We start from the raw sequence: 57,100 nt of genomic DNA, 5'->3' as shown, positions 1-57,100 counted from the left end.
GCAGGCCGGGGCCGCCCAGTTTCTTTCGTTTCATCAAGCCACAGATCGGCCCCGGCCTCCGCCGGGGCGACGAAATAGAGGAATAGCCACCATGGCAGCCAAGGACGTAAAATTCAGCCGCGACGCGCGTGAGCGCATCCTGCGCGGCGTCGACATCCTCGCCGATGCGGTGAAGGTCACGCTGGGCCCGAAGGGCCGCAACGTCGTGATCGACAAGAGCTTCGGCGCCCCGCGCATCACCAAAGACGGCGTCAGCGTCGCCAAGGAAATCGAACTGAAGGACAAGTTCGAGAATATGGGCGCGCAGATGGTCCGCGAGGTCGCCTCGAAGACCAACGACGTCGCCGGCGATGGCACCACCACCGCCACCGTGCTCGCCCAGGCGATCGTGCGTGAGGGCATGAAGTCGGTCGCGGCCGGCATGAACCCGATGGACCTCAAGCGCGGCATCGACCTCGCGGTGACCAAGGTCGTCGCGGACCTGCAGTCGCGTTCGAAGCCGGTTTCGGGCTCGAGCGAGATCGCCCAGGTCGGCATCATCTCGGCCAATGGCGACCGTGAAGTCGGCGAGAAGATCGCCGAAGCCATGGAAAAGGTCGGCAAGGAAGGCGTGATCACGGTCGAAGAGGCCAAGGGTCTCGAGTTCGAGCTGGACGTCGTCGAAGGCATGCAGTTCGACCGCGGCTACCTGTCGCCCTACTTCATCACCAACCCCGAGAAGATGGCGGTCGAGCTCAACGACCCGTACATCCTGATCCACGAGAAGAAGCTGTCGTCGCTCCAGGCGATGCTGCCGATCCTCGAGGCGGTCGTGCAGTCGGGTCGCCCGCTGCTGATCATCGCCGAGGACATCGAGGGTGAGGCGCTCGCGACGCTGGTCGTCAACAAGCTGCGCGGCGGCCTCAAGGTCGCAGCGGTCAAGGCTCCGGGCTTCGGCGATCGTCGCAAGGCGATGCTGGAAGACATCGCGATCCTGACCAAGGGCGAAGTGATCAGCGAAGACCTGGGCATCAAGCTCGAGTCGGTTACGCTGGGCATGCTCGGCACCGCCAAGCGCGTCTCGATCGACAAGGACAACACCACCATCGTCGACGGTGCGGGTGAAGCCGATGCGATCAAGGGCCGCACCGATGCGATCCGTCAGCAGATCGAAGTCACGACTTCGGACTATGACCGCGAAAAGCTGCAGGAGCGTCTCGCAAAGCTGGCCGGCGGCGTTGCCGTCATCAAGGTTGGCGGCGCTTCGGAAGTCGAAGTGAAGGAGCGCAAGGACCGCGTCGACGACGCGCTGCACGCAACCCGCGCAGCCGTTGAAGAAGGCATCGTTCCCGGTGGCGGTACCGCGCTGCTGTACGCGACCAAGGCGCTCGATGGCCTGACCGGCGTCAACGAGGACCAGACCCGCGGCATCGACATCGTCCGCAAGTCGCTGACTTCGCTGGTGCGTCAGATCGCAGCGAATGCCGGCCATGACGGCGCGGTCGTGTCGGGCAAGCTGCTCGACCAGACCGACACCTCGTTCGGCTTCAACGCGTCGACCGACACGTACGAGAACTTGGTCACCGCCGGCGTGATCGACCCGACCAAGGTCGTCCGCACCGCGCTGCAGAACGCGGCTTCGGTCGCCGGCCTGCTCATCACCACCGAAGCGGCGGTAAGCGAGCTGCCGGAAGACAAGCCCGCCATGCCCATGGGCGGCGGCGGCATGGGCGGCATGGGCGGTATGGATTTCTGACCTGATGCGGCCTGGCCAAGCTCGCTTGGCTCAAGACTCGCACAGGTCCGGACGGCGGGTCGCGCAGCGATCCCGACCGACGAGTCCCCGGCTTTGCCGGGGACCGGATCCCAAAGCCCGGCCACCACACCGGACAAAAAAAAGGGCCGGGGAGTCGCCTCCCCGGCCCTTTTTCATACGCCACGCTTACACGCACACTCACCGCATCCCTAGCAACCGGAATGCCGCAATCGCCTGATCCATCGTCTCGCGGTCGCCGGGAGCCTCGTCGCTCGGCGGGGGCGCGCTGACCATGATGCTCCCGACACTTGCCCGCGGCAGCTTCGCCCGCTTGTCGCGCGGCATGTTCGCCGCCACCGGCAGCCGCCGCCCGAAATCGCTTGGCACCGCGTGGCGGTGATAGCCGCTGCGCCACACCACGCGATACTTGCTCGGCACCGTCCGCCACGGCCCATCCGCGCGCATCATGTCGCGCCCGCACCGGGTGCAGCGGGTGAAGAAATACCCCTCGTTCCAGATCTGGTCGCCCGGCTGATGCCCGGTCAGATGACAGCGCCCCATGTCCCGCCCCCGCTCACTGGAGCTTCGTCGCCGAGTGGACCAGCGCAACCAGATCGGCATCATCGGACTTCATCGCGTCCTCAAGCGACCAGATCTCGAACGTCTCGCCCGCGCCGACGAACAGCGCCGCATTGGCAATCCCCGCCACGGCCCGCGCCCAGCTCGGCAGCTTGACGAACTCGTTCGGGCGCCAGAATTCCTCGCAAAATCCGAACAGGCGGCGGGACGGCGCCGGCGGCGGCGGAATGTCGCGGCGACCCGCGGTTTCGGCCGCCTCGAAGCGGTGGTCGTCGCAGCGCATCGTCAGCTGCTGCCACCAGCGGACGCTCGATCCGACCAGGCAATTTTGCGACGCATGCAGACCCAGGAAGATGCTCGGCCCCTCGCTGCTCACATTGCGGCGCACGAACGAAGGCAGGCGGACCAGCCCGTTGGTCTTGACCGGAACGATGCAATGCCCGGCATAGGGAACGAAGCCGCCGAGCGGCCGCGCGGGCCGTGCCGGCGGGGCCGGGGCAAACCGGCCGTCGCTCGGCGCAAACAGGCTACGCCCATGCGCTGCAGAACTAGGTGACCAAGGTGCAACGCGCCCGCCATTGGGGGCCGTCTGAACGCTTTCCGAAGCAACGCTACGCATACCCACTCCCCGTGTTCGACTCACCGTCTCAACAAGCACCTTTTCTCTCGATTCGTGGTTAATCAGCGATATCGGGATTTTACGATCCGAGAATCTACAACTCGCAAAATCACAGCACCCACCCGGGCAGGTCATGTAATATTTCATGATTTTACATGAATTATCGTACACAAATTGTTTAGGCCGTCTTAATATGATTCATTAATATTTTAGTTTATACAATGATTACTTAATGAAAGTAGCCATCGCCGAAATATGCACATCTCATCTTGATCGAATCCATATTCGCGAATCAATCTCAACTTGACGCAATGTGCCGGCAACAATCGCGGCAATTCCACGAGTCGCGACGATTCACACCCGGGTCGAATGCGTTTGGCGCAGCGCGTCGTCGCGCGGTACCCTTACCCAAATGGGAAGTAATCGGCGCGATCGATCGATACCGTTGCCCGGGTCCCGACGCGCAATCCTTTCATCCAGCCAAGATGCGCACAAACTCGGGGAAATTTAACGCTTCGCCGCTACGCCATGCGCGTGATCCAGACCCTGCAGGAGCGGCGATGAATGCGGTGACGGCCATCGACACGGGCAGCGAGCGCATTCCTGCGCCCGTTGCGCTGTGCCCAGTCGCGGCCGAAACGCAGGTCGAGGTGATGGCGCTGCCCAGTCCCGACTCCGCATTTGCGGACGCGTGGGATGCGCTCGCCCGTGATGCCGCGGAGCCCGACGTTTTTGCCGAGCGCTGGTTCGCCGAGGCGAGTCGCCATCTGCTCCCGCCCGGAGTGCGACAGCTTGCAGTGCACCGCAATGGCCAGCTGATCGGGCTGATGCCGGTCATCCCCGCCACCCGCTATGGCCGCATCCCGCTGCGCCATACCGAGAATTGGGCCCATTATCACCGTTTCCTCGGCGCCCCGCTGCTCCGCCGCGGTCATGAGACGGAAGCCTGGCGTGCGCTCCTGACCGCGCTCGATAGCGATCCGGCGGCGGGCGCGCTGCTCCATGTCAGCGGGCTGGTCGAACAGGGTCCGGTCCATCGCGGGCTGATCGCGGCCGCCCAAAGCCTCGACCGCCCGTGCGATGCCGTCCACCGAATCGAGCGGGCAATGCTCGCGACCAAGCTATCGCCAGCCGCCTATTATGCGGCCACCGTGCGCAAGAAGAAGCGCAAGGAACTCGGTCGCCTGCGCACGCGGCTACTCGAACAGGGCCCGGTCGAGACCCGCCGCCTTGGCCCCGATGATGCGGTCGGCGACTGGATCGAGGACTTTCTCACGCTTGAACGCGCCGGCTGGAAGGGCGCGGCCGGGTCCGCACTTGCCTGCACCCCCGAAACCGCGGCCTTCTTCCGCGATGTCGTCACCGGCGCGCATGCTGCGGACAAGCTCGACATCGTGCGCATCGACCTCAACGGCGTCGCGATCGCGATGCTGGTCAACCTGCTCGCCCCGCCAGGTGCCTTCTCGTTCAAGACGGCGTTTGACGAACGGCTGTCACGCTTCTCGCCCGGCGTGCTGCTACAGATCGACAATCTCCAGCTGCTGGCGCGCGGCGATATCGGTTGGATGGACAGCTGCGCGGTCGAAAATCACCCGATGATCAACAGCCTGTGGGGCGAGCGGCGCGCGATCGTCCGCGTCTCGGTTCCACTCGCCGGCGCGCACCGCCGCGCCCTGTTCACCGCCGCACGCAGCCTTGAGCGCGCCGCCGCCGCCGTCCGCGCGCTGCGCAACCGCCCCGTTCCCGCCGTGGAGAGCGACGCATGACCCCGATCTTCGATACCGACGCCCGCACCCAATTCTCGTCGCTCTACCCTGAGCGGCCCGGCGTATTTAGCCACAATTTGTACGGCCACGACCTGTTCGAGCTCGACGCGCTGGTCGCGCTGTCGCAGCGCATCCGGCCGGTCGATGTCGAACAGAATCTGGCGCACATCCCCGTCGGCATCGACCCGTCGGAGCTGAAGAGCAACGGCCTGTCGGTCGAGGAAACGATCCGCTCGATCGAGCAGAATGGATCGTGGATGGTGCTGAAGTTCGTTGATCAAGACCCGCTCTACCGCGCGCTGCTCGACACCGTGCTGGACGAGATCGAGCCGCTCGTCGCGCGCAGCACCGGCGCGATGCTCAAGCGCGAGGCATTCATCTTCGTGTCCTCGCCCGGCGCGGTCACGCCGTTCCACATCGACCCCGAGCACAACATCCTGATGCAACTGCGCGGCGAGAAGGTGATGACTGTCTTCCCCGCCGCCGACCCCGAACTGGTACCCGGCGCGTTGCAGGAGGCGTTTCATAAGGGCGGCCACCGCAACCTGCCCTTCCAGGACAGCTTCGCAGCCAAGGGCACGCCACTGCGCCTGACGCCGGGCGACGCGCTCTATGTGCCGGTCAAGGCGCCGCACTGGGTCCAGAATGGCGACGCGATGTCGATCTCGCTCTCGGTCACCTGGCGCTCCGAGTGGAGCTATCGCGAGGCCGATGCCCATGCGCTCAACCGCCTGCTGCGTAAGGCCGGGCTGGATCCTGCGATGCCCGCGCGCTTCCCGCAACAGAATCACCTCAAGTCGATTGCCTGGCGCGGGATCCAGAAGGCGCGGCGCATAACGGGCCACGTCGAATGACCGCCCATTTCCCGCGGATCGAGGCGCAGGCCGCGCCGGTCGCAGCGCGCGTGATCGAGTCGGTCGACACGCTCGTGCGCGATGCCGCGGGCATGCTCGATCGCCCGTTTCAACGCAGCCCCTATGACCGGATCGACTGGCTGGGGCTGACGGCGCGCCATCTGTGGCCCGACGCAGCGCTCGCCGTCGCAACCGTGCGTCAGGGACCGCACGCGCTGTGGCTGCCGCTCCGGGTCAGCGGATCGGGCCGCGCGTGCAGCTTCGCGCGCTGGTACACCCTCGCCTTCGCCCCGATCGCCACGCCCGGTTGTCCGGCAGAGGTGCGCGCGGCATTGTTCGACCGGCTGGTCGCGCAGGTCGGCAGCCGCTTCGGTGCGCTCGCGCTATGGCCGCTCGAACCCGAAGTGTCGGCCGAACTGCAATCGGCCTTCCGAGCCGCAGGCTGGATCGCGATCGATCGGGTCGAAACCGCGCACTGGGTCGCGCACACCGCCGGGCTTGACTTCGACGCCTATTGGGCGCGGCGCGGGTCGAAGCTGCGCAACACCGTGCGCCGCCGCGCCAAGGCCAACCCGGTCGAAACGCGGATCTTCGACCGCTTCGATGCCGATGCCTGGGCCGCCTATGAAACGGTCTATGCCGGCAGCTGGAAGCCGAACGAAGGCTCACCCGCCTTTGTCCGCGCCTTTGCCGAGCAGGAAGGGGCGGCGGGTACGTTGCGGCTTGGCATCGCTCTGCGCGATGGGCAGCCGGTCGCCGCGCAATTCTGGACGGTCGAACATGGCGTCGCGACGATCCACAAGCTCGCCCATCTCGAAAGCGAGCGCGCCAATTCGCCGGGGACATTGCTGTCGCACGCGATGTTCCGCCACGTCCTCGACCATGACCGGCCCGACCTGATCGACTATGGCAATGGCGATGAAGGCTATAAGGCCGAGTGGATGGACGAGCGCCGCGTGCGCCACCGGCTGCGGCTGTTCAACCCGCGCAGCGTCAGCGGCCTCACCGCCGGAGCCACGACCGCAGCGCAGGCATTGGTGCGGCGCTTCACGCGCTGACACTGGCCGGGCGCACCGGCGCGACCTATAGCCCGCTGATGCGCGCCGCCGATCCCCGCCTGCCCCTGATCCTGCTGCCGCTCGCGCTGTTCGGCGTGTTCTTTCACTGGCAGATCCTCGACATCGGCAATGTCGGCTGGCTGTTGCGCGGGACGGACAATGGCGAGAATGCGCTGGGCCTGCACGCCTGGCTGCACGATCCCGCGCCGGGCTTCCTGCGCACCAGCCTGCTCGGTGCGCCCGAAGGAACGCCGCTCTTGTTCACCGACAGCAACCCGTTGCTCTCTGCGATCGGGTTCCTGCTGCAATGGGCGCTGCCCGCCGACGCGCAGCTGATCGGCTGGTGGCTGCTCGCCTGCCTGTTTCTCCAAGTGTTCTTCGCCTGGCTGCTGCTGCGCCGCTACGCCCCCGGCCCGGTCGCCTTGTGGTGCGGCGTGCTGCTGCTCGCCGCGGTGCCGACGCTGTTCACCCGCGTCGTTCATGTGAATCTGATGGCGCACTGGCTGATCCTGTGGGCGCTGTGGCGGTTCGACGATCCGCAGCGGTCGGCGTCCAATCGCGGCTGGGCGGTGCTGATCGCGCTGACGACGCTGGTGCATTCCTACCTGCTGGTGATGGTCGGCGCGATCTGGGCCAGCGCAATGCTGGAGCGGCTGGGCAAGGACCGCAGTGCCCTGCCCCGCCTGCTCGGTGAAGGCGCAGCGATGATCGCCATGGTCCTCGCCATCGCCTGGAGCCTTGGCGTATTCGGCGATTTCCAGTCATCGGGCAATTATGGCGCCTTCGCAATGCCGCTCGACGCGCTCTGGAACCCCGGGGTCGAAACCTATTCGACCTTCCTCCCCGCGATCGAGCAACGCCCCGGGCGCGGGTTCGAGGGCTTCCAGTATCTCGGCCTTGGCCTGCTGCTCCTGCTCCCCGCCGCCGCGATCCTTGCCCGGCGCCTGCCCCGCCCCGCGCCCGACACGCCGGACAGCCTGTCGCGCTATCGCTGGCTGATCCCGGCGCTGGTCGTCCTCACCCTGCTCGCGGTCAGCACCTATCCCGACATCGCCGGATACGCGCTCCCCCGCCTGCATCTGCCGGTCGAGATCGCCAATGCACTCGACGCCGTGCGTGCCTCGGGACGTCTGTTCTGGCCGGTCGCCTATGTGCTGGTGTTCGTCGCGCTGCGGGTCATCTATCGCTTGCCGGATCGCCCCGCCCGGCTCGCCCTGATCGCAGCGGTCGTCATGCAGGTCGCAGATCTCGCCCCCATGTCCATCGCCATCCGCGCGCAATCGGCGGAGGCGCGCCGCGCGCCGCTTTACGTCCGCACCACCTCGCCAGAATGGGACCAGTTGATCGCGCAGGCCGACGACATCGCCTTCATCCCCGGCGACGTGACCAAAGGGCTCGGCCATTTTCAGGAAATCGCCTGGCGCGCCGCCAAGGCCGGGGTGCCGGTGCGCAGCGTCTATGTCGCCCGCACTTCCCACGCCAGCGCCGCGCGGCAACAGGCCGAAACCGACCGCTTCCGCGCTGGTGAGGTCATCCCCGGCCGCCTCTACATCCTGATCGACGGCGAACGCGTCCCGCCACCGCTGATCATGCAGGCCCGCCCGCTCGACGGCGTCACGATCGTTTTTGTGCCGAAACCTTAATCCTTCATCGCCGCCAGCACGCGCTTGACCTCCTGGCTCCGCCCGCGCGGCAGGATCAGCACATCGTCGCCATCGACCACCACGATCAGGTCGGACACGCCGACCAGCGCGACCTTCTTGCCCTCGCCAGCGCGGACCAGGCAGTTGGCGGTGTCGATCGCCACCACGTCGCCGCGACAGGCATTGTTGCTCGCATCGCAGGCGCTGATCGCGTGCAGCGCGTCCCAGCTGCCGACGTCGGACCAGCCCATCCGCACCGGCACGACCGCGACCTTCGACGCCTTCTCCATGACGGCATAGTCGATCGAGTCGGACGGCGAGCGCGCAAACTCTGCGGCATCGGGCAGGATGCGATTCCCCTCCCGCACCGCCCGCTCCATCGCCGCGCGCGCTGCGGCCAGCATCTCCGGCGCGAACTCAGCCAGCGCCTCGACGAACACATCAGCGCGGAACAGGAAGATGCCGCCGTTCCACACATGGTCGCCGCTCGTGACCATCGCCTCGGCCAATGCGCGCTCAGGCTTTTCGACAAAGCGTGCGACGCGGTGGATGCCCGCGCCGATCGCTTCCCCCACGCGGATATAGCCATAGCCGGTCTCGGGATGATCAGGGCTGATCCCGAACGTCGCCATCCAACCGTCCCGCACCGCTGGCAGCGCCGCCTCGATCGCCGCGTGGAATGCGGGGATGTCGGCGATGACATGGTCAGACGGCATCACCAGCAGCGGCGCGCTGCCATCGACCGCCAGTGCCGCCAGTGCGATCGCTGGCGCGGTATTCCGCCCCATCGGCTCCAGGATCATCGCGCGGATCGCGTCGGAGCCGCCCAATTGCTGTTCGATCATGTCGGCATGCAGCGCATTGGCCACCACGATCGGCGCGCCGAACCCCGCTTCCGCCGGCGCACGCTGCGCGGTCAGTTGGAGCATCGTTTCGTCAGCGGTCAGCGCCAGCATCTGTTTGGGCCGCTCCGGGCGCGACATCGGCCACAACCGGGTGCCCGAACCGCCCGACAGGATCACCGGGACGATCGCTTCATGCTCGCTCATTGACTGCCCTTCACATCCCCCGACGCGCGATACCCATAGGCGGCGCGGGCTGCACTCCCAAACACTTATGTGGCGCGCAGTTTCCGCCGTTCAGCATTTCTTCGTCAATTTCGCCGACATGGGGGCCAGTGTCGGATTTGTTTACACTCGCGCTTTAGGGTTGGGCCATCATGATCCGCCTGTTCAAACATTATATCCCGAACGCAGTGCTGCTGCTGGCATTGTTCGACGTCATGCTGCTGTTCGGGGCGGCCGAGTTTGGCTGGATCTACCGCGCGCACCAGATCGGGATGGCGGTCGACCCGATCGTCACCCGCATCCCCCAGATGCTCAGCTTTGTCGCCAGCCTCGAACTCGCGATGATCGCGGTCGGGGTCTATGGCGCGGATTCGCTGCAATCCAACCGCGTCGCCACCGCGCGCCTGCTGGTCGCGGTATCGCTCGGCACGATCTTCCTGTCGGTGATCTTCTTCCTGGTCCCAGCGCTCACCTTCTGGCGCTCGAACCTGCTCTACGCGATGCTGGCGTCATTCGTCGCCTTGTTTGCGCTGCGCATCCTGCTCGGCAAGACGCTGGGCAGCCAGGTATTCAAGCGCCGCGTCGTGGTGCTGGGCGCCGGCCCGCGCGCGGAGCGGCTGAAGGTCCTGTCCAAAAAGCCCGGATCGGGCTTCGTCGTCGTCGGCTATGTCTCGATGAGCGAGGCGAACCGCGTGATCCCCGAAGCGATCGCGCGCGACGCGATCTACAACCTTGCCGACCATGTCGTGCTGCTCAACGCCAGCGAAGTGGTGCTGGCGCTCGAGGAACGCCGCAACGCGCTTCCGCTCAAGGATCTGTTGCGCATCAAGACCACCGGCGTGCACGTCAACGAAATCTCGACCTTCCTCGAGCGCGAGACCGGCCGCGTCGACCTGCAATCGGTCAACCCCAGCTGGCTGATCTTCTCCGACGGCTTCTCCTCCGGCCGCATGTTGTCGAGCATGTTCAAGCGGCTGTTCGACATCACCGCCAGCCTGATCCTGCTCGCGATCACCCTGCCGGTAATCCTGCTCGGCGCGCTCGCGGTGAAGCTCGAGAGTAAGGGCCCCGCCTTCTACCGCCAGCGCCGCGTCGGCCTCTACGGTCAGGGGTTCGACATCATCAAATTGCGCTCGATGCGCCAGGATGCCGAGGTCGCGGGCAAGGCTGTCTGGGCCGAAAAGGATGACCCGCGCATCACCCGCGTCGGTCGCTTCATCCGCAAGGTGCGGATCGACGAATTGCCGCAATGCTGGAGCGTGTTGAAGGGCGAGATGAGCTTTGTCGGCCCGCGCCCCGAACGCCCGCAATTCGTCGAGGATCTCGAACAGCAACTGCCCTATTATGCCGAACGCCACATGGTGAAGCCGGGCATCACCGGCTGGGCGCAGATCAACTACCCCTATGGCGCGTCGATCGAGGACAGCCGGCAGAAGCTGGAATATGACCTGTATTACGCGAAGAATTATTCGCCGTTCCTCGACCTGCTGATCCTGCTGCAGACGTTGCGCGTGGTGCTGTTCCCGGACGGGGCGCGGTAACTCCATGCTCGCGACGCTGATCCTTTGGGGCCACGCGCTCGCTGCCCTGTTGTTCGGCGCAATCGGGCTCTGGGCATTGCGCAGCGACGGGGTGGCGATGCCGCGCGTGCCACTGGTCGCCGCGCTCGCCGTCACCGCGCTCTGGGCGCTGGCAGTCGCGGGAATCGGCGAAAGCGATCTCGTCACGCAAATCGCCGCCGCCGCCCGCAACCTTGCCTGGTTCGGCTTCATGGTCGCGCTCTATCGCAGCGGCGTGATCGAGCGGCCGCCCGCAGCAATCGGCACGGTGTTCGGGGTCGTCGCGGTGGTGATCCTGATGGCTGCGACGCTGGACATCTTCGCAAGCGCCGCAGGCGATCTGCCCCGCCCGATGCTCGACGCCGCCCTGCTGCTCAAGATGCTCGCGACCGTCGCGGCGCTCCTGCTGGTGCAGGGACTACACAGCGCGCTCGCCCCGCGTCAGAGCCATGCGGTGCGCCCGGTGATCCTTGCACTTGGCGCGATGTGGCTGGTCGATATCAACCTGCTCGCCGTCGCCTGGCTGGTCGAGCGCTGGCCGCTTCAGTTGGTCGCGGTGCGTGGCTTTGCGATGGCGCTGATCGCGATGGCGATCGCCGCCGGGCTCCAGCATCGCGGCGACCGGCCGGTGCAGATGTCGCGCACGGTGATCTACCAGGCGCTGACCCTGGTCGCGATCGGCGTCTATGTCGCGCTGCTCGCCGCCGCCACGAGCGCGCTCGCGGCAATCGGCGGCCCCAATGCGCGGCTACTCCAGACCGCTTTCGTGTTCGGCTCCACCGCCGCGATCCTCACGCTGATCTCCAGCTCATGGCTGCGCGCATGGATCAAGGTGAAACTGGCCAAGCATTTCTTCCGCCACCGCTACGACTATCGCGCCGAGTGGATGCGCTTCACCGAGACGCTGGGCGAGCCCGACGGGGCGGCGACGCTGGACGAACGTATCGTCAAGGCGCTCGCCGACCTCACCGACTCCCCCGCCGGCGTCCTGCTGCTGCCGCAGGGCGACAGCCTGACCGTCGGCGCGGGATGGAATGTCGCGCGCGCAGACCTGCCCGCCGCCTATGGCGAAAGCTGGCAGCTCGACCGGGTCGATCCCGCAACCGTCATCGAACTCGACACCGGCGCGGGTGCCGACGCAGTCCCGCCCTCGATCCGCGCCTGGGATCAGGCGTGGGTGGTCGTGCCGCTGCCGCACCAGCAGAAGCTCGCCGGTGCGATCGTGCTCGCCCGTCCCCCGGTGCCTCGCGCGCTCGACTGGGAGGATTTCGACCTGCTCAAGGCTGCCGGCCGTCAGGTCGCGAGCCACATCGCCGAGGAACGCGCGCAGGAGGCGCTCGCCGAGGCCGAGCGGTTCGACGAGTTCAACCGCCGCTTCGCCTTCATCATGCACGACATCAAGAATCTGGTGAGCCAGCTGACCCTGGTCGCGCGCAATGCCGAACGGCACGCCGACAATCCCGAATTTCGCGCCGACATGGTCGCGACGCTGCAGGATTCGGCGGGCCGCATGAACGACCTGCTCGCGCGCCTGTCGCAGCACCATCGCGCCCGCAACGAACCGCCCGTCGCCATGCCGCTCGCCCCATTGCTCCGCCGCATGGCGCGCAGCCGTGAGCAGACCCATCCGGTCGAGGTGGTCAGCAAGGGCGACCCGATGGCTGTCGCCGATCCCGCCCGGCTTGAAACCCTGCTCGGCCACCTGATCCAGAATGCGATCGACGCGAGCGAACCCGAATCCCGCGTCACCCTCGCCATCGTCGAACTGGGCGATGCGGTCGCGATCGACGTGATCGATCAGGGTTGCGGCATGTCGCCTGCCTTCATCCGCGAAAAGCTGTTCCGTCCCTTCGTCTCGTCAAAGCCCGGCGGCTTCGGCATCGGCGCGTTCGAGGCGCGCAAGCTGGCCGAGGATATGGGCGGACGACTCGACGTATCGAGCGCGGAAGGGCGCGGCAGCCGCTTCCGCGTCACCCTGCGCGCCGCCCGCGCCGACACCCACGCCCTTGGAAACGCCGCATGACCGACAAGCCTGTTGCCCTGCCGAAACTGCTCGTGGTGGAGGACGATCCCGGCCTGCAGCGCCAGTTGCGCTGGGCCTATGAGGGCTATCAGATCCTCCCCGCCAGCGACCGCGAAAGCGCCATCGCGCTCCTCCGCGCCGAGGAGCCGGCAGTGGTCACGCTCGACCTCGGCCTGCCGCCAGATCCCGACGGGACCAGTGAGGGCTTCGCGGTGCTCGAAGCGATCCTCGCGCTCAAGCCTGATACCAAGGTGATCGTCGCGTCCGGCCATGGCGCGCATGAATCCATGCTGCGCGCCATCGCGATGGGGGCTTGGGATTTCTACCAGAAGCCGATCGACATCGACGCACTCGGCCTGATCGTCGCGCGCGCCTTCCACGTCCATGCGCTCGAAGCCGAAAACCGCCGCCTCGCCGCGCGCGCGGAGAGCGGCAATGCGCTAGGCGGCATCATCACCGGCGCGCCCGAGATGCTCAAGGTCACCCGCACGATCGAGCGCGTCGCTCCCGCCGACGTCTCGGTCATGCTGCTCGGCGCGAGCGGCACCGGCAAGGAACTGCTCGCACGCGGCCTGCACGAGGCGAGCGGACGCAAGGGCGCGTTCGTCGCGATCAACTGCGCCGCGATCCCCGAAACCCTGCTCGAAAGCGAGCTGTTCGGGCATGAAAAGGGCGCCTTCACCGGCGCGGTCAAGACGACCGAGGGCAAGATCGAACAGGCGCAGGGCGGCACGCTGTTCCTCGACGAGATCGGCGACGTCCCGCTCCCGCTCCAGGTCAAATTGCTCCGCTTCCTGCAGGAGCGCGTGATCGAGCGGATCGGCGGGCGCAAACCGATCCCCGTCGACACCCGCGTCGTCTGTGCGACCCATCAGGACATCGACGCGATGGTCGCCGCGAACAGCTTCCGCGAGGACCTGTATTACCGCCTCGCCGAGATCGTCGTGCGCATCCCCAGCCTCGCCGAGCGCCCGGGCGACGCCGGCCTGCTCGCGCGCCATTTGCTGCACAAGCATGCCAGCGCGATGAAGCTGCCCGCCAAGAGCTTTGCCCCCGACGCGCTCGACGCGATCGACGCGTGGCACTGGCCGGGCAATGTCCGTGAGCTGGAAAACCGCGTGAAGCGCGCGACGATTATGGCCGATGGCAAGCTCGTCACCGCCGCCGATCTCGACCTCGCCCCGGCAGAAGTAGCGGAGCCGATCAACCTCAAGGCGATCCGCGAAGCCGCCGACCGCCGCGCCATCGCCCATGCGCTGGCCCGCGCCGAGGGCAATATCTCCGGCACCGCGCGCCTGCTCGGGATCAGCCGCCCGACCCTCTATGATCTGATGAAGGCCTATGACCTCCAGCCCTGAACCCCGCCGCCGCCGCCGTTCGGGCGAGAAGCGCGCGCGCCGCGGCGTCACGCTGCGGCGGATCGTCGTGTTCGGCCTGTGCCTCGGCGCGTTCGCGGTCGCGCTCTTCGCATTCAAATCGGTCATCACCGACCGCCCCGACCCCGCCGCCGCGCGCGAAGCACTGGCGCGTAGCGAAGCCTATCTGAAAGCTAGCAACGCGTCGGCCGCGCGCAGCCAGGCGTTCAGCGCGGTCCGCGCCGATCCGGCCTGGGGTGAGGCGCACCTCGCGCTCGCCCGCGCCAACCTCGCGCTCGACGAGGGCGTCGCCGCCGAAGCCGCGCTCCGCCGCGCGCTCGACAGCGGCATCGCCCCTGCCCGCACCCATGCGCTGATGGCGCACGCGATCCTGTTGCAGGGCGATCCTCGCCGCGCGCTGGTCGAAAGCCGCAAGGCACCGGATGCCGACCGCCTCTACGCCCTGCGCGTTCAGACCCGCGCCTATGTCGCGGGCGGCAACCTCGCCGCGGCACAGGAAGCCGCGACCGCCGCCGTGCGCCTTGCCCCGCAAAGCGCCGACGCGTGGACCGAACTCGGCCGCTTCCGTTTCAACGCGGGCGATGTGGTCGGCGCGATCGAGGCGAGCGCCAAGGCGGTCGATCTCGACAAGGGCAATACCGACGCGCTGCTGCTGCGCGGCGAGCTGGTCCGCACCCAATATGGCCTCGTCGCGTCGCTCCCCTGGTTTGACCGCGCGTTGCAGCGCGATCCCTATCGCCACGCCACGCTGATCCAGTACGCCGCGACGCTCGGCGATGCCGGACAGACGCGCGCGATGCTCGACCTCACCCGCCGCGCGATGGAGGTCCGTCCGCGCAGCCCGCAGGCGCTCTATCTGCAAGCCGTGCTCGCCGCCCGCGCTCAGCGCTTCGACCTCGCCCGCCAGCTGCTCACCCGCGCTGGCGGCGGCGTGGGCCAGCTTCCCGGCGGGCTACTGCTCGGCGGCGCCCTCGATCTTGAGGAGGGCGCCTATGCCCGCGCGATCGAGAAACTGCGCACGCTGATCACCCTGCAGCCGATGAACATCAATGCGCGCAAGTTGCTCGCCACCGCCTTGCTCCGCGCCGATGCGTCGAAGAACGGCATCGACGTCCTGCGCCCGGTCGTCGCGCGCGGTGACGCCGACACCTATGCGCTCACGTTGGTGGCGCGCGGCTATGAGCGCATCGGCGAGCGGGCCGAAGCGGCACGCTATTTCGACCGCGCCGCACTGCCAGTGCGCGACAATCCCGACTGGTTCAGCTCCGACGATTCGCTGCCGATCCTCGCCGCCGCAGCGGGCAAGGCGGGCGGCGACGACCCCAAGACGCTGATCCCGCTGCTGCGTGGTCTGATCGAGAATGGCCGCGGCGGCGAAGCGCTCGCCCGCGCGCAGGCAGTCGCCCAGCGCAACCCCGGAGCCCCCGCATCGGCCAGCCTGGTTGGCGACGTGCTGATGCTGCTCAAGCGCCCCGGGGACGCGGTGCCATGGTACAAGACCGCTGCCGGCATCCGATTCGACGAACCCGCGATGCTGCGACTGGTCGAAGCGCTCGACCGCTCGGGCCAGCGCCAGACGGCATCGACCACGCTCGCGCTGTTCCTGTCGCAAAACCCGTTCAACCTGTCCGCGCTGCGCCTCTCCGCGCACTGGCAGTCGGCGGCGGGCGATTTCGACGCGGCGATCGATTCGCTGGAGGCAATCCGCCTGCGCATCGGCAATCGCGACGCTGCTTTGCTCGCCGAACTCGCCTTCGCCTATGCCGGAGCCGGCGAGCCCGACCGCGCCGCGCGCTATGCCGAAGCGGCCTATCTGATCGCGCCCAGCAACCCGGCGGTCGCGGGAGCCATGGGATGGGCGCTGGCACAAGGCGGCGATCACACCGCCGGGATCGAGCTGCTGCGCAAGGCCGTGACCCTCGCCCCACGCCACCCGATGCTGCGCTGGCAACTGGCGCAGGCTTATGCCGACGCCGGTCGCAAGGACGAGGCCGTGACCGAGACCCGCGCCGCCCTCGCCACCCCCGGCTTCACCGACAAGGGCGCGGCGGAAGCGCTGCTGGCGAAACTGGCCTGATGCAACTCAGGAGCGGATGACCTTTACACCGAGCCCCACGAGCGCGTTGGCGAAAGCATCGGGGTCTCGCAATTTGAGTTTCAGGGTCCGCTCAGCAGGTCCGTAGTCAATCGCGACATTCAGCCCCCAAGCCGACGTCCGAACGGTGACGCGGCGAACATGCTTCAATAGAATCTCGCGCTCCAGCTGATACACCTCAGGCAGGAACCCGAGGGTGAACGGAAAAAACGGAATTACTCCGATAGCATCTTTGGTCAGGGCCACCATCAAGCAGTTGTTCGCCCAACGGCCCGACGCGGCTCGCTCGGAATAGAGTGCATCCTTGGGTAAGCGGGGGATGATCGGCTTGCCGTTCGCCTTACGATAAAGCGCGGACGCGCCAAGTATCAGGGCCACCCAGCCCCATGCGAGGGCGAAAAGCCAGATGGGGAACTGGTCACCTTGCATTCCGGCAGGCGTGCCCGAACCTTGAGGCATTGCCAACCCCCGCCCCACCCCCTAGCCCTCGCCTAGATGACCGACCCGCTGGACCGCATCGCCGCCGCGCTCGAACGGCTCGCGCCACCACCGCCGCCCGCGCCGGACCTGACCGCGCATCCCGCCTATGTCTGGCATAGAGGTTCTTCGGGGGGCTATCTCCAGCCCGCCCGCGCCTTCGCGCCGCTCCCGCTGTCCGAACTGGTCGGGATCGACGCACAAAAGGCGACGCTGGTCGAAAATGTCCGCTGCCTCGCCGCCGGCCTTCCGGCACATGACGCACTGCTATGGGGCGCTCGCGGTACCGGCAAATCGGCGCTGAGTAAGGCCGCGGTCGCCGCCGTTCAGGCCGAAGGCGGAGCCGTCGCGCTGGTCGAGGCACAGGCCGATGCGCTCGACACGCTCCCCACCCTGTTCACCGAACTCGCGAGCGCCCCCCGCGCGTTCGTCATCTTCCTCGACGATCTCGGCTTCGACGCCGCGTCGGACGGTCGCGCACTGCGCTCGCTCCTCGAAGGCGGAGCCGAGGCGCGGCCGGCCAACACCCGCCTGTTCGTCACCTCCAACCGCCGCCACCTGATCCCCCGCAACCTTGAGGAACAGGCGAGCGCGATCAACCCGCGCGACAGCATCGACGACAGCCTCGCGCTCGCCGACCGCTTCGGGCTCAGCCTCGGCTTCCACGCGATCGACCAGGACACCTATGTCGAAATCGTCCGCACCTATGCGCAGGATCACAACCTGCCGTTCGACGCGGCGGAGGCGATCAACTGGGCGACCCGGCGCGGCAGCCGATCGGGCCGGGTCGCGTGGCAATATGTCGTCGATCTGGCGGGGCGGAACGGCAAGCGCCTGTGAGGGGGCAGCTCGCGATCCAGCATGTCCACATCCATTGGGACAAGGCGGCGCGCGGTATGCCGTGGTCAGCTGTGCGCAACGCCCTGCCCCGCGAAGTCCCGTTCGACCCGCCGCACGCCAGCGCGCGCGGCTGGTACCAGCGGATCGACCATGAAGGCCGCACCAACTTCGCGCCAACGACCAGCTATGGCGAGCTGGGCGTGATCGAGGATTGGCGCGTCCCGCTCGCCACGCGGATGGAGGGCAGCGACCATCTCTGGCTGCGCTTCAACGTCGCCAACCACGCCCCATATCGCCCAAATCTCGACCAGTGGATCGTGCGCCTGCCGTTCGGTCAGCGCGTAACGTTGCGCTGCAACTCCAAATCGGATGGCGACCATGACCGCTGGTATTTCGAAGACGTCGTCCATGTCGGCTGGGCCGAAGCCGCCACGCTCGACCTGCCGGTGTTCCGGGAAATCGACGAACGTGCGCTGCTTTACTGATCAGCCGATGGACCTTCCCGGCCCGCACGCAGTTATTGCGCGATGACAACGACCCTGCCCGTCCCGCGCGAAGCCGTGCTGATCGTCAATGCCAAGTCTCGACGCGGCGAAACGCTGTTCGGTCAGGCGCGCGATAAGATCGAGGCGGCTGGCATCCGCCTGATCGCCGCGCATCCGGTGAAAGACCCCGACCTGCTCGACGACACCGTCCGCGACGCAATCCGCAGCGGCGCGCCGATGGTGATCGTCGGCGGCGGCGACGGGTCGCTGTCGGGCGTGGTCGATGATGTTGTCGGCAAGGACGTCGTGTTCGCCGTCCTTCCGCTCGGCACCGCCAACAGCTTCGCGCGCACGCTCGGCATCCCGCTCGATCTCGACGGCGCGATCCAGACGATCGCTACCGGCAAACGCCGCCGGGTCGATCTCGGCATGATCGACGGCGACTATTTCGCCAATGCCGCCGCAATGGGTCTGTCGCCGATGATCGGAAAGACGGTGCCGCACAACCTCAAGAAATATCTGGGCCGTGTTGGCTATCTTGCCTGGGCGCTATGGTGCTTCGCCCGCTTCCGCCCGTTCCGCGTCACCGTGACCGATGATCGCGGCGCGCACCGCATGTGGGCGAGCGAGGTCCGCATCCTCAACGGCAAATTCCACGGCGGCGTGGTGATGAGCGACGAAGCCTGCGTCGAGAGCGGCGAGATGATGATCCAGGTCGTCACCGGCCGCAATCGCTGGCGGTTGGCCTGGGACTGGTATCTGCGCTTCTTCCGCCTGCGCGGCCGCGAAAAGCTGGTCGAGGAGTTTCGCGGGACCGAGTTGAAGCTCGACGCCCGCCCCCGCCGCAGCATCTCGATCGACGGCGAAGTGCTCGCGCGCGTGCCGGTAACCGTGCGCGTCGCCGAACGCGCCATCGACGTGGTGGTGCCGGCTTAAAGCCTCACCCCAACCCCTCGGCCATCTCCGCCAGTTCCAGCCAGCGCAGCTCCGCCGCATCCTTTTCGTCGCGCGCCTTGGCGATCGCCGCCATCAGCGCGTCGAACTTCTTCGGGTTCTTCGCATACAGCTCCGGATCGGCCAGCGCCGCCTCGTCCTTCGCAATCGCTGCGTCCAGCTCCTCGATCCGCTTAGGCAGCAGGTCGTAATCGCGCTGGTCCTTATAAGTCAGCTTGGTCCGCGCCTTGGGTGTCTCCGCGACCGGCGCGGCCCTGACCGCCACCTTCTTCGCCTCGGTTCGCACCTTGCGCTTGGCTTCCCAATCGGCATAGCCGCCGACCACCATGTCGACCGTGCCCGACCCGTCGAGCCCGATCGTCATCGTCACCGTGCGGTCGAGAAAGTCGCGGTCGTGGCTGACGATCAGCACCGTGCCGTCATAATCCGCGATCACTTCCTGCAGCAGGTCGAGCGTTTCGAGGTCGAGGTCGTTGGTCGGTTCGTCCAGCACCATCAGGTTCGACGGCCGCGCAAATTCGCGCGCGAGCAGCAAGCGCGAGCGCTCGCCCCCCGAGAGCGTCCCGACCTTTGCCTCGACCATTTCCGGCGCGAACAGGAACTCCTTCAAATAGCCGTGGATATGCTTGCGCGTGCCGAGCACATCGATCCATTCGCCGCCATCGGCGACAACCTCGCGCACCGTTTTGTCCGGCTGCATTCGGCTGCGTTGCTGATCGATGATCACCGGATCGATCGTCCTCGCCCGTGTCACCGTCCCGCTATCGGGTTCGATCTCGCCGGTCAGGAGCTTGAGCAGCGTCGACTTGCCCGCACCATTCTTGCCAACAATGCCGATCCGATCCTTGCGCGTGATGCGCAGCGTCAGGTCGCGGATGATCGTACGGTCGCCATAGGCTTTGCTCGCGCCCTTGGCATCGATCACAACCTTGGTCTTCGAATCGTCCGCCGCAGTGGTGAGGTTCGCCGCGCCCTGCGGCCCGGTCATCGCTGCGCGCTCGGCGCGCATCTCCAGCAGCTTGGTCAGCCGCCCCTGGTTGCGCCGCCGCCGCCCGGTCACCCCGCGCTGCAGCCAATGCTCCTCCAGCTTCAGCCGCGCGTCGAGCTTCTCCGCCGCGCGCTGCTCCTCGGCATAGACCTGATCGGTCCACGCCTCGAACCCACCAAAGCCAACTTCCGCGCGCCGCATCGACCCGCGATCAAGCCACAGTGTCTGGCGGGTAAGGCGCGTCAGGAAGGTGCGGTCATGGCTGATCACCACGAACGCACCGCGATAGCGGGTCAGCCATTCTTCCAGCCATTCGATTGCATGGATGTCGAGATGGTTGGTCGGCTCGTCCAGCAGCAGCACGTCCGGGTCCATCGCCAGCGCGCGGGCGATGGCGGCGCGGCGCCGCTCGCCCCCGCTCGCGGTCGCCGCCTCACGCATCAGGTCGATGCCCAGCTGGTCGGCAATCGCCTCCGCCTCATGCCGCGCCGGCGCATCGTCGCCCGACAGGACATAGTCCATCAGCGTGACGCAGCCGGCCATGCGCGGCTCCTGCTCCAGCATCACGACGCGCGTGCCCGGCTGGATCGTCCGCCGCCCCTCGTCGGCGTCGACCTGCCCTGCAATCAGCTTGAGCAACGTCGTCTTGCCCGCACCGTTGCGTCCGATCAGCGCCAGCCGGTCGCGCGCGCCGATATGGATGTCGAGGTCGCGGAACAACCAGCCCGATCCCTGGATCAGGCCGAGCTTTTCATAGGAGAGGACGGGGGCAGCCATGGCGGGGGCAGGTAGGGCCGCGCGCGCCATCGGGCAAGCACCGACCGCCGGCCCGTTCCTGACAGCCACCTTTCCGCCGCATTCACGGGCTGTTCAACGCGGCGGGCCTATGCCATCCAAGTCATGAAGATGTTTGGTGTCCTTTGTCTCGGCGCGTTTCTCGCCGCCGCTGCCCCGGTTCACGCTACGCCCCAGGACCGGCGCAGCGACCAGGAGGCTGCGCGTGCTGGCCGCGTTCAGGGCAAGCTGTTGCCGCTGCGCGCGATCGAGGCGCGGGTGGTGCCGCAGATGGAGCGGCAGGGCGCGCGCTATCTCGGTTTCGACTTCGATTCGGGAACCGGCATTTACACGCTGAAGTTCCTGCGCAATGGAAACGTCATCTGGATCGATGTCGACGGCCGCACCGGTCAGGTGATGAGCCGTTCGGGCGGCTGACCCGGCGCTAAAGAGGGAAAACACCGATGCGCGTTCTGATCGTCGAGGACGAACCCAATCTCCGCAACCAGCTTCAGTCCACGCTTGAGGGCGCGGGCTATGCGGTCGACACCGCGAGCGATGGCGAGGAAGGTCATTATCTCGGCTCGACCGAGGCCTATGACGCGATCGTCCTCGACCTCGGCCTGCCCGAAGTGGACGGGCTGACCGTGCTCGACCGCTGGCGCAAGGAGGGCAAGACTACCCCGGTGCTGGTGCTCACCGCGCGCGACAGCTGGTCGGACAAGGTCGCCGGGCTCGACGCGGGCGCCGACGACTATGTCGCCAAGCCCTTCCAGTCCGAGGAGCTGATCGCGCGCCTGCGCGCGCTGATCCGCCGCGCGTCGGGCAATGCCAGCGCCGAGCTGATCGCGGGCGACATCCGCCTCGACACGCGCAGCGGCAAGGTGACCAAGGCCGGCGAGCCGGTGAAGCTGACCGCGCAGGAATATAAGCTCCTGTCCTATCTGCTCCATCACAAGGGCAAGGTGGTCAGCCGCACCGAGCTGATCGAACATATCTACGACCAGGATTTCGATCGCGATTCGAACACGATCGAGGTGTTCGTGACGCGCATCCGCAAGAAGCTGGGTGCCGACGTCATCACCACGATCCGCGGTCTTGGCTACAGCCTCGAAGAACCGGCGGAGGCCGGTGCCTGAGCTCCCGTTCGGCCTGACGCTGTCGCGATCCTTCCCGTTCGTGCGCCGCGCGCCGGCGCAGGACGTGGCAGCGCCGGTGGAGACTCGCCCCGGCGACCCGGCCCCGCGCAGCTACACCCCAAGCACCGGCTCACTCAGCCGCCGCATGATCCTGATTGCGGCCGCATGGATCTCGCTGTTGCTGGCCGGGGGGGGCTTCGCGCTCGATCGCGTGCTGACCAATGCGGTCACACGCAATTTCGACGAAGGACTGGAATATATCCTGACCTCGCTGATCGTGTCGGCCGAGCTGGACCCCAATGGCAACGTCGCCTTCAACCGCCAGCTGTCCGACCAACGCTTTCTCGAACCTTATTCGGGTCTGTATTGGCAGGTGTCGGGACCGGGATATGAGCCGTTTCCCTCACGCTCGCTGTGGGACCGTCGCCTCGACACCGGAATGCAGCACAACGATCTCGAGTTGCACACTTACGACTCGGACCAGCTCGACCAGCGACTGCGCATCGTCGAGCGCGACGTGCGGCTACCCGGATCGCCGGTCCGCTGGCGCTTCCAGGTTGCCCAGACGCGTGACGTGCTCGACGCGCAGATCGAGGCGCTGCGCAAGACGCTGGTCCGCAGCTTCCTGCTGCTCGCCGCCGGGCTGATCGCGATGGCGGCGCTGCAAACCTGGTACGGTCTGCTTCCGCTGCGCAAACTGCGCATCGCCATCCAGAAGCTGCGCACCGGCGAGACCCCCCGGATCGACGGCGCGATGCCCGCCGAGGTCGCGCCGCTAGTGGAGGAATTGAACGGCCTCGTCGCGCATAACGACCGCCAGGCCGAGGAAGCGCGACGCCACGCCGGCAACCTCGCCCATGCGCTCAAGACCCCGCTGACCGTCATCATGAACGCCGCGACGGCGCAGTCCGATGACCTGCCCGCGACGGTGGTGCGCGAGGCGCGGACGATGCGGCGACAGGTCGACCACCACCTCGCCCGCGCCCGCGCGGTCGGCCGTCGCGGCAGCGCGCACAGTCGCGCGCCGGTCTGGCCCAGCGTCGAATCGGTCGAGCGCGCGGTCGCCCGCCTCTACCCCCATGTCCGTATCGACACTGACGGACCCAAGGATCTGATCGCGCATATCGAGCGTCAGGACCTGGACGAGATCATGGGCAATCTCGTTGAAAACGCCGCCAAATATGGCGGGGGCAGCGTGTTCATCACCGTCCGGATCGAGGCGGGCTTCGTCGAGATCCTGGTCGAGGACGACGGCACCGGCATCCCCGAGGCCGACCGCATCCGCATCTTTGATCGCGGCGTGCGGCTCGACACTGGCAAGCCCGGCACCGGCCTCGGCCTCGCCATCGTCCGCGATGTCGCGGAGATTTACGACGGCACTGTTACGCTGGAGGAAAGCGAGGACCTCGGCGGACTGATGGTGCGGCTGCGGCTACCGGCGGCGGCAGGCTGACACCGATCGGAACCAAGATCGTCACCCCCGCGAAAGCGGGGGCCCATCTCCTTCAGAATCGGTAAATCGCACCGGCGCGGCGAGCGGACAGTTCGCGAGACGGGCCCCCGCTTTCGCGGGGTGACGGCAGGAATAGCCAGCCACCCTAGCCCATCACCCCGGAAAACCGCCACCGGCCCGTCACAGGGCTCAGCACCAGATCGCATCCACAATCGCGGCACTGTGTCTCAAATTCTCCTCGGCCGGGACGGTCGCGGCGGCGCGGACGGTGGATGCCGAGATGGCATCTGATGGCTGGCTTGGATGCGGACATGTGCCGACAACTCCCTCGTTCAGCCCCCTGAACAGCCCCCGCTCCCCGTGGTGGCGGCTAATTCAGGCGGGATTCAGGCGGCCAGATGGCGCATCGCGGCGGCGGCGATCGACAGGCTCTTTTTGCGCGCGTCACGGTCGAAGATCGAGCTGGTCAGCATCACCTCATCCACCCCGGTGCGCGCGATGTACCCCTTCAGCCCCGCGCGGATCGCCTCCGGCCCGCCGATCGCGGTGCACTCCAGCACATGGTCCAGCATCGCCCGCGCCTGGGGCGGCAGGCTGTCGCGATAGCCGGGCACCGGCGGCGGCAGGGGCACCCCGGTCCCGGTGGTGCGCAGTGCGACAAACGCCTGCTGCATCGAGCTGGCGAGCAACTCGGCCTCGGCATCGGTATCGGCGGCAAAGACGTTGAAGCCAGCCATGGCATAGGGCCGGTCGAGCACCGCCGAGGGCCGGAACTGACGCCGATATACCTCCAGCGCCTCGTCCAGCGCGGACGGCGCAAAGTGCGACGCGAAGGCATAGGGCAGCCCCAATGCCGCCGCGAGCTGCGCGCCGTACAGGCTCGATCCCAATATCCACAATTCCGGTTTCGCCCCGCCGCCCGGCACTGCGCGGATGCCGGTCTGGCCGTCATCGGCGAAATAGCTTTGCAGCTCCATCACATCGCGCGGGAAGCCATCGGGGCTGCTCTCCAGCGTCCGCCGCAGCGCCCGCGCCACCGTCATGTCGCTCCCCGGCGCACGCCCCAGCCCCAGGTCGATCCGCCCCGGGAACAGCGCGTCGAGCGTGCCGAACTGTTCGGCGATCACCAACGGCGCATGGTTGGGCAACATGATCCCGCCCGCGCCGACCCGGATCGTTGAAGTCGCCGCGCCGACATGCGCAATCACCACCGCCGTCGCGGCACTCGCGATGCCGGCCATGCCGTGATGCTCGGCGACCCAGTAACGCGAGAACCCTTCGGCCTCGGCATGGCGCGCAAGGTCAGCGGCGTTGGCAAAGGACTGGCTGGCAGTCCCGCCCTGAAGGATCGGGACGAGGTCGAGCAGGGAATAGGCTGTCATGACCGGGAGATGGGAAGGCCGGTTGCGTTTTGCACCTCAAGATGGACTTGGCAAAGGCCAACCAATTCCTCCCCCAGCTTGCTGGGGGAGGTGGCAGCGCGAAGCGCTGACGGAGGGGCCGCCCTCGCAGAGGGCGGAATTTTGCCGAGCTGTCCACGGCTGCCCGCGCAGCCGCCCCTCCACCACAGCCTGGGGCGGCTTCGTGCCTTTGTGCGCGCCAACTTTCTCCTTCTTCCCCTGCGCCGCCATCCCCCCTAAACGCCCGGCCATGCGCCCCGACCTCGCCCATATCGACGCCTGGTTGTTCGACCTCGACAACACGCTCTATCCGGGCAGCGCCGACCTGTTTCCGCAGATGAATGCGCGGATCGGCGCCTATGTCGCGCGGCTGCTCAACCTCGATCCCGACACCGCGCACCGGGTGCAGAAGGACTATTTCATCAGCCACGGCACTACACTCGCCGGGCTGATGGCCGATCATGGCGTCGATCCTTACGAGTACCTCGCCGACGTCCACGACATCGAGATGGATGTGCTCGAACACAACGCCCCGCTCGCCGCCGCGATCGCAAAGCTGCCGGGCCGCAAGATCGTCTTCACCAACGCCGATGCGCCCTATGCCGAGAAGGTGCTCGACCGTCTCGGCATCCGCGAGCATTTCGAGGCGATCCACGACGTCCACGCCAGCAGCTACCACCCAAAGCCGCACCCCCACGCCTATGCCAGCGTGTGCGAGGCGTACCGCATCGACCCGAAACGGGCGCTGTTCGTCGAGGACATGGCGCGCAACCTCGCGCCCGCCAAGGCGATCGGGATGACCACCGTCTGGGTCGACAATGGCTCCGAACAGGCGCCTGACGCCGACCGCAGCTTCATCGACTTCATCACCCACGACATCTGCCACTGGCTCGAAACCATTCAGGAGCATCCATGACCGACCTCGCCGCCACGATCGACGCCGCCTGGGAAGACCGCGCCAACATCTCGCTCGCCACCACCGGCGCGGTGCGCGACGCAGTGGCCGAGGCGCTCAATCTGCTCGACAGCGGTGCCGCGCGCGTCGCCGAGCCGGTGGACGGTGGCTGGCAGGTCAATCAGTGGCTCAAAAAGGCCGTGCTCCTCTCCTTCCGCCTCAACGACAACGCGGTGATGGCGGGCGGCTTCGACAAGGTGCCGCTCAAGACCGCCGGCTGGGACGACGCCACCTTCCGCGCCGCGGGCTTCCGTCAGGTCCCGGGCAGCGTGGTGCGTCACGGCGCGCATATCGGCCGCAACGTCGTGCTGATGCCCAGCTTCGTGAACATCGGCGCGTTCGTCGGTGAAGGCACGATGGTCGATACCTGGGCGACCGTCGGCAGCTGCGCGCAGATCGGCAAGAACGTCCACCTCTCCGGCGGAGTCGGCATCGGCGGCGTGCTCGAACCGCTTCAGGCCGATCCGGTGATCATCGGCGACGGCGCCTTCATCGGCGCGCGCGCCGAAGTCGCCGAAGGCGTCCGCGTCGGCGAAGGTGCGGTCCTCTCGATGGGCGTCTATTTGGGCGCCAGCACCAAGATCGTCGACCGCGCCACCGGCCACATCTATCGCGGCGAAGTGCCGCCCTATGCGGTCGTCGTCCCCGGCACCCTCCACGGCACGGACGGCGGCCCCGGCCTCTATTGCGCGGTGATCGTCAAGACGGTCGACGCCCAGACCCGCAGCAAGACCGGAATCAACGAACTGCTGCGGGATTGATCGGCGCGCGGGGCGCAGAAACGGTTTTCCTACACGGCATGCGATGCGCTAACCCGTATCGCATGCGACCAACCCCGTCCCCCGCCCCGGCTGACACCGGCATGACCGACCCGATGACCTATGGGCGCTACCTCGCGCTCGACCAGCTGCTGAGCGCACAGCATCCGATTTCGGACGAGCATGACGAACTGCTGTTCATCGTCATCCACCAGACCAAGGAACTGTGGCTCAAGCAGATGATTGCCGAGCTCGAGGTCGCGCTCGACCTGGTGCGCGGTGACCGTCTGGTCGAGGCGTATAAGGGGCTGGCGCGGGTCAGCCGGATTCAGGCGGTGATGACGCTGTCGTGGGAAATCCTGACCACGATGACGCCGAGCGACTATACCCGCTTCCGCGATGTCCTCGGATCGAGCAGCGGGTTCCAGTCGGACCAGTTTCGCGCGGTCGAAACCCTGCTGGGGGTGCGCGGCGGCGGGGTGCCGGGGCCGCTGACCGAGCGTTACGGTGCCGCACCGAGCCTGTGGGATGAGGCCAATGCCGCGCTCGCCCGCGCCGGGTTCGGCCTGCCGGAATCCGCGCTGAACCGCGACTGGGCCAAGCCCTATGACGCCGATCCGCAAGTCGAAGCCGCATGGGCGCACGTCTATCGCGAGCCGGGAACGCATTGGGAGCTGTACCAGCTCGCCGAAAAGCTGGTCGATATCGACGACGCCCTCGCTACATGGCGGCACAAGCATGTGCTGACCGTCACCCGCGTGATCGGCATGAAGCCCGGCACCGGCGGCACCCCAGGCGCGTCCTACCTTACGTCGACCCTGACCAAGCGCGCCTTCCCCGAACTCTGGTCGCTGCGGACGCTGCTGTGACGTCTTACAAGCACCTCTTCCAGCGCTCCATCGCCGCAGCCCCCGACCGACTGCACTTCGCGGCGCACAGCCACCACCTCTGGCCCGATGCCTCGTTCGTCGGTCATCAGGCGGCATGGCAGGACGCCGCCCGGCTCGCCGACCGCAAATGGGACCGGGTGATGGGCGAGATCTGGCCCGCCGCGCAGGCGCATGTCGCGGCCGAACTGGTGCTGCCCGATCCCGCTTCAGTCGTGTTCGCAGGAAACACGCACGACCTGATCCTGCGCATCGTCTCCGCCCGCAGCGAGCGCCCGCTCCGCATCCTCGCCAGCGACGGCGAGTTTCACAGCTTCCGCCGCCAGGCGCAGCGCTGGATCGAAAGCGGCCGGATTGCGCTCGACACGGTGGCGCGCGGGCCTGACTTCGACGCTCGCTTCATTGCTGCGGCGCGGGAGGGGACGCACGACCTGATCTTCGTGAGCCAGGTGATGTTCGAGACGGGCGCGGTGTTCGCGGCCGTGGGCGAGCTTGCCGCGCTGGCCCAACCCGACGGGCCATGGGTCGTAGTCGACGGCTATCACGGCTTCATGGCGATGGAGACCGACCTGTCGGTGGTTGCCGACCGCATCTTCTACACCGCCGGCGGGTACAAATACGCCATGGCGGGGGAAGGCGTCGCCTTCCTCCACTGCCCGCCCGGCTTCGGCCCGCGCCCGGAAATCACCGGCTGGTATGCCGAATTCGCCGATCTCGAAGCCCCGCCGCCCGGCCGGATCGGCTATGCCGCCGATGCGATGCGCTTCATGGGGTCGACGTTCGACCCAAGCGGCCTCTATCGCCTCGTCGCCGTCCGCGACATGCTGGCCGAGGAGGGGCTGAGCACTGCAGCGATCAACGCGCATATCGCACCGCTCCGCGAACAGCTCCTCGCCGCCCTACCCGAAACGCGCCTCGCCGACGCAGAATTGCTCAACCCCGGCAGCGACCCGCGCGCCCGCTTCCTCGCGCTGCGTTCATCGCAAGCCCCGACATGGAAAGCCGCGCTGATGGATCAAGACATCATCACCGATGTCCGCGGCGATGTGCTGCGGATCGGCTTCGGACTCTACCACGACGCCCGTGACGTCGACCGGCTAGTCGCCACCCTGCACGATCTTGGCGACACCTAGCCGGGGAATTTCAATCGCCGGACAGCGGTCCATCACCACCATCAACCCCGCCACCTCGGCCCGCGCGGCGGCGTCTTCGTTGATGACGCCAAGCTGCATCCACACGGCCTTGGCCCCCACCGCAATCGCCTCATCCACCGCCTCACCAGCCGCGATCGGTCGGCGGAAGATGTCGACAATATCGATCGGCTCGCCAATCTGGGCGAGCTCCCGGAACACGAACTCGCCGTGCAGATGCTCGCCGGTGATCTGCGGATTGACCGGAATGACGCGATAGCCATGGTCCTGCAGCATCGCCATCACCCGATAGCTCGGCCGATCCGGCCTGTCGCTTGCCCCGACCAGCGCGATCGTCCGCGCGCCTTCGAGCAGCGCCTTGATGTCGGCGTCATTGGTGAGGGGCATGGGTCAGCCTTTCTGTGTCTCCAGCCAGGCAGCAACCTTCCCGGCCACCTCGGCAAACGCCGCGCCCTCGACCCCGTTCCCGGCAGCTGGGGGCGCGCCTGCGTCCGAAGCGGTGCGAATCGCGATGTCGAGCGGGATGCGCCCAAGGAACGGCACGCCCAACCGCTCCGCCGCCGCCTCCGCCCCGCCGCGCCCGAACGGGTCCGACACCTCGCCGCAATGCGGGCAGGCGTAGCCGGCCATATTCTCGACGATCCCGATCACCGGAATGCCGGCCTTAGCGAACAGGTCGATCGCGCGCGTCGCATCGATCAGCGCCAGATCCTGCGGGGTCGAGACGATCACCGCGCCCGCCGGGCGGTGCTTCTGGATCATCGTCAGCTGGACGTCGCCGGTACCGGGCGGCAGGTCGAGCACCAGCGTATCCGCCGCGCCCCAATTGGCATCGACCAGCTGGGTCAGCGCGCCCGCCGCCATCGGCCCGCGCCAGGCGATCGCCTGCCCTTCCTCGACCAGCCCGCCCATCGACAGCAGCGGCACGCCATAGGCGGTCGCGAGCGGCACCAGCTTCTTGTCATGCGCGACCGGTTTCCGCCCTTCGACTCCCATCAGCTTGGGCTGCGACGGGCCATAGATATCAGCATCGACCAGCCCGACCTTCCGCCCCGCCCGCGCCAGCGCGATGGCGAGATTCGCAGAAACGGTGGACTTGCCCACCCCACCCTTGCCGCTCGCCACCGCGATCAGGCGGCGGTTGACCCGCTGGGCGGTGCGCGCGATTCGCACCTCGTCAATCCCCGGCACCGACGCGGCAGCGCGCAGATCGGCCTCCAGCGCATCCTGCGCCGCCTCCGGCAGCCCGGTGACGTCAAGGATGATGCTGGCACGCGCGCCGTCGACCCGCACGGTGGCGCGCCCGGCGGCGATGGGGGCGAGGATTGCCTGAAGTTCGCTCTGATCGATCATGCCGCGCGACATAGGACGGCTTTCGATCGGTGCCACTGTAAATCCGCCGCGCGGTCCCTATAAAGGCTGATATGGCGAGATTGAATGGCTGGATCGCACGCATTGCCGGAACCGGCGGCGTGCTGTGGAATGAGAACAAAGGCCCCTGGGGCAGCGGGAGCGGAAGCGACGACAAGGGCGGCGCGGACGGCGGCAATGGCGGTGGCCCGCGCAACCCCTGGGCATTCCCGCCCGAGGGTAAACGTGGCGGCAAATCCAACGTCAGCAGCCTCGACGATTTCCTGAAGCGCGCGCGCAAGGGCGGTGGCGGCGGAAGCGGCGGCGGCGGTGGCCGCGGCGGGCTGCCGACCGGCATGCCCAGCCGCCGGATCGTGCTGGTCGCGGCCGGGCTGCTGGTACTGGCTTGGATCGCCTTTACCAGCGTGCATGTCATCACCCCCGAGCAGCGCGGCGTGGTGAAGCTGTTCGGCCGCTATGCCTATACGATGGAGCCGGGCATCGGCATGACCATGCCTGCCCCGATCGCGACGGTGACCAAGGTCAACGTCCAGAAGATCACCAACGAGGATTTCCCGCAGGGCAATGGCGAGAATCTGATGCTGACCCAGGATCAGAACATCGTCGACCTGGCCTATGCGGTCCGCTGGGACATCGCCAATCCGGAGGATTTCGTCTTCCAGATCGCCGAGCCGACGACCACCGTCCGCGCGACGGCGGAAAGTGCGATGCGCGCCGCGGTGGCCGGCGTCACGCTCAACGAAGCGATCGGCCCCGGCCGCACCGTGATCGAGGCGCGGGTGCAGCAGGCGATGCAGGCGATCCTCGACGAATATAACTCCGGCGTGCGCGTGCGCGGCGTGTCGATCAAGAACGCCTCCGCCCCGGCGGCGGTGGATGAAGCGTTCAAGCAGGTGACTGCGGCGCAGCAGGAGTCGGAGGGTGCCCGCAATCAGGCCCGCGCCTACGCCCAGCAGGTCACCGCGCTGGCCCAGGGTCAGGCCGCGCAGTTCGACAAGATTTACGAGCAGTATAAGCTCGCGCCCGAAGTGACCCGTCGCCGCTTGTATTACGAAACCATGGAGGCGGTGCTGGCCAAGTCGAACAAGACCGTTGTCGAGACGCGCGGCGTGACCCCCTATCTTCCGCTCCCGGCGGCACGCGGCAATCCCGCCCAGCCCCAGGTTCAGCAAGGTCAGCAGGCGCAACCGGCCCAGCAAGCGCAGCAGCAGGGAGGCGCACAGTGAACGCCATCGTCACCCGCCCCGTCCTGTTCGGCGGCCTCGCCCTCGCGTTGCTGTTCGTCCTGCTCAATACCGTGTTCGTGGTCGATGAGACCAAGCAGGCGGTGATCCTGCAGCTCGAACAGCCAGTGCGGACGATCAACCAGTATCAGCCGGGCGAGCAATTCGGTCGCAACACCGGCGCCGGTGTGCAGATCAAGGTGCCCTTCATCCAGCGTGTCGTGTGGGTGGACAAGCGCGTGCTCGACATCGAGTTGGAGAACCAGCCGGTACTCTCGACCGATCAGCTGCGGCTTGAGGTCGACGCCTTTGCCCGCTTCCGCGTCGTCGATCCGCTGCGCATGGTGGTGACCGCCGGGACCGAGCGCCGCGTCGCCGACCAGCTCCAGCCGCTGTTCGGATCGGCTCTGCGCGCCGAGCTTGGCAAGCGCACCTTTGCCTCGCTGCTCAGCCCTGAGCGGACGGCGGTGATGGACAATATCCAGGCCGGTCTGCAGCGTTATGCCAGCCAGTATGGCGTCGAGATCGTCGACGTCCGGATCAAGCAGGCCAATCTGCCCGAGGGCAGCCCGCTCGATTCGGCGTTGCAGCGGATGCGCACCGCGCGTGAGCAGGAGGCGACGACGATCCGCGCCAATGGTCAGAAGGACGCCCAGATCATCCGCGCCGAGGCGGATGCGAAGGCGGCGGAAATCTATGCGACTGCGTTCAACAAGGATCCGCAATTCTACGATTTCTGGCGCGCGATGCAGTCCTATCGCACCACCTTCATCGGCAATGGCCGCGATGCGATGGGCGAAACGTCGATCATTCTGTCGCCGGACAATGACTATCTGCGCGAGTTCCGGGGCCAGGGCCGTTAAGGCCCCGGCTTCGGCGCGTCAGGAATGATCCGGACCCCAACGGCTGTCGGTTCGTTCATATTCAATCGCCGTTCAGCTATTTCAGGCGAGTAATACACCGATGACCGAACCTACGCCCGGACCGGGCCGCAACTCCAAGGGCCAGATGACCAAAGGAACCACTCCCGTGCGCTATGCCTATGCGATCACTTCCGCGCTCCTGATCGGTGGCGCGAGCGCGGCGCTCGTCATGCAGAACCCCGCCGGCGCGCAGACCGCGCAGAACGAACCCGGCGCAATCCAGGCCGCTGTGCCCCGCGCGGGCGCGCCGATGAGCTTTGCCGACATGGTCGCGAAGCTTCAGCCCGCAGTGGTCAACATCTCGACCACCCAGCGCGTGCAGGTCCAGACCAACCCGTTTGCCGGCACCCCGTTCGGCGACCTGTTCGGCGGGCAACAGGGCGGCGGTGGCCGTCCGGTCACGCGTCAGGCCGAATCGCTCGGCTCGGGCTTCCTGATCTCGGCCGATGGCTACGTCGTCACCAACAATCACGTGATTTCGGCTGGCCAGCGCGGCGCGGTGGTGGAGTCGATCAAGGTGACGCTGGCCGATCGCCGCGAATATACGGCCAAGCTGGTGGGCCGCGATCCCGCCACCGACCTCGCCGTGCTCAAGATCGAGGGCACCAACCTGCCCTTCGTCAAGTTCGGCGATTCGGACCGTGCGCGCGCGGGTGACTGGGTGGTTGCGATCGGCAACCCGTTCGGCCTCGGCGGGTCGGTGACCGCAGGCATCATCTCGGCGCTGCACCGCGCGACCGGACAGGGCGGCCCGCTCGACCGCTTCATTCAGACCGATGCCTCGATCAACCGCGGCAATTCCGGCGGTCCGTTGTTCGACCTCAATGGCAACGTCATCGGCATCAATTCGCAGATCCTGTCGCCGACCGGTGGCAATGTCGGTATCGGCTTCGCCATCCCCTCGTCGGAGGCCAAGCCGATCATCGATACGTTGATGAAGGGTGCCAGCGTCGAGCGCGGTTATCTCGGCGTCGGCATCCAGCCGCTGACCGATGATCTTGCCAAGTCGTTCGGCGTGCCCAAGGGCAAGGGCGAGCTGATCAGCCGCGTCGAGCCGGGCGAGGCGGCGGCCAAGGCCGGGATCAAGCAGGGTGACGTCATCGTCAAGGTCGATGGCAAGGATGTGACCCCCGACCAGACCCTGTCCTACCTCGCCGCCAATGTCCGCCCCGGCACGCGCATCGCGGTCGAGCTGATCCGCGACGGCAAGCCGGTGACGGTCCAGGTCACCGTCGGCAAGCGTCCGCCCGAGGAGCAGCTCGGCGGCTTTGACCCCGACGCCGACGAAGGCGCACCCGGTGGCGATGAGGCGACCCAGGGTCCGGCATCGCTGGGTATCAGCGTGACGGCGCTGACGCCCCAGATCGCGCGCACCATCGGCGTTGATCCGGCGACCAAGGGCGTCGTCATCGTCGGCGTCGATCCGGCAAGCGATGCGGCGCAGAAACAGCTGACGCGCGGCCTCGTCATCACCTCGGTCAACCGCCAGCCGATCGAGACCCCGGCCGACTTCACCCGTCTGGTCAACGCGGCCAAGGCATCGGGCGCGGAATCGGTCGTGCTCTACATCATGGCACGCGGCGGTGTCGGCACCTATCGCGCGGTCGAATTCGCCCGCTGATAGGGGCTGGCCTCCAGACGCATTCTCCCTAATGCTGCGCTCCTGACCATCGGGAGCGCAGCATGTCGGGTGAAGTCGATCTGTTCATTGGCCTTGGCGGCGGCGAGCGGCAGGCGCTCGTGCTCAAACGGGCCAATCGCCACGGCCTGATCGCCGGAGCCACTGGCACTGGCAAGACCGTGACTCTCCAGGGTCTCGCTGAAAGCTTCAGCCGCGCTGGCGTTCCGGTGTTCGCGGCGGACGTGAAGGGCGATCTCTCCGGCATCGCGATGGCCGGGTCGCCGACCGCCAAAACCCACGAACCATTCAGCAAGCGCGCCGCCGAAATTGGCGAGAGCGACTGGGCGTATGCCGCCGCCCCGGTGCAGTTCTGGGACCTGTTCGCCGAGCAGGGCCATCCCGTCCGCACCACCGTATCGGAGATGGGGCCGCTGCTGCTCGCGCGCTTGCTGGGCCTCAACGACACGCAGGAAGGCGTGCTCGCCATCGCCTTTCAGGTCGCCGACGATGATGGCCTGCTGTTGCTCGACCTCGACGATCTTCAGGCGATGCTGGCCGCATGCAGCGAGCGTGCCGATGAACTGAGCGCCCGCTACGGCAATGTCGCCAAGACCAGCGTCGGCGCAATCCAGCGGCAATTGCTCCAGCTGCGCAGCCAGGGCGGCGCGCACTTCTTCGGCGAACCGGCACTGTCGATTCAGGATTTCATCAAGACCGACGATAACGGCCATGGCGTGGTCAACATCCTCGCCGCCGACAAGCTCATGGCATCGCCCCGACTCTACGCCACCTTCCTCCTGTGGCTACTGTCCGAACTGTTCGAATCGCTCCCTGAAGTCGGCGACCCGGACAAGCCCAAGCTCGTCTTCTTCTTCGACGAGGCGCATCTGCTATTCGAGGAAGCACCCAAGGCGCTGCTCGACAAGGTCGAACAGGTCGTCCGCCTGATCCGGTCCAAGGGCGTCGGCGTCTATTTCGTGACGCAGAACCCGATCGACATTCCCGAGGATGTCGCCGGTCAGCTCGGCAACCGCGTCCAGCACGCGCTGCGCGCTTTCACCCCGCGCGAGCAAAAGGCGATCAAGGCGGCGGCCGAAACCTTCCGCGCCAATCCCAATCTGAATGTCGAAACCGCGATCACTGAACTAAAGGTCGGAGAGGCGCTGGTATCGGTGCTGATGGCCGATGGCGCGCCCTCCCCGGTCCAGCGCACGCTGATCAAGCCGCCGCGCGGCCGCGTCGGCCCGGTGACGCCGGAGGAGCGCAAGATCCTGATCGAAACCGATCTGGTCGGTGCCAAATACGACGCGCGCGTCGACCGCGAATCAGCCGAAGAACTGCTCGCCGCCAAGGCGACCGAAGCTTCGGCCGCCGCCGCCGAAGCCAAGGCTGCCGACGAAGCCGAGAAGGCCGCGCTCGCCCAGGCCAAGGAAGATGCCCGTGCCGCCAAGGAAGCCGAACGCCAGCGCCTCGCCGCGCAGCGCGAAGCCGACCGTCAGGCACGGCTGGAAGAAGCCGCCCGCCGCAAGGCCGAGCGCGAGGCAGCGAACAACCCATGGAACCGCGCGGTCAAATCCGCGACCCAGTCCGCCTCCTCCGCCGCCGGCCGCGCGGTGGCGGGTGAGGTGTCCAAGGCGATCTTCGGCAAGAAATCCGGCGTCGGTGCCAGCGTCGTCGGCGGGATCGTCCGCGGGATTCTCGGTGGGTTGTTCAAGGGGCGGTAACGCCGCCCCTACATCACCGCCAGCAACGACTTGATCGACACGAACGCGAACGCCACCGAGCTGTCCGCAACGCCATAGGGGATGAAGATCGAGTCCCCGTGGCGGATCGCCCCGCACGAATAGACGACGTTGGGGACATAACCCTCGCGATCCTCACTCGCCGCGGCCAGGATCGGCGCACTCGTCCGCCCGATCACCTTCGACGGGTCGTCCTTGTCGAGTAACGCCGCGCCGATCGAATATTTGCGCATCGCGCCGACGCCATGGGTCAGCATCAGCCAGCCCTCTTCCAGCTCGATCGGCGGGCCGCAATTGCCCATCTGGACCAGCTCCCACGGGAATTTGGGCGTGATCAGCTTCACCCCTTCGTCCCAATGGGTCAGGCGGTCGGATTCGATCAGGAAGATATTCTCCCCGTCCTGCCGACCGATCATCATGTATTTGCCGTTCACCTTGCGCGGGAACAGGCCCATGCCCTTGTTGCGCGCGGCGCTTCCGGTCATCGGCACCAGGTCGAACGCGCGCCAGTCGCGCGTGCGCAGCATCTCCGACTGGATCTGCGACCCGTTATAGGCGGTGTAGGTGCCCAGCCATTCCTCGCTGCCATCGTCGTGGCGGAAATGCGTCAGGCGCATATCCTCCAGCCCGTTGGACTGTGCGCGGGTGATCGGGAACAGCAACGTGCCGGACAACGTCGAATCGCGGTGGCGATGCACCGTGACCGCGCCCTCGGGCACATCATTCTCGTCCCCGAACGTGTCCGCCGCGGTGGCAAAGGGCGGCTCGGGCGCGAGCGTCATGTCATTGGTGTCGGTGATGATCCCCTCACGAAAGGCGACCGAGGAGATATGCCCCTCTCCCACCGCGCGCAGGCTCATCAGGATGCGCAGGCTGCCCTTGGGCATCCCCGACTGGTCGTAATGCGGCACCGCGCTGGGGTTCATCAGCGCCGCCGCAGCATAGCTATATTCGTGACAGAAATAGGCGCCGATCAGCTGACGCTTCTCATCCCCGATGTTCGCGCCATCAAGACCCATCTGCGCCTCGATCTCGTCATAGCGGGTCATGAACACACGCCGTGTCTGCCAGTGGCGCGCCTCGAAATCCTTGAGCACCGCGTCGAGCTGGCCGCGCGCCTCGCCGGGCGACATGTCGAGCACCGCGCGCACCAGTCGTTCCATGCGCGAGGGTGCGCCGTTCACCGACTGCCAGGCGATATGAAACGGGCGGACGACGACGCGCGACGGGTCGGCGCGCAGGCGCAAGGGATGGTGGTAAAGATCGATCATGCGTCCCCCGGGGCCGAACTGCGCTGTGCCGTCCGGTTTCCCTAAGCGACGGCTTGTGCCCTAACTGCCATGTTTTGCGTGCGCTGCAACAGATCGGTCATCGCGCAACTCGCCAATTGCAGCGCAAGAATCGATTCCGCCCCCTGATTCCGGTTCAGCCCGTGCGGCGTAAGCCCGTCGAAACACCCGCCATCGGCGGTGCTGGCGAGCGGCAGGTCGAGATCGTTCTGCCCCAGATACCAGCGATAGGCGCGCTGCGCCTCGTCGACCCAGCGTGCGTCATCCGTCGCGTGATAGGCGGCCCCACACGCATCAATGGTCGCCTGCGCCTCCAGCGGCTGCTGATCGAACGGCATAGGGTCGGCATAGGGGCGCCCGAAACTCTCGGTCCCGATCGCGCGGAACCGACCCTCGGGCGAGGTCTGCTGCCCGACGATCCAGCCGAGTGTCGACAGGCCGCAGGCGGTGAAGTCCGGCCGGTCGAGCGCACGCCCCGCGCGAATCAGTGCCTCGGGCAGCCGGGCATTGTCATAGGCGAGCACGATCTCGAACCATTCCCATTCGGGCCGCCGCGCTTCGTCCAGCAATGCGACCAACTCATCGCCAAATCGCTCCAGCAAAGTCCGCGACAGTGCATGCCCCGGATGCGCATCCAGCATCGCCGCTGCGCCCAGCATCGCAAAGGCGCGCGCACGCGGGCTGCCAAAGTCGAACGCAATCGACGCCGTCTGGTCGAACAGGATGCGGCCCCAGTCACGATACTTGGCGTCGCGCGCTTCGGCGGCGGTGACGCCCAGCGCCCACAAGGCACGCCCGTTCGAATCCTCCGACCCTTCATCCTCGCACCAGCTGCGATCGAAGCGCATGAAGTTGCGGAAGCGACGCGTATCCGGGTTCCAGGCGAACTGGACAAACGCCGCATAGACGCTGGTCCAGCGGTCGCGTTCGCTGTCACCCACCGTGTCGATGCGGTGCATCAGGATCAGCGCGCGGGCATTGTCATCGATGCAATAGCCATGGCGCCGGTCGGGCACGGCATAGATCGAATGCTGGAGCATGCCGGTCGCGTCGCTCATCCGCTCGACCGCGCGAAAATCGGTCGGCAGCACGCTGGCACGCTGCGCTGGTCCCGGAGTGATGCGCGGCGGGCGCGTATCGCGGACTTGACCCAGCAGATCCGCGACCGCCTCCGCGATCCGCGGCCAGATCATTGTCCGCCCACGCTGATACGCCCGCTCCGCCATTGCAGACCGTGCTTCATCATCATCGAGCAACGCGCCGATCGCCTGCGCGAACGCACCGCTGTCGCCGAACGGCACCAGTACGCCATGATCGTCGGCCAGGATCTCGGTCGCATGGACATAGGGGGTGGACACCACCGGCTTCCCCATCGCCACGGCGTAGGACAGGGTCCCCGACGTGATCTGAGCCGGATTGGGATAGGGGGTCGCGTAGATATCCGCCGCCTGCAGATAGTCGAGCAGTTCATCCTGTTCGACAAAGGCGTTCACGAACGCGATGTGCCGCTCGACCCGGAGCTGCGCGGCGAGTGCGTGCAGCCGGTCGCGATACGCCTCTCCCTCATGCGCGACCAGATTGGGGTGGGTCGCGCCCAGAATGACGTAGAGTGCGTCGGGATGGCGCTCGACAATCGCGGGTAGCGCCTCGATCACCGTCTCGATACCCTTGCTCGGCGCGAGCAGACCAAAGGTCAGGATCACCTGCTGCCCATCCCAGCCGAAGCGGCCCTTCATGCTGTCCGGCACGACATAAGCGCGGTCGGGGACGCCATGCGGGATTACCATCACCTTGCGCGGATCGACGCCATGCGCGCGGCGCAGAATATCGCGTCCCTTCTCCGCCATCACGATCACCCGCGCGGCGCGGCGCAGCAGCGCCTCCATCACCCGGCGCTCGTCCGGGTTCGGTGCTTCCAGAACCGTGTGCAGCGTCGCGATCACCGGCAGCCCGCTGCGGTCGAGCAGCGCGAGCAGATGGTCGCCGGCCGACCCGCCATAAATGCCATATTCGTGCTGGACCCAGATCGCCTGCGCGCCCGACGCATCAATGGCACGGGCCGCGTCGAGATAGGCGGCGCGGTCGTCCTGTGGGATCGTAGCGGTCACTGCGCTGGGAAAGTCATAGCTGCCTGGGCGATCGTCCATCGCATAGACATCGACCCGCATGTCGGGGAAGCGGCTGCGCATCGCCTCAAAACTGTCGGTGGTGAAGGTCGCCAGCCCGCATTTGCGGGGCAGGAAGTTCCCGATCAGCGCGATGTGATCGACCCGGTCCGATAACGGCGACGTTCGCGTCATCCCGAATTCCTTCGCAGCAGCAACATGGGTTAAGCCCGGAAATTGGGCGTGCGATCTCCAAACGTTATCGTGACACTATGGTTGCATCGATGCTGCATTGCAACATCGCGAAATCGGGCTCAGCCGCGTCCGCGATAGCCCGGCACGTCCTGCGCCGGAATCCACACGCCCGCCGGCTGCTCGCCCGACTGCCAGAACACGTCGATCGGAATGCCACCGCGCGGATACCAATAACCGCCGATGCGCAGCCATTTCGGCTTCATTTCATCGAACAACCGCTGGCCGATCCCGACCGTGCAATCCTCGTGGTATGCGCCATGGTTGCGAAAGCTGCCGAGAAAGAGTTTGAGCGACTTGGATTCGACGATCGTGTCCCCCGGCACATAATCGATCACCAGATGCGCGAAGTCCGGCGCCGCCGTGATCGGGCAGAGCGAGGTGAACTCGGGCGAGACGAACCGGACGAGATAATCGCTTCCCGGACGCGGGTTGGGAACATAATCGAGCACCGCCTCTTCGGGCGATGCGGGGAGCGCGCTGGTCTGGCCTAGGAATTTGGGTGTCATACCGCGCGATGTAGGAAAGGCGTTGCGGAAATGAAACGGGGGATCGACACGCTGATACCGGTCCTGGGCGACCAGCTCTCGCCCGGCCTGTCGGCGTTGCGGAATGCCGACCCGGACAGCAGCGTGATCCTGATGATGGAGGTCGAGGAGGAAGCGACCTATGTCCGCCATCACAAGAAGAAGATCGCGTTCCTGTTCGCCGCGATGCGCCATCATGCTCAAGCATTGCGCAATGCCGGATGGCAGGTCGATTATGTCCGCCTGGATGACCCCGACAACAGCGGCAGCCTGACTGGCGAAGTCGCCCGCGCGATCGAACGCCACCGCCCCGCGCGCATCGTCGCCACTGAAGCCGGCGAGTGGCGCGTGCGGCACGGCATGGAGCTGTGGCCGGACAAGTTCGAAATGCCCGTGGAGATCCGCGAAGAAGATCGCTTCATCGCCAGCCATGCCGAGTTCGACGCCTGGGCCGATGGCCGCAAGCAGCTGCGCATGGAATTCTTCTACCGCGAAATGCGGCGCAAGACCGGCCTGCTGCTCACCCAAGGCGGCGAGCCGGAGGGCGGCCAATGGAATTTCGACAAGGAAAACCGCAAACCCGCCGCGCGCGACCTCACCATGCCGCAGCCGCTATCGTTTGCGCCGGATGATCTGACGCAGGAGGTGATCGCTCTAGTCGCCGACCGCTTTGCCGATCATCCCGGAACGCTGGACGGGTTCGACTTTGCGGTGACGGCGCAAGATGCCGAGCGGCAGCGCGCGCATTTCCTGCGCTATGCCCTGCCGCAATTCGGCGATTATCAGGACGCGATGCTGACCGACGTGCCGTTCCTGTGGCACTCGCTGCTGTCGCCCTACATCAATTGCGGACTGCTCGATCCGCTCGATCTGTGCCGCCGGGTCGAGGCGTCGTACCGCGGCGGCCACACCCCGCTCAACGCCGCCGAGGGCTTTATCCGCCAGATCATCGGCTGGCGCGAATATGTGCGCGGCATCTATTGGCGCGAGGGGCCGGACTATACGTCGCGCAACTTCCTGGAAGCAAAGCGCCCCCTCCCCGGCTTCTACTGGACTGGTAAGACCGACATGCACTGCATGGCGCAGGCGATCGGTCAGACGCTGCAGAATGCCTATGCCCATCATATCCAGCGGTTGATGGTGACGGGCAATTTCGCGCTGCTGATCGGTGCCGATCCCGCCGACGTTCAGCGCTGGTATCTCGAAGTCTATGCCGATGCCTATGAATGGGTCGAGGCGCCAAACACGCTGGGAATGAGCCAGTTCGGCGATGGCGGATTGCTGGAATCGAAACCCTATGCGTCGTCGGGCGCCTATATCGACCGCATGTCCGATTATTGTGGGCATTGCCGCTATGACGTGAAGGCGCGCACCGGCCCCAAGGCATGCCCGTTCAACGCACTCTATTGGGACTTCCTCGTGCGCAATCGCGAGAAGCTGGGGACCAACCAGCGGCTCGCCATGCAGTACCGCAACTGGGACCGGATGGACGCAGACACGCAACGCGCGCTGCGGGTGCAGGCGAAAGCATTTCTCGCCGGGCTGGATGAAGGCTAGGCTGGAGCAATGAACTCACTCGTTTCGACGCACTGGCTTGCCGAACATCTCGGCGACCCCGACCTCCGTATCCTCGACGCCACCTGGTTCCTGCCGGGCGAGCCGCGCGACGCGGTGGCGGAGTTTGCGTCGGCGCACATCCCCGGCGCGGCATATTTCGACATCAACGCCATCGCCGACCGCGCCAGCCCGCTGCCGACGATGCTGCCCTCGGCGGAGCAATTCGCGGCGCAGGTCGGCGCGCTGGGCGTGGGTGATGGCGACCGCATCATCCTCTACGACAATGCCCCGCACCACACGGCGGCCCGCGCCTGGTGGATGTTCCGCAGCTTCGGCATCGCCACCGCGATCCTTGATGGCGGCTTCGCCAAATGGCGGGCCGAGGGGCAGCCCATCGAAATCGGTGGTGTCTCCCCCGCGCCGCGCATCCTGACTGCAGCATTCGACCCCGGCGGGGTGCGGACCATCGCGCAAATCCGCGCCAACATCGAAAGCCGCGCGGCGCAGTTGGTGGACGCGCGCTCCGCCACGCGCTTTGCCGGGAGCGAGCCCGAGCCGCGCCCGGGCGTCGAGCCCGGCCATATCCCCGGCAGCGCCAACCTGCCCTATTCCGAATTCTTCAATCCGGACGGCACGTGGAAGCACGTCGCCACGCTGCGCGCGCTGTTCGAGGCGGAGGGGATCGAGGTCGAGCGACCGGTCATCACCACCTGCGGATCGGGGATCACCGCAGCGGTGCCAGCGTTCGCGCTGCATCTGTTGGGACATCGCGCCGCACTCTATGACGGAAGCTGGAGCGAATGGGGCGCAGACCCCGACACGCCCAAGGCAAAGGGAGCTGCATGAGCGGCACGGACGACAGCAAGGGTAACGGCACAAAGGTTGTCGGGGCGGGACGCCGGCCCGAATGGACACAGGGGATCGTCAGCCCGCCGGTGTGGCGCGCCTCAACCATCCTCTACGACACTGTTGCCGATATGCGTGCGGCGGGCGGGCGCGACACCCACCACCGGCTGTTCTACGGCCGACGCGGCACACCGACCCAGTGGAGCCTCGCCGAGGCACTGACCGAACTCGAACCGGGGGCGGAGGCAACCTTCCTCTACCCATCCGGCGTCGCCGCAGTCTCCGCCGCGCTGCTGAGCGTGCTCTCGCCGGGCGACGAGCTGCTGCTCCCCGACAGCGCCTATGATCCGACGCGCAGCTTCGCGAACGGCTTTCTCGCGCGCTTCGGGGTAACGACGCGCTTTTACGATCCGATGATTGGCGGCGGCATTGCCGAGCTGATCGGCGACAAAACCCGCGCGATCCTGATGGAAAGCCCCGGCAGCCTAACCTTTGAGTTACAGGACGTCCCCGCCATCGTCGCCGCCGCCAAGGCCCGCGGGGTGACGACGCTGATCGACAATACCTGGGCGACGCCGCTGCTGTTCCCGGTGATCGAACGCGGTGTCGACCTGTCGATCCTTGCCTGCACCAAATATATCGTCGGCCACAGCGACGTGATGCTCGGCAGCGTCACCGCCGCGCCAGCACATTGGGAAAAACTCCGCGACACCAGCTTCGCGCTCGGCCAGACCGCCAGCCCCGACGATGCCTGGCTCGGCGCGCGCGGGATGCGCACCATGGCGGTGCGGCTCAAGCATCACGGCGCTGCTGCGCTGGAGATCGCGCGCTGGCTGGAGACGCGGCCCGAGGTTGCGCGCGTCCTCCACCCCGCTCTGCCCTCCTGCCCCGGCCATGAGTTGTTCCTGCGCGACTTCAAGGGCGCGTCGGGGCTGTTCAGCTTCGTCCTCAACGGCGGGACCGAAGCGGCGCGCGCCGCGCTGATCGACGGGCTGGAGCTGTTCGGCATCGGCTATAGCTGGGGCGGGTTCGAGAGCCTGGCGATCCCGATCGACCCGCAGCGCCACCGTACCGTCACCCGCTGGGAGGCCGAAGGGCTCGCCGTACGGCTGCAGATCGGGCTGGAGGATCCCGCCGACTTGATCGCCGACCTCGCCGCCGGTCTCGACCGTTTCCGGGCGGCGATATGATCCCGCCAGCCCTTGCCAGCTGGCTCGCCGAAAGCGGCTTTGGCGCGCCGACCGCGCCCGACCTGGTCGAAGCAGCCGTTGCCGGCGGCATCGCGATCCTTGCGCTCGCCGCCGGGTGGCTCGCCGGGCGCAGGCTCGGACCGCCGATCGCGGCGTTCTGGCAAGCGCGCGTCGGCAATCATGTCGAAGGGCTGGCGCACCGCATGGGCGCACTGGTCCGCCACGGCAGCGCGGCGCTGCTGCTCGCGATTGCGCTTAATGCCTGGCCCTGGGCGGCGCTTGCGCGGGCGGAACTCGGCTTTGCCCTCGCATCGGCCAGCGCGATGACGATGCTGGTTTTCATGCGCGGGCTGCACATGCCACGCTGGAGCGCCTGGGCGGCGGCGACGGCAGTGTTCGCCGCGATCCTCAGCCACGCGATCGGCGGGTTCAACGTCATTACCGGCACGCTCGACCGGATCGGCATGGATGTCGGCACACGGCGCATCTCGCTGCTCGCCGTCGTCACGATCCTGATCACGGCGATCGCGCTCTACGCCGCGGCACGGCTCGCCAACCGGGTCATCGCCCATTCGATCGCGCAGGCACGCGGGTTCGACGCGACGCAAAAGCTGCTGGTGCAGAAGCTGGCGAGCATCGCGGTCATCGTGGTCGTGTTCTTCTTCGGCATCGACCTGCTCGGGATCGACCTGACCAGCTTCGCCGTCTTCTCGGGCGCGATGGGCCTCGCGGTCGGTTTCGGCCTGCAAAAGACGGTCGGCAACCTGATCGCCGGCATCATCCTGCTCATGGACCGATCGATCAAGCCGGGCGACGTCATCGTGGTCGGCGACAGCTTTGGCTGGGTCAACAAGATCGGCGTGCGCGCGGTCAGCGTCATCACCCGCGACGGCGAGGAACATCTGATTCCGAACGAGAATCTGATGACGCAGGAGGTGGAGAACTGGTCCTTTTCGGACCGCAATGTCCGCGTCCGCATCCCGGTCGGCATCGCCTATGAATCCGACGTCAAGCTCGCGCAGAAACTGATGCTCGAGGCCGCGCTGGAAAGCCCGCGCGTCCTGCAATCGCCCCGCCCCAATGTCTGGATGACCTCGTTCGGCGACTATGCACTGGAGCATGAGATCCTCGCCTGGATCAGCGATCCCGAAGGCGGGGTCGGCAATGTGAAGAGCGACGTGCTCAATCGCCTGTGGGTCAAGTTTCAGGAACACGGTATCGAAATCCCGTTCCCGCAACAGGTGCTCCACTTCCGCAGCAGCAAGGGCGACCGCATCGGCAGCGTCGCGGGCGTACGCAGCGAAACGCCGGTTGGCGGACTGGAGGATGCGCCCTAGATACAGCGCGTGCCGGAACCCATTTCAGCCCGCATCGCCGAAGGAGTCGCGTCGATCCCGGCGGCGCACTGGGATGCGTGCGCGGGCGACAGCAATCCGTTTCTGAGTCACACCTTCCTGTCCGCACTCGAAGCTTCGGGGTCGGTCGGACCGGCGACGGGCTGGCAATCGCTCCCGATCGTGATCGAGGACACAAACGGCATCCCCGCCGCCATCGCCCCCGCCTATGCCAAGAGTCACAGCCAGGGCGAATATGTGTTCGACCACGCCTGGGCCGATGCCTGGGAGCGCGCGGGCGGGCGCTATTACCCCAAGATTCAGGTCGCCGTCCCCTTCACCCCCGTCCCCGGCCCCCGCCTGTTGCTGCGAGATCCGGCACTGGCGCCGGCGCTTATCGCCGGGATCGCGGCGCTGACCGACGCTAACCGCCTGTCTTCGGCGCATGCGACCTTCGTCGATGAAGCCCAGCTGCCGCTGTTCGAGCAGGCCGGGTGGCTTGCGCGCGCAGGCACACAATTCCACTGGCACAATCGCGACTATGCCGATTTCGATGCCTTCCTCTCCGACCTGTCCTCCCGCAAGCGCAAGGCGATCCGCAAGGAACGTGAGCGCGTAGTCGAAGGGCTGACGATCCGGCACCTCACTGGCACGGAGATCACCGAGGCGCATTGGGACGCGTTCTGGGTGTTCTACCAGGATACCGGCAGCCGCAAATGGGGCCGCCCTTATCTCACCCGCGCCTTCTTCTCGCTGCTGAGCGCGGCGATGGGCGACCGGTTGCTGCTGATGTTCGCCGAGCGCGACGGGCGGCCGATCGCCGGGGCGCTCAACCTGATCGGCGGCGATGCGCTTTATGGCCGCTATTGGGGCTGCGTCGAGGACGTGCCGTTCCTTCATTTCGAGCTCTGCTATTATCAGGCGATCGAGGCGGCGATTGCGCGCGGACTACCGCGGGTTGAGGCTGGCGCGCAGGGCGAGCACAAGCTGGCACGCGGCTATGTCCCCGTCACCACCTGGTCGGCGCATTATATTCCCGATCCAGGCTTTCGCCGCGCGATCGAGGAGTATCTCGCGCGCGAGCGCGAGGCGGTGGCGCAGGAGCAGGAATTTCTGGGCGAACTGACGCCATTCAAAAGGGGCGGCTAAGCCTCCTTCTTCGCGCGCTCCCACGCTTCCATCTGCTTTTTCTTGTCGCGTTCCAGAAACTCGCGCACCTTCTGGATCTGGCTGCGATAGGGACCGAGATCGTCGGGGTTGAGTACCGCCGCCGGCTGGCCATGGTCGATCTTGAACAGCGCGCTGTTCCCGTCGCGCCACACCGGGATCAGCCCCGCCTCAAGCCGTTTGTCGTAGGGCGGCGGGCTGATCACCCACAGATAGTCATAGGCATGGCGCGGGAAGCGCGCGAGGCTGACCGCCACGGGCCGCCACCATTCGCGCGGGCATTTGGTGTCGGTGACGATCTGTGACGGGTCATGGCTGAACCCGCGCGCCTGCTTGTAGCGCACCGTGAGCAGTTGCCCCCCCGCCATCGACCATTGGTCATTGGTATAGGCCAGCCGCCGCACCATCGCCATGCCGGGCAGATGCTGGAGCCGCGTCATCGTCCATTCGTTGTAGCAGGTCTCCCCGACAAAGCTCAGCAGCCGCGCCCCCTCCGGCACATGCTCCAGCGCCTTCAATTCGCGGTCATACGACTTGTCGTAGAGATAGTTGCTGTAGGTTGTCGTCCCCATGCGGACGAGGAAGAAGGCCAGTCCCGCCATCGCCAGCACGCTCGCGCCGCGGATCGTCATGCCGGGCTTGGGCCGCAGTGCGATCACCGCAATCGCAATCATGTAGGGCGCGAGCCGCATATCGGCATAGGCCGAGCCGAACACCACGCGCGGCAGCAGGATGAAGACCGCGATCAGGAACAGCGCCGAAATGCCCAGATGCCGCGAATATTCGATGTTCGGATCGCGCAGCCCCTTGAGCAGCACCAGGAACAGCACGCCGAGACAGGCGATGTCGAACAGCTGCCACCGATCGCGCAGCACCATCATCACCCACCAGATCTTGGCGCGCCAGTTGAACCAGTCACCGGTGACGCCGCTGACATCACCCGCGCTGCGCCACATCAGCATCAGCACCGCGGCTGGGACCAGCGACAGGCAGTGGATGCCCGCCATGAACCACGGCACGACCCAGCTCTGCACGAAGTTATCCCGCCAATGGCCAGTGCGCGGCCCGCGCATATCGTGCTGGCGGATCAGCTCGGCGGCAAAGCACAGCACGCCCAGCGTGCCCCAGCCAAAAGTATGGGTCACCCAGATCAGCATGCCGATCGGCACGAACAGCACCGCGCGCAACCGCACCTTGCCCATCCGCGCCAGCCGCAGCCACAGCGCGAAGGCGTTGAGCGCCAGCGCCATCGACAGCGCGAAATTGGCGAACCCGAAATGGAAGGCGTAATTATAGGCCAGCGGCAGTGCGAACAGCGCGGTTGCCGGGATGCGCCCATGCACCTCGCGCGCGATCCACAGCAAGCCGGTGACGGTCAGCACCGGAATGGTGATGACGATCAGCTTGACCGCGAGCTCCAGCCCGAAGATCGGCTCGAGCGGGATGATCAGCAGGTCGAGCCCAAGATTGCCGATCAGGCTCCACTCGAAGTTATACCAATCTTTGAGCCACGGCACCGCTTCATGGCTCAGCTGGACGCGATACCGCGCCATATGGCCGGGCAGGTCGACCTGCGGAGGGATATCCGGCCACAGCAACGGGATCGCCGCCGCGATCGCCGCGAACAGCACGAACCAGCGCGTCTGCCACCAGCGTGGCATCTCGGTCGGATTTTCCCCCTGCATCCGACCGCCTTTACTGCGGCGGCGGACCTGCGGGCAAGCGGCTTGCCGCACGGTCGATCGCATAGAGCGCCGAACCGTCCTGTTTCCAGACGGGCGTCAGGCCGCGCAGCGCCCGCGGCGACGTCGGCGCCTCGATCAGCCAGACATGGGTGAAGGCATCGCGCGGAAAGGCCGCGAGCGCCCGTTCACGCGGGAGGAGGTTGGGGTCGTGCGGGCATGCCTGCACCACCGAAATCTGCGACGGATCATGCCCGAAATAGCCGAGCGGAAGCGTCACCCGCAGCAACGGCGCGCCCTCCATCCGCCATTGATCGTTGGCGAACGCGCCACGCCGCGCCGTGGCAAAGGCGGGAAGATGCGTGCGGCGGCTATGCGCCCAGGGCTGGTCGCAGCCGTCACCGACCAGCGCGAACACCCGCGCGTCACGCGGCAGAGCATCGAGCGCGGCAAGCTCGCGCCGCCAGTCCACATCGTAGAACGCGAAGCTCACAGTCGTGCCGAGCGTGCGGACGATGAAAAATGCGAGGCCTCCGAGCGCGATGATACGAACTGGCGCACCCTCGCGTGGGGTCAGCCCCGCCAGCGCCACGGCAAAGGCAAAGGGGAGCAGGCGCAGATCGGCATAGGCCGAACCGAGCAGCGTGAACGGCAGCAGCAGGAAGGCGAGCACGGTCAGTCCAGCCGCCGCCGCTGCCTGCGGCGCGAACCGCCCCGCTTGCCCCCGGATACCGGCATAGATTGCCATCACGATCACCAGCAATGCGGGCAGGTCGAGCCAGATCCAGCGGTCGCGCAGCACGCTCCCTAGCCCCTTCAGCTTGGCGACCAGGTCGAAGAAGCGACCCGTGTCCGCAGGTGCGCCTCCCCCTTGCCAGGCCAGCATCGCGAGAACTGGCGGCGCAAGTGGAAGCGACGCGATGGCGGCGTCGAATGCAGCGCGCAGGATCTTCCGGTCCTTGGCCCGCACAGCCCATTCGCCCGCAAAGACGAACAGGCCTAGCATCGCCCAGCCCATCGCATGGCAGGTCCACACGACCAGCCCGAACGGCACGAACACCGCTGCGCGCACGCCGATCCGATTCAGTCTGCCCAGCCTTAGCCAGAACGCCCAGCCGCCGAGCGCCAGCGCCATGCCGAAGCAGTAATTCACGAACCCGAACTGAAACGGGTAGCCGTAAGCCAGCGGCAGCGCGAACAGCGCCCATGGGCTCACCCGCCCGGTCAACTCGCGGCTGAGCCAGAGCAGCGCGCCGGTGGTCAGCACCGGGATCGCGATCACCACCAGCTTCACCGCTGGTTCCAGCCCCATCAGCCGCGCCAGCGCGGCGACCAGCAGGTCGACACCCAGATTGCCGACCAGTCGCCACTCGAACGCATAATAACGGTCGAGCAAGGCCGCCTCGTCGCCGAGCATCACGCGATACCGCCCGATATGGCCGGGCAGATCGGTCAACGGCGGCACGGCGGGCCACAGCAATGGCAGCGCCGCGAGCAGCATTGCGGCGGCAAAAAACCACCGGCGTTCCCACCAACGCCCGGTCATCGCGCCACCCGATAGACGCTCGCGCCCGGGGCAACCGGGGTCAGCCACTCCGGCGGCGTCCCCGCCCGCAACGCGGCGCGCAGCGATCCGGCGGGCGGCGCGCCCAGCTCGTCCCACGCCCCGCCGCATGTCGCGATCAAGTCGATCCGCAACCGCTTCGCCTCCGCCCGCGCCGCGCCAACCGGCAGGTCGATCAGCCGATAGACCGCCAGATTGTCCTGCGCATTGCGATGGTAGGGCGCGGCAAGCACGCGGTGCCGCGTCTCGGCCAGTGCATAGGCGCCCAAGTCGATCGGCGCGGCGAGCGTCCCGGTCGGCTGCGCGCCAAGCTGTGCCAGCACCGCCCCGCCATCGCACGTCGCAGCGGGCATCGGTGGAGCGACCAGCCCACCCAGCGCCGGATAGAAGAACCCTGCCGACGCGATCCAAGCCCCCGCCAACGCCAATGCGCCCCGCTCGCGCGCGCAGGCGATCAACGCCGCCAATCCCGGCGCGGCGAGCAGCGTCCCGGCATAGATGCCGCGCAACTGAACCAGTGCCAGCGCCAATGCGGCAAGCTGGAACCCGGCCAGCACCGCCCAGCCCGTGCCGCGCGTCCGCCACCACTGCCAGTATGTCGCGGCCAGCCCCGCCAGCGCCAACCCGACATAGCCGATCGCATGATCCAGCGGCGCGTCAAACAGCGGCTGCGCCTCCGCCACCCGGCTCAGCCACAGCCGCTCCAGCAACGGATCGACCCCGCCATAGGGCGACAGGCACGCAGGCGAGAGCGTGAGCGCGACGGCTGTCGCGACGCCACTCAAAGCAACGGCGGCAACCAGCCGCGTCCGAAGCGTGCCAAGCCAGCGTCCGGAAAGCGCCAGCGCGAGCGGCGCAACCGCCGCCACCTGCGCCGCCCGCCACAACGGCGCAGCGAACGCATCGCAGGTCGCGACACCCCACCCGCTCGTCCGAAACAGAAATGCCGCCAGCGCTAGCCCGGCGACCAGCGATGCACCATAGCCCAGCAGACGAAGCCGCTCCCCTGCCCCGTCTGCGACCCAGCGCAGCGCCAGCACCGCGCCACCCAATGCCAGAAACGGTGCAGTCTCCATCCCCACTGCCAGCGACGCAACACTCGCCGCACCCGCCGCAACGCCGCTACGCCACCCGTCGGGGCTAATCACGGCGCGGACGAGGACGAGCAGCAACACCAGCTGCAGCCCATGATGATCGATCCGCCCGGGCAGAAACAGCGCGCTCGCCGGATAGGCCAGCGCCGCGACGATCACCGCCACCGGCGCCGAAACCGCCAGTCGCCGCGCAATCGCCGCGATCAACATCAGTGCGGCGCCGAACAACAGCAGCGGCCACAGGATCACGGCGACCAGCTCCGCCACCTGCGCACCCGCGACCGGCGTCAGGATCGCAATGATCGCCCCGGGCACCAGATCGGGCAACCGCGACCAGTGCATCTCCAGCCCCGCCGCGCCCAGCCGATGCTGCGCCAGATCGCCAAACCCCTGGCCACCCAGCCAGTCGCGAATCTGCTGCAACCGCATCACATCATCGGTATCGGGTAGCCGCAGCACCGACAGCGCCGCCCAGTCCCGCCACGCCCACACGGCAGCGAGCAGCAGCGCCAGCCCCGCCGCCATCGCGTTATCCCGCCAAACCGTGGATCGCCCCGCCCCCATGGGCACTCGCTATCCCATCCCGGTTAAATTTCGTCGAGCGTCATTGCGAACCCCGCCCCTGCGGCTAGGCTCGGCGAATGAAGCGCATCCTCCTGTTCGGCCTGTTTCTCGGCCTTGCACTGGCGGGCTATGGCTATTGGGGCGCGTTGCGCGATCCGATTGTCCGACGCGCCACCGTCGAAATGGCGGATTGGCCCAAAGGACAGGCGCCACTGCACGTCGCACTCCTCAGCGATCTCCATGTCGCGGGACCGGATATGCCGCCCGAACAGCTTGCCCGGATCGTCACCCAGGTGAACGCGCTGAAGCCGGACTTGGTGCTGATCGCCGGCGATCTGGTCAGTGACAAACGCGTCTCGACGCACCGCTACAGCGAGGCTGAAGCCGTTGCACCGCTTGGCGGTCTGCGCGCGCGGCTCGGCGTGGTCGCGGTGCTCGGCAATCACGACCACTGGCGCAGCACCGCCGGCATCCACCGCGCCCTGAAGGCCAATCATGTTACCGTGCTGAGCAACAGCGTCACCCGCCGCGCCGGACTGATCCTCGCCGGGGCGGATGACGACTTCACCGGTCGCGCCGATCCGGCGGCACTCGCCCAAGCCGTCGCACCGCTCAAGGGGCCGGTGGTGACGCTCAGCCATTCACCGGATATCGTGCCCCAGTTAGCGGGACGCTTCGGGCTGATCCTCGCCGGCCATACGCATTGCGGCCAGATCGCGCTGCCGCTGATCGGGCGGCCCGCCACCATGTCGCGCCATGGCGACCGTTTCGCGTGCGGCCTGATCCGGGAAGGCGGCCGCACGATCGTGGTCAGCGCGGGGCTCGGGACCAGCCTATTGCCGGTCCGCATCGGCGCCCCGCCCGACTTATGGCTGCTGACCCTTACTGGCCCCGCCGCCCCAACAACCGCAGCCGCAGCGCGTTGAGCTTGATAAAGCCCGCCGCGTCGCGCTGGTCGTACGCGCCCTGATCGTCCTCGAACGTCACAACTTTTTCGCTGTAGAGCGAGTAAGGCGATTTGCGCCCGACGACATAGACCCCGCCCTTATAGAGCTTCAGCCGCACGGTCCCGGCGACCTTTTGCTGCGAATAGTCGATCGCGGCCTGCATCATCTCGCGCTCGGGCGCGAACCAGAAGCCGTTATAGATCATCTCGGCATAGCGCGGCGCCCATTCGTCCTTGAGGTGTGCGGCGCCGCGGTCGAGCGTGATGCTCTCGATCCCGCGATGCGCGAGATGATAGATGGTGCCGCCGGGCGTCTCGTACATGCCGCGCGACTTCATCCCGACGAAGCGGTTCTCGACCAGATCGAGCCGACCAATGCCATGCTTGCGCCCCAGATCGTTGAGCGCCGCCAGCAGCGTCGCAGGCGACATCGCCACGCCGTTCAACGCGATGCCGTCGCCCTTTTCGAAATCGATCGTGATATATTCGGGCGAGTCCGGCGCGTCCTCGGGGTTCACCGTGCGCGAATAGACATAGTCGGGGGTTTCATCCCACGGATCCTCCAGCACCTTGCCCTCGGAAGAGGTGTGCAGCAGGTTCGCGTCGGTCGAAAACGGCGCTTCGCCGCGCTTGTCCTTGCTCACCTGGATCTGGTGCTGCTCGGCAAATTCGATCAGCTTGGTGCGGCTGGTCAGGTCCCATTCGCGCCACGGCGCGATGACCTTGATGTCCGGGTTGAGCGCATAGGCAGACAGTTCGAATCGGACCTGATCATTGCCCTTGCCAGTCGCGCCATGGCTGACCGCGTCCGCACCGACTTCCTTGGCGATCTCGATCAGCCGCTTGCTGATCAGCGGCCGCGCGATCGAGGTGCCGAGCAGATACAGCCCCTCATACAGCGCATTGGCGCGCATCATCGGGAACACGAAATCGCGAACGAACTCCTCGCGCAGATCGTCGATATAGATATGCTCGGGCTTCACCCCGGCGTTGAGCGCCTTTTGCCGCGCCGGCTCCAGCTCCTCGCCCTGCCCCAGGTCGGCGGTGAAGGTCACCACCTCGCACTGATATTCCTGCTGCAGCCATTTCAGGATCACGCTGGTGTCGAGGCCGCCCGAATAGGCAAGCACCACACGATTGATCTTGTCGGCCATGTCTTCAGCTCCTGAACGCGATTTGCGGGCGCTCTACGTCCGGGGGGCGGCTTCCGCAACACCGGCGAACAGCCGCGGCAAATGGATGGCGAGCAGGGCGGCGCGAAACCCATAGCTCGCTAGCAGCGCCAACCACAGTCCCGTGGCACCAAACGGGCGCAGCAACAGGTCGGTCGCGATGTAGAGCGCCGTCGCCAGGATCGCGGCGTTGCGCAGCGCCCGCCCCTGCGTCGCGCCGATGAACACCCCGTCGAGCAGCCAGGCAGGGACGCCGACGATCGCGGCCAGCGCGGCAAGCGGGAGGACGGCGCGGGCCGCCTCGCGCACCTCCGCATTGGTCGTCAGCAGGTCGATCAGCGCGCCGCCGAAGAATAGCGCGGCGAGCGTCGCCAACAGGCCGAACCCAAGCGAGAACTCCCCCGTCAGCCGGATCGCGCGGAGCAAATCCCCCTTCGCGCGCCTCCCCACCGCCTGTCCCACCCGCGATTCGGCGGTGAAGGCGAATCCGTCGAGGACGAAGGCAAAGATGCTGACCAGTTGCATCAGCACATGGTTGGCGGCGAGCTGGACGGTGCCGAGCCGCGCCCCGGCATTGGCGAGCCACAGGAACAGGGCGAGCAGCGCGATGGTGCGCACCATGATATCGGCATTGACCGCGAACAGCCGCCGCCATGCGCTGCCGTGAAAGAAACCCGCACGCTGGCCGAGCACGGTGCGCGCCCCTGCGATCCGCACCACCAGCACGATCCCCGCGATCAGCCCGACCCATTCGGCAATCGCGGTGCCAAGGCCGACGCCGCGCGCGCCCATGTCGAACTGCCACACGAACAGGATATCCAGCACGCCATTGACGAGGTTGACCAAAATCTGGAGCACCAGCGTCTCGCGCGTGCGGCCGAGCCCGTAGAGCCAGCCATTGATCGCGTAAAAGCCCAGCGCGGCGGGGGCCCCGAGGAAGCGCGCCGTCACAAACTCCCGCGCCGCCGCGTCCAGCGCGCCACCACCCGCCAGCAGGGCAAAGGCAGCAGGGACCAGCAGGATCTGGAGCGCCACCAGCACCGCGCCGATCCCCAGCCCCGCCACGACCCCGCGCACGAGCAGCCCGTCGACTTCCCCGCGCGCGCCGCGCCCATGCGCCTGCGCGGTCAGCCCGGTCATCCCCATGCGCAGGAACCCGAACGCCCAGAAGATGAAGCTGATGATCGCCGTCCCCAGCGCCACCCCGGCCAGCGCAGCCGCGTCTCCGGTCCAGCCGATCACCGCGGTATCGACCAGCCCGACCAGCGGCACCGTCGTTTGCCCCAGCATGATCGGCCAGGCCTGCGCCAGGATCGAACGACGGGTCAGCGGGGCCGATTGCATCGCCACCCTGTGCGGTTAGACTGGCCGAAAATCCAGCGAGGTCATGCCGTGGCGGAGATCAAGACCAAGCCCACCCCCGTCGATGTCGGCGCATTTATCGACGCGGTCGAAAACCCTGTCCGCCGCGACGACGCGAAGAGGGTCTGCGCGATGCTCGAGCGCATCACCGGAGAGCCCCCGAAAATGTGGGGACCATCGATCATCGGTTTTGGCAGCTATCATTATCGCTATGACAGCGGCCACGAAGGCGACATGTGCCGCCTTGGCTTTTCGCCGCGCAAGGCCGAGCTAGTCCTCTACATCCTCACCGGCGAACCCGATGAAGCGGAGAAGCTCGCGCGGCTTGGCAAGCACAAGACCGGCAAGTCCTGCCTCTACATCAAGAAGCTGGCCGATGTGGACATGGCGGTGCTGGAGGAGATCGCCTCCGACGCGCTGAGCTATATGGACAGCAAATATCCGCGCCCATGAGCGGGGCACCGCTCGGACTGGCTGAATCGGGACGCACTCCGTCGATTCACGGCATTGCCCCGCACGCGCGCATGGGCGATAGGGATTTATGACAGATCTGCGACAGGCTCCGCCTGCACTTGACCGGATTCAGCAGAATTGGCTGGCCACCGGTGAGCGCCGCATCCTCAACTGGCTGTGCGCCCACATGCCCCGCGCGATCACGCCCGATATCCTGACAGCAACCGGGATGGTCGGCGCGGTGATGGTGTTCCTCGGCTATGTCGCGAGCAATTGGGGCGTCGCCTGGCTCACCGTTTCGCTGGTCGGCTATGCGGTGCAGTGGTTTGGCGACTCGCTCGATGGCAGCCTGGCGCGCTGGCGCCGCATTGAGCGGCCCTCCTATGGCTATTTCATCGACCATAGCTGCGACGGCCTTGCCAACCTCCTCATCGTCGCGGGGATCGGGCTCAGCCCGTTCGTGACGATGGACGTCGCGATGATCGCGCTGGCGGGCTATCTGCTCATGTCGATCCACGCCTTCCTCTCGGCGCGGGTCGTTGGCGAACTCCGCCTGTCCTATCTCGCCGCCGGACCTACCGAATTGCGCCTGATGCTGATCGGCATGACCGTGATGATGTGGGTACTAGGACCGGATCGCGGGTTGTTTGGCCGCGTCTCGGGCTTTGATCTGTTTGTCGGAACGATCGGCGCAGTCCTGATCCTGCTGTTCGTGATCCAGACGATGACCACCGGTCGTCGGCTGGCGGCGCAGGAGCGGCGGCGGTGATCGCCCTGCTGCTCGCGCTGTCGGCGCTCCAAACTCAGCCCAATCCGACGGATCCCGGCCGGTTCGCGGATTTCGACCTCAACGAAGACGGATCGATCGAGCGCGACGAAGTGCGCGCGCGGTTCGATTTTGAGGCTAGCGCCGAGGCGACCTATCAGGCCTCGCGCCAATCGGCCAAGGCCAGCGCGCCGCGCCCCGCAGTGACCGCGCCGCGCACCGACTGGGCGGCGGCGGACGCGTGGTTCGCGGCGGCGGACAAGGATGGCGATGGCAAGCTCACACAGGCCGAGCTCAACACCCAGCTAGCGGTTTCGCCACGCTAACTCAGCCGCGCAGCCGCGCTTCGTCCTCCGCGATGTAATCGCGCGTGATCGGCAGCGCGGTGCGCGACCGGCTATACTGCAGCTGGTAATTGACCAGCCCGCCATTCTCGAAACTCACCAGCGACCCGGCAAGATAATAGGACCACATGTTGAAGAAGCGCTGATCATACAGCGCGACGATCTGGTCGCGCGCCGCCGTGGCGCGATCATACCAATGCTGCAGCGTGTACGCATAATGCAGCCGCAGCACCTCGACATCGGTGAGGAAGAAGCGCAGATTTTCATGCCCGCGCAAAATCTCCGACAGCGCCGGGATATAGCCGCCGGGGAAGATATATTTGGCGGTGAACGCATCGGTCACCCCCGGCCCGCCCGCGCGCCCGATCGTGTGCAGCAGCATGACGCCTTTGGGCGTCAGCAGCTCCCGGCATTTGGCAAAGAAGGTGCTATAATGGGCCGGACCGACATGCTCGAACATGCCGACCGACACGATCCGGTCGAACTGACCGGTAACGTGGCGATAATCGATCAGCTCGAACCGCACCTTGCCCGCGACGCCCGCCGCCTCGGCGCGCTCACGCGCAACCTTGAGCTGCTCCTCGCTCAGCGTCACGCCCAGCACCTCGGCGCCGGTCTTTTCGTGCAGGTACAGCGCCATCCCGCCCCAGCCACACCCGATGTCGAGCACCGTCATGCCCGGCTGGATCGCCAATTTGGCGGCGATATGCGCCTTCTTGTCCAGCTGCGCCTGTTCCAGGCTGTTCGCCGGATCGGTGAAATATGCCATCGAATATTGGCGATCGGCGTCGAGGAACAGGTCATAGAGCCGCGCCGACAGGTCGTAATGATGCGCGACATTGCGCTTCGACCGCCGCGCCATGTTGATGCGGTCGAGTCGGAAGCGGACGCTATCGAACGCGCGCTTGAATGGGCCCGGCACCAGGTTTCCGGTCGCATCCTCCCATTTGTTGTTCGCGGTGACCAGGCGCAGCAGCGCGAGGATGTCGCCGCGCTCGATCACCAGCCGCCCGTCCATGAAGGTTTCGGCCGCGCCCAGTGCCGGATCGGTAAGGATGCGCCGCGCGACCGACGGGTCAGTAAAGCGGATCGTGACCGGGATAAGGTCTGCGTCCGGCGATCCGAAACTGCGCGCACTGCCATCCGCATGGATGACGGTGAGCTCGCCGCGCTTCACCGCGCGGGTGAAGAAATGATCGATCAGCGCCATGGCCGTCACGCTAGCGATTGAGGTTCGTTTCGCAAGTGCGAAGGTCGCAGGAACGCGTGCTAAAGTCGTATTCAGCAAGGCTGAATCGGCACCGGCCCGCTCCCCCACCCGGCCACCCATAGAATACACTGTCGTTGGGTGGCCGGGTGGGGGAGCGGGCC

General features: G+C 66.7%; 49 protein-coding genes. 32 read left to right on the top strand and 17 right to left on the bottom strand.

Annotation, left to right across the window (positions count from 1 at the left end; translation table 11 throughout):
- Positions 1 to 91: 91 nt before the first annotated feature.
- Positions 92 to 1,735, top strand: coding sequence for a chaperonin GroEL (groL, locus tag KYX69_RS18390; RefSeq protein ID WP_300499941.1), 1,644 nt, complete (start codon positions 92 to 94; stop codon positions 1,733 to 1,735).
- Between the two features lie 198 nt (positions 1,736 to 1,933).
- Here groL and KYX69_RS18385 read toward each other — a convergent pair whose 3' ends face one another.
- Both KYX69_RS18385 and KYX69_RS18380 read right to left on the bottom strand, forming a co-directional pair.
- Positions 1,934 to 2,296: a hypothetical protein gene (locus tag KYX69_RS18385; RefSeq protein ID WP_300499938.1), complete on the bottom strand. Its 363-nt coding sequence runs from the start codon at positions 2,294 to 2,296 to the stop codon at positions 1,934 to 1,936.
- A gap of 13 nt (positions 2,297 to 2,309) precedes the next feature.
- On the bottom strand, positions 2,310 to 2,933 hold the full coding sequence (locus KYX69_RS18380) for a hypothetical protein (protein ID WP_300499937.1): 624 nt from the start codon (positions 2,931 to 2,933) through the stop codon (positions 2,310 to 2,312).
- A 560-nt stretch (positions 2,934 to 3,493) separates the two neighbouring features.
- Here KYX69_RS18380 and KYX69_RS18375 point away from each other — a divergent pair.
- The 4 genes from KYX69_RS18375 to KYX69_RS18360 are packed head-to-tail and all read left to right on the top strand — an operon-like array spanning position 3,494 to position 8,254.
- Complete coding sequence (locus tag KYX69_RS18375; protein WP_300499935.1) at positions 3,494 to 4,699, top strand: GNAT family N-acetyltransferase; 1,206 nt, start codon at positions 3,494 to 3,496, stop codon at positions 4,697 to 4,699.
- A complete protein-coding gene (locus KYX69_RS18370) occupies positions 4,696 to 5,553 on the top strand; it encodes a cupin-like domain-containing protein (RefSeq protein WP_300499932.1) in 858 nt (285 codons plus the stop codon). Before KYX69_RS18375 ends, KYX69_RS18370 begins: the two co-directional genes overlap by 4 nt.
- Entirely contained in the window at positions 5,550 to 6,611 is a 1,062-nt protein-coding gene (locus KYX69_RS18365) for a GNAT family N-acetyltransferase (RefSeq protein ID WP_300499929.1), read from the top strand. The genes KYX69_RS18370 and KYX69_RS18365 overlap by 4 nt, the downstream gene beginning before the upstream one ends.
- Positions 6,612 to 6,649: 38 nt before the next feature.
- Complete coding sequence (locus KYX69_RS18360; RefSeq protein WP_300499926.1) at positions 6,650 to 8,254, top strand: DUF6311 domain-containing protein; 1,605 nt, start codon at positions 6,650 to 6,652, stop codon at positions 8,252 to 8,254.
- Here the strand turns inward: KYX69_RS18360 and KYX69_RS18355 are convergent.
- On the bottom strand, positions 8,251 to 9,303 hold the full coding sequence (locus tag KYX69_RS18355; protein WP_300499923.1) for a mannose-1-phosphate guanylyltransferase/mannose-6-phosphate isomerase: 1,053 nt from the start codon (positions 9,301 to 9,303) through the stop codon (positions 8,251 to 8,253). The genes KYX69_RS18360 and KYX69_RS18355 overlap by 4 nt on opposite strands.
- Positions 9,304 to 9,473: 170 nt before the next feature.
- On the opposite strand from KYX69_RS18355, the gene KYX69_RS18350 reads away from it, so the two are divergent.
- From KYX69_RS18350 to KYX69_RS18335, 4 genes are read left to right on the top strand one after another with little or no spacing between them, the layout of a single operon-like run.
- On the top strand, positions 9,474 to 10,862 hold the full coding sequence (locus KYX69_RS18350) for a TIGR03013 family XrtA/PEP-CTERM system glycosyltransferase (protein WP_300499921.1): 1,389 nt from the start codon (positions 9,474 to 9,476) through the stop codon (positions 10,860 to 10,862).
- A 4-nt stretch (positions 10,863 to 10,866) separates the two neighbouring features.
- The gene (gene prsK, locus KYX69_RS18345) at positions 10,867 to 12,903 is read left to right on the top strand and encodes an XrtA/PEP-CTERM system histidine kinase PrsK (protein WP_300499918.1); all 2,037 of its coding nucleotides are present in this window, start codon (positions 10,867 to 10,869) and stop codon (positions 12,901 to 12,903) included.
- Entirely contained in the window at positions 12,900 to 14,261 is a 1,362-nt protein-coding gene (gene prsR / locus KYX69_RS18340) for a PEP-CTERM-box response regulator transcription factor (protein ID WP_300499915.1), read from the top strand. Before prsK ends, prsR begins: the two co-directional genes overlap by 4 nt.
- Positions 14,245 to 16,356 (top strand): tetratricopeptide repeat protein, encoded by a 2,112-nt coding sequence (locus KYX69_RS18335; protein WP_300499913.1) that lies wholly within the window; start codon positions 14,245 to 14,247, stop codon positions 16,354 to 16,356. Before prsR ends, KYX69_RS18335 begins: the two co-directional genes overlap by 17 nt.
- Positions 16,357 to 16,362: 6 nt before the next feature.
- Here KYX69_RS18335 and KYX69_RS18330 read toward each other — a convergent pair whose 3' ends face one another.
- Complete coding sequence (locus KYX69_RS18330) at positions 16,363 to 16,803, bottom strand: hypothetical protein (protein ID WP_300499911.1); 441 nt, start codon at positions 16,801 to 16,803, stop codon at positions 16,363 to 16,365.
- Between the two features lie 66 nt (positions 16,804 to 16,869).
- Here KYX69_RS18330 and KYX69_RS18325 point away from each other — a divergent pair, with 66 nt between their 5' ends.
- Genes KYX69_RS18325 through KYX69_RS18315 form a run of 3 tightly spaced genes read left to right on the top strand, consistent with a single transcriptional unit; the run spans position 16,870 to position 19,112 of the window.
- A complete protein-coding gene (locus KYX69_RS18325; RefSeq protein WP_300499908.1) occupies positions 16,870 to 17,691 on the top strand; it encodes an ATP-binding protein in 822 nt (273 codons plus the stop codon).
- Positions 17,688 to 18,176: a hypothetical protein gene (locus KYX69_RS18320; RefSeq protein WP_300499906.1), complete on the top strand. Its 489-nt coding sequence runs from the start codon at positions 17,688 to 17,690 to the stop codon at positions 18,174 to 18,176. The genes KYX69_RS18325 and KYX69_RS18320 overlap by 4 nt, the downstream gene beginning before the upstream one ends.
- A 42-nt stretch (positions 18,177 to 18,218) precedes the next feature.
- Positions 18,219 to 19,112 (top strand): diacylglycerol kinase family protein, encoded by an 894-nt coding sequence (locus KYX69_RS18315; protein ID WP_300499904.1) that lies wholly within the window; start codon positions 18,219 to 18,221, stop codon positions 19,110 to 19,112.
- A 4-nt stretch (positions 19,113 to 19,116) separates the two neighbouring features.
- Here the strand turns inward: KYX69_RS18315 and KYX69_RS18310 are convergent, their stop codons facing one another.
- Positions 19,117 to 20,895, bottom strand: coding sequence for an ABC-F family ATP-binding cassette domain-containing protein (locus KYX69_RS18310; protein WP_300499902.1), 1,779 nt, complete (start codon positions 20,893 to 20,895; stop codon positions 19,117 to 19,119).
- Positions 20,896 to 21,024: 129 nt separating this feature from the next.
- Here KYX69_RS18310 and KYX69_RS18305 point away from each other — a divergent pair, with 129 nt between their 5' ends.
- From KYX69_RS18305 to KYX69_RS18295, 3 genes are all read left to right on the top strand, one after another.
- Positions 21,025 to 21,330: a hypothetical protein gene (locus tag KYX69_RS18305; RefSeq protein ID WP_300499899.1), complete on the top strand. Its 306-nt coding sequence runs from the start codon at positions 21,025 to 21,027 to the stop codon at positions 21,328 to 21,330.
- 26 nt (positions 21,331 to 21,356) lie between these two features.
- Positions 21,357 to 22,031 carry a response regulator transcription factor gene (locus KYX69_RS18300; protein ID WP_300499897.1) on the top strand — a complete coding sequence of 225 codons (675 nt, stop codon included), beginning with the start codon at positions 21,357 to 21,359 and terminating at the stop codon, positions 22,029 to 22,031.
- A gap of 145 nt (positions 22,032 to 22,176) precedes the next feature.
- A complete protein-coding gene (locus KYX69_RS18295; RefSeq protein WP_300499979.1) occupies positions 22,177 to 23,484 on the top strand; it encodes an ATP-binding protein in 1,308 nt (435 codons plus the stop codon).
- Positions 23,485 to 23,870: 386 nt separating this feature from the next.
- Here the strand turns inward: KYX69_RS18295 and KYX69_RS18290 are convergent, their stop codons facing one another.
- Complete coding sequence (locus tag KYX69_RS18290; protein ID WP_300499895.1) at positions 23,871 to 24,866, bottom strand: LLM class flavin-dependent oxidoreductase; 996 nt, start codon at positions 24,864 to 24,866, stop codon at positions 23,871 to 23,873.
- Between the two features lie 268 nt (positions 24,867 to 25,134).
- Here KYX69_RS18290 and KYX69_RS18285 point away from each other — a divergent pair, with 268 nt between their 5' ends.
- The 4 genes from KYX69_RS18285 to KYX69_RS18270 all read left to right on the top strand — a co-directional run bounded on the left by KYX69_RS18285 (position 25,135) and on the right by KYX69_RS18270 (position 28,617).
- Positions 25,135 to 25,800, top strand: coding sequence for a pyrimidine 5'-nucleotidase (locus KYX69_RS18285; protein ID WP_300499893.1), 666 nt, complete (start codon positions 25,135 to 25,137; stop codon positions 25,798 to 25,800).
- Entirely contained in the window at positions 25,797 to 26,600 is an 804-nt protein-coding gene (dapD, locus tag KYX69_RS18280) for a 2,3,4,5-tetrahydropyridine-2,6-dicarboxylate N-succinyltransferase (RefSeq protein WP_300499890.1), read from the top strand. The genes KYX69_RS18285 and dapD overlap by 4 nt, the downstream gene beginning before the upstream one ends.
- A 101-nt stretch (positions 26,601 to 26,701) precedes the next feature.
- Positions 26,702 to 27,466, top strand: coding sequence for a tryptophan 2,3-dioxygenase family protein (locus KYX69_RS18275; protein ID WP_300499977.1), 765 nt, complete (start codon positions 26,702 to 26,704; stop codon positions 27,464 to 27,466).
- On the top strand, positions 27,463 to 28,617 hold the full coding sequence (locus tag KYX69_RS18270; RefSeq protein ID WP_300499888.1) for a class V aminotransferase: 1,155 nt from the start codon (positions 27,463 to 27,465) through the stop codon (positions 28,615 to 28,617). Before KYX69_RS18275 ends, KYX69_RS18270 begins: the two co-directional genes overlap by 4 nt.
- Here KYX69_RS18270 and KYX69_RS18265 read toward each other — a convergent pair.
- A complete protein-coding gene (locus KYX69_RS18265) occupies positions 28,582 to 29,022 on the bottom strand; it encodes a CoA-binding protein (RefSeq protein ID WP_300499886.1) in 441 nt (146 codons plus the stop codon). The two genes, KYX69_RS18270 and KYX69_RS18265, sit on opposite strands and share 36 nt — an antisense overlap.
- Before the next feature lie 3 nt (positions 29,023 to 29,025).
- Positions 29,026 to 29,988: a P-loop NTPase gene (locus KYX69_RS18260; protein WP_300499883.1), complete on the bottom strand. Its 963-nt coding sequence runs from the start codon at positions 29,986 to 29,988 to the stop codon at positions 29,026 to 29,028.
- A 71-nt stretch (positions 29,989 to 30,059) separates the two neighbouring features.
- On the opposite strand from KYX69_RS18260, the gene hflK reads away from it, so the two are divergent.
- The 4 genes from hflK (at position 30,060) to KYX69_RS18240 (ending at position 35,497) form a co-directional block, all read left to right on the top strand.
- Entirely contained in the window at positions 30,060 to 31,232 is a 1,173-nt protein-coding gene (hflK, locus tag KYX69_RS18255) for an FtsH protease activity modulator HflK (RefSeq protein ID WP_300499880.1), read from the top strand.
- On the top strand, positions 31,229 to 32,092 hold the full coding sequence (gene hflC / locus KYX69_RS18250) for a protease modulator HflC (protein ID WP_300499877.1): 864 nt from the start codon (positions 31,229 to 31,231) through the stop codon (positions 32,090 to 32,092). Before hflK ends, hflC begins: the two co-directional genes overlap by 4 nt.
- A 166-nt stretch (positions 32,093 to 32,258) precedes the next feature.
- Positions 32,259 to 33,773: a Do family serine endopeptidase gene (locus tag KYX69_RS18245; RefSeq protein WP_300499974.1), complete on the top strand. Its 1,515-nt coding sequence runs from the start codon at positions 32,259 to 32,261 to the stop codon at positions 33,771 to 33,773.
- A gap of 62 nt (positions 33,774 to 33,835) precedes the next feature.
- Positions 33,836 to 35,497 carry a helicase HerA-like domain-containing protein gene (locus KYX69_RS18240; RefSeq protein ID WP_300499874.1) on the top strand — a complete coding sequence of 554 codons (1,662 nt, stop codon included), beginning with the start codon at positions 33,836 to 33,838 and terminating at the stop codon, positions 35,495 to 35,497.
- Between the two features lie 8 nt (positions 35,498 to 35,505).
- On the opposite strand, the gene KYX69_RS18235 is transcribed toward KYX69_RS18240, so the two are convergent.
- From KYX69_RS18235 to queF, 3 genes are all read right to left on the bottom strand, one after another.
- Positions 35,506 to 36,786 carry a glycoside hydrolase family 130 protein gene (locus KYX69_RS18235; RefSeq protein ID WP_300499873.1) on the bottom strand — a complete coding sequence of 427 codons (1,281 nt, stop codon included), beginning with the start codon at positions 36,784 to 36,786 and terminating at the stop codon, positions 35,506 to 35,508.
- Between the two features lie 41 nt (positions 36,787 to 36,827).
- Positions 36,828 to 39,104: a glycosyltransferase family 4 protein gene (locus KYX69_RS18230; RefSeq protein ID WP_300499870.1), complete on the bottom strand. Its 2,277-nt coding sequence runs from the start codon at positions 39,102 to 39,104 to the stop codon at positions 36,828 to 36,830.
- A 119-nt stretch (positions 39,105 to 39,223) separates the two neighbouring features.
- Positions 39,224 to 39,670, bottom strand: a complete 447-nt coding sequence (queF, locus tag KYX69_RS18225; protein ID WP_066661776.1) for a preQ(1) synthase — start codon at positions 39,668 to 39,670, stop codon at positions 39,224 to 39,226.
- A 30-nt stretch (positions 39,671 to 39,700) separates the two neighbouring features.
- Here queF and KYX69_RS18220 point away from each other — a divergent pair, with 30 nt between their 5' ends.
- From KYX69_RS18220 to KYX69_RS18200, 5 genes are read left to right on the top strand one after another with little or no spacing between them, the layout of a single operon-like run.
- The gene (locus KYX69_RS18220; protein ID WP_300499865.1) at positions 39,701 to 41,245 is read left to right on the top strand and encodes a cryptochrome/photolyase family protein; all 1,545 of its coding nucleotides are present in this window, start codon (positions 39,701 to 39,703) and stop codon (positions 41,243 to 41,245) included.
- Positions 41,246 to 41,254: 9 nt separating this feature from the next.
- A complete protein-coding gene (gene sseA, locus KYX69_RS18215; RefSeq protein ID WP_300499862.1) occupies positions 41,255 to 42,091 on the top strand; it encodes a 3-mercaptopyruvate sulfurtransferase in 837 nt (278 codons plus the stop codon).
- Positions 42,088 to 43,281: a cystathionine beta-lyase gene (gene metC / locus KYX69_RS18210; RefSeq protein ID WP_300499859.1), complete on the top strand. Its 1,194-nt coding sequence runs from the start codon at positions 42,088 to 42,090 to the stop codon at positions 43,279 to 43,281. Before sseA ends, metC begins: the two co-directional genes overlap by 4 nt.
- Positions 43,278 to 44,618 carry a mechanosensitive ion channel domain-containing protein gene (locus KYX69_RS18205; RefSeq protein ID WP_300499857.1) on the top strand — a complete coding sequence of 447 codons (1,341 nt, stop codon included), beginning with the start codon at positions 43,278 to 43,280 and terminating at the stop codon, positions 44,616 to 44,618. The genes metC and KYX69_RS18205 overlap by 4 nt, the downstream gene beginning before the upstream one ends.
- 9 nt (positions 44,619 to 44,627) lie before the next feature.
- Positions 44,628 to 45,764 carry a GNAT family N-acetyltransferase gene (locus KYX69_RS18200; RefSeq protein ID WP_300499854.1) on the top strand — a complete coding sequence of 379 codons (1,137 nt, stop codon included), beginning with the start codon at positions 44,628 to 44,630 and terminating at the stop codon, positions 45,762 to 45,764.
- Here the strand turns inward: KYX69_RS18200 and KYX69_RS18195 are convergent.
- The 3 genes from KYX69_RS18195 to KYX69_RS18185 are packed head-to-tail and all read right to left on the bottom strand — an operon-like array spanning position 45,761 to position 50,647.
- Positions 45,761 to 47,467, bottom strand: a complete 1,707-nt coding sequence (locus KYX69_RS18195; RefSeq protein ID WP_300499852.1) for a hypothetical protein — start codon at positions 47,465 to 47,467, stop codon at positions 45,761 to 45,763. The genes KYX69_RS18200 and KYX69_RS18195 overlap by 4 nt on opposite strands.
- Before the next feature lie 10 nt (positions 47,468 to 47,477).
- Positions 47,478 to 49,010: a hypothetical protein gene (locus KYX69_RS18190; RefSeq protein WP_300499849.1), complete on the bottom strand. Its 1,533-nt coding sequence runs from the start codon at positions 49,008 to 49,010 to the stop codon at positions 47,478 to 47,480.
- Positions 49,007 to 50,647, bottom strand: coding sequence for a hypothetical protein (locus KYX69_RS18185; protein WP_300499846.1), 1,641 nt, complete (start codon positions 50,645 to 50,647; stop codon positions 49,007 to 49,009). The genes KYX69_RS18190 and KYX69_RS18185 overlap by 4 nt, the downstream gene beginning before the upstream one ends.
- Before the next feature lie 116 nt (positions 50,648 to 50,763).
- On the opposite strand from KYX69_RS18185, the gene KYX69_RS18180 reads away from it, so the two are divergent.
- The gene (locus KYX69_RS18180; RefSeq protein ID WP_300499843.1) at positions 50,764 to 51,612 is read left to right on the top strand and encodes a metallophosphoesterase; all 849 of its coding nucleotides are present in this window, start codon (positions 50,764 to 50,766) and stop codon (positions 51,610 to 51,612) included.
- On the opposite strand, the gene KYX69_RS18175 is transcribed toward KYX69_RS18180, so the two are convergent.
- Positions 51,569 to 52,786, bottom strand: a complete 1,218-nt coding sequence (locus KYX69_RS18175) for an argininosuccinate synthase (RefSeq protein WP_300499840.1) — start codon at positions 52,784 to 52,786, stop codon at positions 51,569 to 51,571. The two genes, KYX69_RS18180 and KYX69_RS18175, sit on opposite strands and share 44 nt — an antisense overlap.
- Positions 52,787 to 52,819: 33 nt before the next feature.
- Complete coding sequence (locus KYX69_RS18170) at positions 52,820 to 54,148, bottom strand: MATE family efflux transporter (protein ID WP_300499837.1); 1,329 nt, start codon at positions 54,146 to 54,148, stop codon at positions 52,820 to 52,822.
- A 48-nt stretch (positions 54,149 to 54,196) separates the two neighbouring features.
- Here KYX69_RS18170 and KYX69_RS18165 point away from each other — a divergent pair, with 48 nt between their 5' ends.
- The 3 genes from KYX69_RS18165 to KYX69_RS18155 all read left to right on the top strand — a co-directional run bounded on the left by KYX69_RS18165 (position 54,197) and on the right by KYX69_RS18155 (position 55,711).
- Positions 54,197 to 54,619, top strand: a complete 423-nt coding sequence (locus KYX69_RS18165; protein WP_300499834.1) for a DUF1801 domain-containing protein — start codon at positions 54,197 to 54,199, stop codon at positions 54,617 to 54,619.
- A gap of 88 nt (positions 54,620 to 54,707) precedes the next feature.
- Positions 54,708 to 55,388, top strand: a complete 681-nt coding sequence (locus tag KYX69_RS18160) for a CDP-alcohol phosphatidyltransferase family protein (protein WP_300499832.1) — start codon at positions 54,708 to 54,710, stop codon at positions 55,386 to 55,388.
- A complete protein-coding gene (locus tag KYX69_RS18155) occupies positions 55,385 to 55,711 on the top strand; it encodes a hypothetical protein (RefSeq protein ID WP_300499829.1) in 327 nt (108 codons plus the stop codon). The genes KYX69_RS18160 and KYX69_RS18155 overlap by 4 nt, the downstream gene beginning before the upstream one ends.
- Position 55,712: 1 nt before the next feature.
- Here KYX69_RS18155 and KYX69_RS18150 read toward each other — a convergent pair whose 3' ends face one another.
- Positions 55,713 to 56,939, bottom strand: coding sequence for a cyclopropane-fatty-acyl-phospholipid synthase family protein (locus KYX69_RS18150; protein ID WP_300499826.1), 1,227 nt, complete (start codon positions 56,937 to 56,939; stop codon positions 55,713 to 55,715).
- Between the last annotated feature and the right edge of the window lie 161 nt (positions 56,940 to 57,100).

Origin of the sequence: Sphingomonas sp. (assembly GCF_030145815.1) — a bacterium.
Lineage (GTDB): Bacteria > Pseudomonadota > Alphaproteobacteria > Sphingomonadales > Sphingomonadaceae > Sphingomonas.
The sequence above is the reverse complement of the archived record's forward strand: the minus strand, read 5'-3'. Positions and strand labels throughout refer to the sequence as shown.

Bases quoted from the DNA above. Each gene is read 5' to 3' on its own strand.
- groL (WP_300499941.1), top strand. From the start codon at position 92: ATGGCAGCCAAGGACGTAAAATTCAGCCGCGACGCGCGTGAGCGCATC.
- KYX69_RS18385 (WP_300499938.1), bottom strand. From the start codon at position 2,296: ATGGGGCGCTGTCATCTGACCGGGCATCAGCCGGGCGACCAGATCTGG.
- KYX69_RS18380 (WP_300499937.1), bottom strand. From the start codon at position 2,933: ATGCGTAGCGTTGCTTCGGAAAGCGTTCAGACGGCCCCCAATGGCGGG.
- KYX69_RS18375 (WP_300499935.1), top strand. From the start codon at position 3,494: ATGAATGCGGTGACGGCCATCGACACGGGCAGCGAGCGCATTCCTGCG.
- KYX69_RS18370 (WP_300499932.1), top strand. From the start codon at position 4,696: ATGACCCCGATCTTCGATACCGACGCCCGCACCCAATTCTCGTCGCTC.
- KYX69_RS18365 (WP_300499929.1), top strand. From the start codon at position 5,550: ATGACCGCCCATTTCCCGCGGATCGAGGCGCAGGCCGCGCCGGTCGCA.
- KYX69_RS18360 (WP_300499926.1), top strand. From the start codon at position 6,650: ATGCGCGCCGCCGATCCCCGCCTGCCCCTGATCCTGCTGCCGCTCGCG.
- KYX69_RS18355 (WP_300499923.1), bottom strand. From the start codon at position 9,303: ATGAGCGAGCATGAAGCGATCGTCCCGGTGATCCTGTCGGGCGGTTCG.
- KYX69_RS18350 (WP_300499921.1), top strand. From the start codon at position 9,474: ATGATCCGCCTGTTCAAACATTATATCCCGAACGCAGTGCTGCTGCTG.
- prsK (WP_300499918.1), top strand. From the start codon at position 10,867: ATGCTCGCGACGCTGATCCTTTGGGGCCACGCGCTCGCTGCCCTGTTG.
- prsR (WP_300499915.1), top strand. From the start codon at position 12,900: ATGACCGACAAGCCTGTTGCCCTGCCGAAACTGCTCGTGGTGGAGGAC.
- KYX69_RS18335 (WP_300499913.1), top strand. From the start codon at position 14,245: ATGACCTCCAGCCCTGAACCCCGCCGCCGCCGCCGTTCGGGCGAGAAG.
- KYX69_RS18330 (WP_300499911.1), bottom strand. From the start codon at position 16,803: ATGCAAGGTGACCAGTTCCCCATCTGGCTTTTCGCCCTCGCATGGGGC.
- KYX69_RS18325 (WP_300499908.1), top strand. From the start codon at position 16,870: ATGACCGACCCGCTGGACCGCATCGCCGCCGCGCTCGAACGGCTCGCG.
- KYX69_RS18315 (WP_300499904.1), top strand. From the start codon at position 18,219: ATGACAACGACCCTGCCCGTCCCGCGCGAAGCCGTGCTGATCGTCAAT.
- KYX69_RS18310 (WP_300499902.1), bottom strand. From the start codon at position 20,895: ATGGCTGCCCCCGTCCTCTCCTATGAAAAGCTCGGCCTGATCCAGGGA.
- KYX69_RS18305 (WP_300499899.1), top strand. From the start codon at position 21,025: ATGTTTGGTGTCCTTTGTCTCGGCGCGTTTCTCGCCGCCGCTGCCCCG.
- KYX69_RS18300 (WP_300499897.1), top strand. From the start codon at position 21,357: ATGCGCGTTCTGATCGTCGAGGACGAACCCAATCTCCGCAACCAGCTT.
- KYX69_RS18295 (WP_300499979.1), top strand. From the start codon at position 22,177: ATGATCCTGATTGCGGCCGCATGGATCTCGCTGTTGCTGGCCGGGGGG.
- KYX69_RS18290 (WP_300499895.1), bottom strand. From the start codon at position 24,866: ATGACAGCCTATTCCCTGCTCGACCTCGTCCCGATCCTTCAGGGCGGG.
- KYX69_RS18285 (WP_300499893.1), top strand. From the start codon at position 25,135: ATGCGCCCCGACCTCGCCCATATCGACGCCTGGTTGTTCGACCTCGAC.
- dapD (WP_300499890.1), top strand. From the start codon at position 25,797: ATGACCGACCTCGCCGCCACGATCGACGCCGCCTGGGAAGACCGCGCC.
- KYX69_RS18275 (WP_300499977.1), top strand. From the start codon at position 26,702: ATGACCGACCCGATGACCTATGGGCGCTACCTCGCGCTCGACCAGCTG.
- KYX69_RS18265 (WP_300499886.1), bottom strand. From the start codon at position 29,022: ATGCCCCTCACCAATGACGCCGACATCAAGGCGCTGCTCGAAGGCGCG.
- KYX69_RS18260 (WP_300499883.1), bottom strand. From the start codon at position 29,988: ATGATCGATCAGAGCGAACTTCAGGCAATCCTCGCCCCCATCGCCGCC.
- hflK (WP_300499880.1), top strand. From the start codon at position 30,060: ATGGCGAGATTGAATGGCTGGATCGCACGCATTGCCGGAACCGGCGGC.
- KYX69_RS18240 (WP_300499874.1), top strand. From the start codon at position 33,836: ATGTCGGGTGAAGTCGATCTGTTCATTGGCCTTGGCGGCGGCGAGCGG.
- KYX69_RS18235 (WP_300499873.1), bottom strand. From the start codon at position 36,786: ATGATCGATCTTTACCACCATCCCTTGCGCCTGCGCGCCGACCCGTCG.
- KYX69_RS18230 (WP_300499870.1), bottom strand. From the start codon at position 39,104: ATGACGCGAACGTCGCCGTTATCGGACCGGGTCGATCACATCGCGCTG.
- queF (WP_066661776.1), bottom strand. From the start codon at position 39,670: ATGACACCCAAATTCCTAGGCCAGACCAGCGCGCTCCCCGCATCGCCC.
- KYX69_RS18220 (WP_300499865.1), top strand. From the start codon at position 39,701: ATGAAACGGGGGATCGACACGCTGATACCGGTCCTGGGCGACCAGCTC.
- sseA (WP_300499862.1), top strand. From the start codon at position 41,255: ATGAACTCACTCGTTTCGACGCACTGGCTTGCCGAACATCTCGGCGAC.
- metC (WP_300499859.1), top strand. From the start codon at position 42,088: ATGAGCGGCACGGACGACAGCAAGGGTAACGGCACAAAGGTTGTCGGG.
- KYX69_RS18205 (WP_300499857.1), top strand. From the start codon at position 43,278: ATGATCCCGCCAGCCCTTGCCAGCTGGCTCGCCGAAAGCGGCTTTGGC.
- KYX69_RS18195 (WP_300499852.1), bottom strand. From the start codon at position 47,467: ATGCAGGGGGAAAATCCGACCGAGATGCCACGCTGGTGGCAGACGCGC.
- KYX69_RS18190 (WP_300499849.1), bottom strand. From the start codon at position 49,010: ATGACCGGGCGTTGGTGGGAACGCCGGTGGTTTTTTGCCGCCGCAATG.
- KYX69_RS18185 (WP_300499846.1), bottom strand. From the start codon at position 50,647: ATGGCGGCGGGGCTGGCGCTGCTGCTCGCTGCCGTGTGGGCGTGGCGG.
- KYX69_RS18180 (WP_300499843.1), top strand. From the start codon at position 50,764: ATGAAGCGCATCCTCCTGTTCGGCCTGTTTCTCGGCCTTGCACTGGCG.
- KYX69_RS18175 (WP_300499840.1), bottom strand. From the start codon at position 52,786: ATGGCCGACAAGATCAATCGTGTGGTGCTTGCCTATTCGGGCGGCCTC.
- KYX69_RS18170 (WP_300499837.1), bottom strand. From the start codon at position 54,148: ATGCAATCGGCCCCGCTGACCCGTCGTTCGATCCTGGCGCAGGCCTGG.
- KYX69_RS18160 (WP_300499832.1), top strand. From the start codon at position 54,708: ATGACAGATCTGCGACAGGCTCCGCCTGCACTTGACCGGATTCAGCAG.
- KYX69_RS18150 (WP_300499826.1), bottom strand. From the start codon at position 56,939: ATGGCGCTGATCGATCATTTCTTCACCCGCGCGGTGAAGCGCGGCGAG.